Annotated in this window: 51 protein-coding genes (1 of these 51 running past the window's edge); 30 read left to right on the top strand and 21 right to left on the bottom strand. The window is 70.7% G+C overall.

All coding sequences use genetic code 11. From position 1 onward, the window contains the following. A protein-coding gene (locus ACFY8O_RS17425; protein WP_387903136.1) for a LacI family DNA-binding transcriptional regulator crosses the window boundary here: on the top strand, positions 1 to 192 show its 3' end. Its footprint begins 969 nt before the window's first position; the window shows 192 of its 1,161 coding nt (coding positions 970-1,161); its start codon lies off the left edge, out of view; the stop codon is at positions 190 to 192. 156 nt (positions 193 to 348) lie between these two features. Here ACFY8O_RS17425 and ACFY8O_RS17420 read toward each other — a convergent pair whose 3' ends face one another. From ACFY8O_RS17420 to ACFY8O_RS17410, 3 genes are all read right to left on the bottom strand, one after another. After that, a complete protein-coding gene (locus tag ACFY8O_RS17420) occupies positions 349 to 1,749 on the bottom strand; it encodes an endo-1,4-beta-xylanase (RefSeq protein WP_387903133.1) in 1,401 nt (466 codons plus the stop codon). A 686-nt stretch (positions 1,750 to 2,435) separates the two neighbouring features. After that, entirely contained in the window at positions 2,436 to 3,182 is a 747-nt protein-coding gene (locus ACFY8O_RS17415) for an SAM-dependent methyltransferase (RefSeq protein ID WP_387903131.1), read from the bottom strand. Between the two features lie 302 nt (positions 3,183 to 3,484). Further along, a complete protein-coding gene (locus tag ACFY8O_RS17410) occupies positions 3,485 to 5,356 on the bottom strand; it encodes a serine hydrolase (protein ID WP_387903129.1) in 1,872 nt (623 codons plus the stop codon). Between the two features lie 275 nt (positions 5,357 to 5,631). On the opposite strand from ACFY8O_RS17410, the gene ACFY8O_RS17405 reads away from it, so the two are divergent. The 3 genes from ACFY8O_RS17405 (at position 5,632) to ACFY8O_RS17395 (ending at position 9,836) form a co-directional block, all read left to right on the top strand. Continuing rightward, positions 5,632 to 7,131, top strand: a complete 1,500-nt coding sequence (locus ACFY8O_RS17405) for an acyl-CoA synthetase (protein ID WP_387903126.1) — start codon at positions 5,632 to 5,634, stop codon at positions 7,129 to 7,131. An 820-nt stretch (positions 7,132 to 7,951) separates the two neighbouring features. Then, a complete protein-coding gene (locus tag ACFY8O_RS17400; protein ID WP_387903123.1) occupies positions 7,952 to 8,452 on the top strand; it encodes a sortase in 501 nt (166 codons plus the stop codon). Between the two features lie 463 nt (positions 8,453 to 8,915). Further along, complete coding sequence (locus tag ACFY8O_RS17395; RefSeq protein ID WP_387903121.1) at positions 8,916 to 9,836, top strand: class F sortase; 921 nt, start codon at positions 8,916 to 8,918, stop codon at positions 9,834 to 9,836. A 270-nt stretch (positions 9,837 to 10,106) separates the two neighbouring features. Here ACFY8O_RS17395 and paaK read toward each other — a convergent pair whose 3' ends face one another. Beyond that, the gene (paaK, locus tag ACFY8O_RS17390; RefSeq protein WP_387903119.1) at positions 10,107 to 11,396 is read right to left on the bottom strand and encodes a phenylacetate--CoA ligase PaaK; all 1,290 of its coding nucleotides are present in this window, start codon (positions 11,394 to 11,396) and stop codon (positions 10,107 to 10,109) included. Positions 11,397 to 11,512: 116 nt separating this feature from the next. Continuing rightward, a complete protein-coding gene (locus ACFY8O_RS17385) occupies positions 11,513 to 11,980 on the bottom strand; it encodes a nuclear transport factor 2 family protein (RefSeq protein ID WP_387903117.1) in 468 nt (155 codons plus the stop codon). A gap of 159 nt (positions 11,981 to 12,139) precedes the next feature. Here ACFY8O_RS17385 and ACFY8O_RS17380 point away from each other — a divergent pair, with 159 nt between their 5' ends. Then, positions 12,140 to 12,700, top strand: coding sequence for a TetR/AcrR family transcriptional regulator (locus ACFY8O_RS17380; RefSeq protein WP_387903114.1), 561 nt, complete (start codon positions 12,140 to 12,142; stop codon positions 12,698 to 12,700). A 56-nt stretch (positions 12,701 to 12,756) separates the two neighbouring features. Next, positions 12,757 to 14,277 (top strand): alpha/beta fold hydrolase, encoded by a 1,521-nt coding sequence (locus tag ACFY8O_RS17375; RefSeq protein WP_387903716.1) that lies wholly within the window; start codon positions 12,757 to 12,759, stop codon positions 14,275 to 14,277. 34 nt (positions 14,278 to 14,311) lie between these two features. On the opposite strand, the gene ACFY8O_RS17370 is transcribed toward ACFY8O_RS17375, so the two are convergent. Beyond that, on the bottom strand, positions 14,312 to 15,946 hold the full coding sequence (locus ACFY8O_RS17370; RefSeq protein WP_387903112.1) for an FAD-dependent oxidoreductase: 1,635 nt from the start codon (positions 15,944 to 15,946) through the stop codon (positions 14,312 to 14,314). A gap of 274 nt (positions 15,947 to 16,220) precedes the next feature. Between ACFY8O_RS17370 and ACFY8O_RS17365 the strand changes: the two genes are divergently transcribed. The 7 genes from ACFY8O_RS17365 (at position 16,221) to ACFY8O_RS17335 (ending at position 21,476) form a co-directional block, all read left to right on the top strand. Continuing rightward, the gene (locus tag ACFY8O_RS17365) at positions 16,221 to 17,342 is read left to right on the top strand and encodes a TcmI family type II polyketide cyclase (protein ID WP_387903110.1); all 1,122 of its coding nucleotides are present in this window, start codon (positions 16,221 to 16,223) and stop codon (positions 17,340 to 17,342) included. A 71-nt stretch (positions 17,343 to 17,413) separates the two neighbouring features. Continuing rightward, on the top strand, positions 17,414 to 17,857 hold the full coding sequence (locus ACFY8O_RS17360; RefSeq protein WP_387903107.1) for a cupin domain-containing protein: 444 nt from the start codon (positions 17,414 to 17,416) through the stop codon (positions 17,855 to 17,857). Then, a complete protein-coding gene (locus tag ACFY8O_RS17355) occupies positions 17,854 to 19,122 on the top strand; it encodes a beta-ketoacyl-[acyl-carrier-protein] synthase family protein (RefSeq protein WP_145807443.1) in 1,269 nt (422 codons plus the stop codon). Before ACFY8O_RS17360 ends, ACFY8O_RS17355 begins: the two co-directional genes overlap by 4 nt. Then, the gene (locus ACFY8O_RS17350; protein ID WP_387903104.1) at positions 19,119 to 20,369 is read left to right on the top strand and encodes a ketosynthase chain-length factor; all 1,251 of its coding nucleotides are present in this window, start codon (positions 19,119 to 19,121) and stop codon (positions 20,367 to 20,369) included. Before ACFY8O_RS17355 ends, ACFY8O_RS17350 begins: the two co-directional genes overlap by 4 nt. Before the next feature lie 16 nt (positions 20,370 to 20,385). Further along, a complete protein-coding gene (locus ACFY8O_RS17345) occupies positions 20,386 to 20,643 on the top strand; it encodes an acyl carrier protein (RefSeq protein WP_387903102.1) in 258 nt (85 codons plus the stop codon). Position 20,644: 1 nt separating this feature from the next. Then, positions 20,645 to 21,124, top strand: coding sequence for an SRPBCC family protein (locus tag ACFY8O_RS17340; protein ID WP_387903100.1), 480 nt, complete (start codon positions 20,645 to 20,647; stop codon positions 21,122 to 21,124). A 19-nt stretch (positions 21,125 to 21,143) separates the two neighbouring features. Next, on the top strand, positions 21,144 to 21,476 hold the full coding sequence (locus tag ACFY8O_RS17335; protein WP_387903097.1) for a TcmI family type II polyketide cyclase: 333 nt from the start codon (positions 21,144 to 21,146) through the stop codon (positions 21,474 to 21,476). 70 nt (positions 21,477 to 21,546) lie between these two features. Here ACFY8O_RS17335 and ACFY8O_RS17330 read toward each other — a convergent pair whose 3' ends face one another. Then, positions 21,547 to 22,629 carry a methyltransferase gene (locus ACFY8O_RS17330; protein WP_387903096.1) on the bottom strand — a complete coding sequence of 361 codons (1,083 nt, stop codon included), beginning with the start codon at positions 22,627 to 22,629 and terminating at the stop codon, positions 21,547 to 21,549. Between the two features lie 34 nt (positions 22,630 to 22,663). After that, positions 22,664 to 23,749, bottom strand: coding sequence for a right-handed parallel beta-helix repeat-containing protein (locus ACFY8O_RS17325; RefSeq protein WP_387903094.1), 1,086 nt, complete (start codon positions 23,747 to 23,749; stop codon positions 22,664 to 22,666). 126 nt (positions 23,750 to 23,875) lie between these two features. Between ACFY8O_RS17325 and ACFY8O_RS17320 the strand changes: the two genes are divergently transcribed. Continuing rightward, positions 23,876 to 24,277: an ACT domain-containing protein gene (locus tag ACFY8O_RS17320; protein ID WP_387903091.1), complete on the top strand. Its 402-nt coding sequence runs from the start codon at positions 23,876 to 23,878 to the stop codon at positions 24,275 to 24,277. A gap of 46 nt (positions 24,278 to 24,323) precedes the next feature. Further along, positions 24,324 to 24,824, top strand: coding sequence for a hypothetical protein (locus ACFY8O_RS17315; protein WP_145807429.1), 501 nt, complete (start codon positions 24,324 to 24,326; stop codon positions 24,822 to 24,824). Here ACFY8O_RS17315 and ACFY8O_RS17310 read toward each other — a convergent pair. Continuing rightward, a complete protein-coding gene (locus ACFY8O_RS17310; protein WP_387903087.1) occupies positions 24,763 to 27,027 on the bottom strand; it encodes a terpene synthase family protein in 2,265 nt (754 codons plus the stop codon). The genes ACFY8O_RS17315 and ACFY8O_RS17310 overlap by 62 nt on opposite strands. Before the next feature lie 238 nt (positions 27,028 to 27,265). Here ACFY8O_RS17310 and ACFY8O_RS17305 point away from each other — a divergent pair, with 238 nt between their 5' ends. Beyond that, positions 27,266 to 28,597, top strand: coding sequence for an N-acetylmuramoyl-L-alanine amidase (locus tag ACFY8O_RS17305; protein WP_387903084.1), 1,332 nt, complete (start codon positions 27,266 to 27,268; stop codon positions 28,595 to 28,597). 107 nt (positions 28,598 to 28,704) lie between these two features. On the opposite strand, the gene ACFY8O_RS17300 is transcribed toward ACFY8O_RS17305, so the two are convergent. Further along, on the bottom strand, positions 28,705 to 29,841 hold the full coding sequence (locus ACFY8O_RS17300; RefSeq protein WP_387903081.1) for an aminoglycoside phosphotransferase family protein: 1,137 nt from the start codon (positions 29,839 to 29,841) through the stop codon (positions 28,705 to 28,707). A gap of 231 nt (positions 29,842 to 30,072) precedes the next feature. On the opposite strand from ACFY8O_RS17300, the gene ACFY8O_RS17295 reads away from it, so the two are divergent. Further along, the gene (locus tag ACFY8O_RS17295) at positions 30,073 to 31,563 is read left to right on the top strand and encodes a DNA-binding protein NsdB (protein WP_387903079.1); all 1,491 of its coding nucleotides are present in this window, start codon (positions 30,073 to 30,075) and stop codon (positions 31,561 to 31,563) included. A gap of 165 nt (positions 31,564 to 31,728) precedes the next feature. Here the strand turns inward: ACFY8O_RS17295 and ACFY8O_RS17290 are convergent, their stop codons facing one another. Beyond that, the gene (locus ACFY8O_RS17290; protein WP_387903076.1) at positions 31,729 to 33,159 is read right to left on the bottom strand and encodes a PP2C family protein-serine/threonine phosphatase; all 1,431 of its coding nucleotides are present in this window, start codon (positions 33,157 to 33,159) and stop codon (positions 31,729 to 31,731) included. 535 nt (positions 33,160 to 33,694) lie between these two features. Between ACFY8O_RS17290 and rpmG the strand changes: the two genes are divergently transcribed. Further along, the gene (gene rpmG, locus ACFY8O_RS17285) at positions 33,695 to 33,859 is read left to right on the top strand and encodes a 50S ribosomal protein L33 (protein WP_145807417.1); all 165 of its coding nucleotides are present in this window, start codon (positions 33,695 to 33,697) and stop codon (positions 33,857 to 33,859) included. A gap of 236 nt (positions 33,860 to 34,095) precedes the next feature. Here rpmG and ACFY8O_RS17280 read toward each other — a convergent pair whose 3' ends face one another. Beyond that, positions 34,096 to 34,596: a tetratricopeptide repeat protein gene (locus ACFY8O_RS17280; protein WP_387903073.1), complete on the bottom strand. Its 501-nt coding sequence runs from the start codon at positions 34,594 to 34,596 to the stop codon at positions 34,096 to 34,098. A gap of 62 nt (positions 34,597 to 34,658) precedes the next feature. Between ACFY8O_RS17280 and ACFY8O_RS17275 the strand changes: the two genes are divergently transcribed. Next, positions 34,659 to 35,447: a VanZ family protein gene (locus ACFY8O_RS17275; protein WP_387903070.1), complete on the top strand. Its 789-nt coding sequence runs from the start codon at positions 34,659 to 34,661 to the stop codon at positions 35,445 to 35,447. Here the strand turns inward: ACFY8O_RS17275 and ACFY8O_RS17270 are convergent. Then, positions 35,444 to 37,177 carry a glycoside hydrolase family 6 protein gene (locus tag ACFY8O_RS17270; RefSeq protein ID WP_387903714.1) on the bottom strand — a complete coding sequence of 578 codons (1,734 nt, stop codon included), beginning with the start codon at positions 37,175 to 37,177 and terminating at the stop codon, positions 35,444 to 35,446. The two genes, ACFY8O_RS17275 and ACFY8O_RS17270, sit on opposite strands and share 4 nt — an antisense overlap. A 1,263-nt stretch (positions 37,178 to 38,440) precedes the next feature. Here ACFY8O_RS17270 and ACFY8O_RS17265 point away from each other — a divergent pair. The 5 genes from ACFY8O_RS17265 to ACFY8O_RS17245 all read left to right on the top strand — a co-directional run bounded on the left by ACFY8O_RS17265 (position 38,441) and on the right by ACFY8O_RS17245 (position 44,716). Further along, positions 38,441 to 41,392 (top strand): glycoside hydrolase family 48 protein, encoded by a 2,952-nt coding sequence (locus ACFY8O_RS17265; RefSeq protein WP_145807411.1) that lies wholly within the window; start codon positions 38,441 to 38,443, stop codon positions 41,390 to 41,392. A gap of 157 nt (positions 41,393 to 41,549) precedes the next feature. Then, a complete protein-coding gene (locus ACFY8O_RS17260; protein ID WP_387903068.1) occupies positions 41,550 to 42,065 on the top strand; it encodes a DinB family protein in 516 nt (171 codons plus the stop codon). Between the two features lie 94 nt (positions 42,066 to 42,159). Continuing rightward, positions 42,160 to 42,876 (top strand): DUF4230 domain-containing protein, encoded by a 717-nt coding sequence (locus ACFY8O_RS17255; RefSeq protein WP_387903065.1) that lies wholly within the window; start codon positions 42,160 to 42,162, stop codon positions 42,874 to 42,876. Between the two features lie 273 nt (positions 42,877 to 43,149). Further along, positions 43,150 to 44,157, top strand: a complete 1,008-nt coding sequence (locus tag ACFY8O_RS17250; RefSeq protein WP_387903062.1) for an alpha/beta fold hydrolase — start codon at positions 43,150 to 43,152, stop codon at positions 44,155 to 44,157. Positions 44,158 to 44,209: 52 nt separating this feature from the next. Next, on the top strand, positions 44,210 to 44,716 hold the full coding sequence (locus ACFY8O_RS17245) for a mycothiol transferase (RefSeq protein ID WP_387903060.1): 507 nt from the start codon (positions 44,210 to 44,212) through the stop codon (positions 44,714 to 44,716). Here the strand turns inward: ACFY8O_RS17245 and ACFY8O_RS17240 are convergent. Then, positions 44,713 to 45,513 carry a helix-turn-helix transcriptional regulator gene (locus ACFY8O_RS17240; RefSeq protein WP_387903057.1) on the bottom strand — a complete coding sequence of 267 codons (801 nt, stop codon included), beginning with the start codon at positions 45,511 to 45,513 and terminating at the stop codon, positions 44,713 to 44,715. The genes ACFY8O_RS17245 and ACFY8O_RS17240 overlap by 4 nt on opposite strands. Positions 45,514 to 45,600: 87 nt before the next feature. Between ACFY8O_RS17240 and ACFY8O_RS17235 the strand changes: the two genes are divergently transcribed. Together ACFY8O_RS17235 and ACFY8O_RS17230 are read left to right on the top strand one after the other, a co-directional pair. Next, positions 45,601 to 46,032: a DUF2000 family protein gene (locus ACFY8O_RS17235; protein WP_387903054.1), complete on the top strand. Its 432-nt coding sequence runs from the start codon at positions 45,601 to 45,603 to the stop codon at positions 46,030 to 46,032. 125 nt (positions 46,033 to 46,157) lie between these two features. Further along, entirely contained in the window at positions 46,158 to 46,445 is a 288-nt protein-coding gene (locus tag ACFY8O_RS17230; protein ID WP_145807397.1) for a hypothetical protein, read from the top strand. 25 nt (positions 46,446 to 46,470) lie between these two features. Here the strand turns inward: ACFY8O_RS17230 and ACFY8O_RS17225 are convergent, their stop codons facing one another. From ACFY8O_RS17225 to ACFY8O_RS17200, 6 genes are all read right to left on the bottom strand, one after another. Then, entirely contained in the window at positions 46,471 to 46,902 is a 432-nt protein-coding gene (locus tag ACFY8O_RS17225) for a protein-tyrosine phosphatase family protein (protein WP_387903051.1), read from the bottom strand. A gap of 7 nt (positions 46,903 to 46,909) precedes the next feature. Further along, complete coding sequence (locus ACFY8O_RS17220) at positions 46,910 to 47,182, bottom strand: HPr family phosphocarrier protein (protein WP_145807393.1); 273 nt, start codon at positions 47,180 to 47,182, stop codon at positions 46,910 to 46,912. Positions 47,183 to 47,259: 77 nt separating this feature from the next. Next, positions 47,260 to 49,254: a PTS fructose transporter subunit IIABC gene (locus ACFY8O_RS17215; protein ID WP_387903047.1), complete on the bottom strand. Its 1,995-nt coding sequence runs from the start codon at positions 49,252 to 49,254 to the stop codon at positions 47,260 to 47,262. A gap of 82 nt (positions 49,255 to 49,336) precedes the next feature. Then, the gene (gene pfkB, locus ACFY8O_RS17210) at positions 49,337 to 50,284 is read right to left on the bottom strand and encodes a 1-phosphofructokinase (RefSeq protein WP_387903044.1); all 948 of its coding nucleotides are present in this window, start codon (positions 50,282 to 50,284) and stop codon (positions 49,337 to 49,339) included. Then, positions 50,281 to 51,042 (bottom strand): DeoR/GlpR family DNA-binding transcription regulator, encoded by a 762-nt coding sequence (locus ACFY8O_RS17205; RefSeq protein WP_387903711.1) that lies wholly within the window; start codon positions 51,040 to 51,042, stop codon positions 50,281 to 50,283. The genes pfkB and ACFY8O_RS17205 overlap by 4 nt, the downstream gene beginning before the upstream one ends. Before the next feature lie 138 nt (positions 51,043 to 51,180). Continuing rightward, entirely contained in the window at positions 51,181 to 51,435 is a 255-nt protein-coding gene (locus ACFY8O_RS17200; RefSeq protein ID WP_145807386.1) for a DUF6296 family protein, read from the bottom strand. Positions 51,436 to 51,719: 284 nt separating this feature from the next. Here ACFY8O_RS17200 and ACFY8O_RS17195 point away from each other — a divergent pair, with 284 nt between their 5' ends. Together ACFY8O_RS17195 and ACFY8O_RS17190 are read left to right on the top strand one after the other, a co-directional pair. Beyond that, positions 51,720 to 51,974 (top strand): DUF5133 domain-containing protein, encoded by a 255-nt coding sequence (locus ACFY8O_RS17195; protein ID WP_387903041.1) that lies wholly within the window; start codon positions 51,720 to 51,722, stop codon positions 51,972 to 51,974. A 195-nt stretch (positions 51,975 to 52,169) separates the two neighbouring features. Next, complete coding sequence (locus ACFY8O_RS17190) at positions 52,170 to 52,982, top strand: PepSY domain-containing protein (protein ID WP_387903039.1); 813 nt, start codon at positions 52,170 to 52,172, stop codon at positions 52,980 to 52,982. Between the two features lie 70 nt (positions 52,983 to 53,052). Here the strand turns inward: ACFY8O_RS17190 and ACFY8O_RS17185 are convergent, their stop codons facing one another. Beyond that, positions 53,053 to 53,559 (bottom strand): GNAT family N-acetyltransferase, encoded by a 507-nt coding sequence (locus ACFY8O_RS17185; protein WP_387903036.1) that lies wholly within the window; start codon positions 53,557 to 53,559, stop codon positions 53,053 to 53,055. A 163-nt stretch (positions 53,560 to 53,722) separates the two neighbouring features. Here ACFY8O_RS17185 and ACFY8O_RS17180 point away from each other — a divergent pair, with 163 nt between their 5' ends. Then, positions 53,723 to 54,865 carry a hypothetical protein gene (locus ACFY8O_RS17180; RefSeq protein ID WP_387903033.1) on the top strand — a complete coding sequence of 381 codons (1,143 nt, stop codon included), beginning with the start codon at positions 53,723 to 53,725 and terminating at the stop codon, positions 54,863 to 54,865. A gap of 119 nt (positions 54,866 to 54,984) precedes the next feature. After that, positions 54,985 to 55,752, top strand: a complete 768-nt coding sequence (locus ACFY8O_RS17175; RefSeq protein ID WP_387903030.1) for an NPP1 family protein — start codon at positions 54,985 to 54,987, stop codon at positions 55,750 to 55,752. Positions 55,753 to 55,901 lie beyond the last annotated feature (149 nt).

Here is a 55,901-nt window from a genome sequence, read left to right as displayed (position 1 = left end):
GCGCCGGCGGCCGGGCGTTCGCTGCTGATCAGACCCCGGCTGGTGGTGCGCGAATCCACGGCGCCGGCGCCCGTGCCCGAAGCGGCGGCGGGGCGGAGGGCGGTCCCGGGGCGGGCGTCCGAACCCCGCCGGGCGGCGTCCACGGCTCCTGCGCTCGCCGCCACGGGGACGGCCCGGCCCGCCGCGGGCTGACCGCGGCGAGCGCCCCACACGGCCGTCCCTCCTGCCCGAGGTTGCCCGGACGGCGATCCGCCCCGCCCGGGAGGCCCGGGCGGGGCGGATTCGAGGAACGGGGCACGACGGGTGCGGGCTGCGGCGCACCCCGTTCCGGTCAGAGGGCCCGCGTCGTCAGGACGCGGTGCAGGCGCCGACGACAGGTGCCGCGGTACCGCCGTTCGTCGAGACGGTGAAGCCGAAGCTGGTCGAGGCACCGGCCGCCAGAGTTCCGTTCCAGGTGGGCTTCACGGTCATCACGGTGCCCGAGGCGTCCCACGTCGCTGCGCCGTTCCACACGGTGGAGACCTTCTGAGGTGAGGCGACAGTCACCGGAACCGTCCAGGCCGTGATGCCCGAACTGCCCGCCTTGACGGTCACCTGCCCGTTGTACCCGCCGTTCCAGGTCGAGGTCTGGGTGTATGTCGCGGTGCACGCACCGGTGCTGCCGCCGCCGTCCTCCCCGCCGTCGTCACCGCCTCCGGCCGACCCGCCGAGCGCGGCGAGCACCGCGTCGTAGGCCGGCTTCTTGTTGTAGTCACCGTCGAAGAGCAGTGGCGTACCGCTGCTCCGCCAGGAGTACTTGTCCGTGATCCCCCAGACGGTCATGCCCTTGCAGCGGGTGACGGCCAGGCAGGCGTTGACCACCTTGGTGTAGTTGGCCGCCTGGGCCGAACCCGAGCCCTCGATGTCCAGTTCGGTGATCTGCACGTCGACACCTAGGTCGGCGAAGCGCTGCAGGTTGGCCTGGAAGTCGGAGGGCACCGGCGAGTTGCTGTTGAAGTGCGACTGGAAGCCGACGCAGTCGATCGGGACGCCGCGCTGCTTGAAGTCCTTCACCATGTCGTAGACCGCGTTGCTCTTCGCGTTCTGGCCATCGGTGTTGTAGTCGTTGTAGCAGAGCTTGGCGTCGGCATCGACCGTACGGGCGGTACGGAAAGCCTCCTCGATGAAGCCGTTGCCGAGCTTGTCCTGGAAGGGCGAGCTGCGCCGCGCACCGCTGCTGCCGTCCTGGAACGCCTCGTTCACCACGTCCCAGGAGTGGATCTTGCCCTTGTAGTGCGTCATCACCTGGGTGATGTGGTTGATCATCGCCGAGCGCAGGTCGGTGGCGCTCAGACCGCTCACCCAGCCGGGAAGCTGGGAGTGCCACACGAGGGTGTGACCTCTGACCTTCATCCCCTTGCTCTGTGCGTGGCTGACGATCTGGTCCGCGGCCGTGAAGTTGAACGAGTTGCGGTTGCTCTCGACGGCGTCCCACTTCATCTCGTTCTCGGGGGTGACCGAGTCGAACTGGGCGTCCAGCGTGGAGGCGTACGCCGCTTCACCGAGGTGGTTGGCCGCCACAGCCGTGCCGAAGTAGCGGCCCTTGGCCGCTGCCGCGTCGCCGAGGGCACCCACGGCCTCCGCGCTGCCGGCGAGCGCGACGACCCCGGCCGCGGCGAGGACACCCGCCGTGACGAGGGACATCGCCCGTCTGGCACGGGCCGGCAGGTGCGTGCGGGCGGTGGCGCCGCCGGGTGGTATCTGGGCCATCACGTATTCCAGCCTCTTCTTCCGGTTTCCGGGCGGTCGAACAGGGGAGCCCGGACTGGGGGATTCGGACCGTTCGAGGTGCTGCGCAACCGCCGGCGGCGCATCCGGAGGAGGCGCCGCCGACGGGCGGACGGGCTGTGGAACAAGGGGAGCGAGGGAGAGTATGCGCGTGACGGGAAGTCACGTCAACGCTGCATTTCCGAAATGTTTCCGAGCGAACTCCCGCTCATGTGAGGGGAGTTGACGTTTCTACCTGCGTAGACGGAGGGCCTTCGCAGGTGAAGGGCGCTCTTCCGCTCGTCACTTCGGTCATTGCTTTCGAGCGTTACGAAAGACATTCATGCTTGACAGCGAAACTTTCGAACGCGTGTGGAGGTGCGTTGCGACGCCTTGGAGAACGTCGATGGGGCGGCGTGGTCGGCCTGTTCGGTCACCGGCCGTGTCCCTGCCGCGCGCGAAGGGAAGCCGTTCTCCCGCGGCCGGGCCAAAGCCTCGGCAGGATCGCTCGCTACGCGGCTGCGGGCAGGGGGTCGCGACGTCACGCGGGCGCGGTGATCATCGGTGGGGGCACCGGAGGGGCTGGACGCGGTGTGGCCTGCCTGCGCGCCGCCCGGCGGTGACGCCGAGCGACGCGGGTGGGCCCGGGCGGCGTGCTGCCGCTGCCCGGGCCCACGCTCATCGGACCGTCAGCGGCCCGTCAACGCGAAGACTCCCCAGCCGAGGTACTCGCGCTGGTAGCGCGTGTAGCGGACGGGCTCGGTGGTGAGCTCGGCCCGAACCTCGGCTGCCAGCTCGTCATCGGGATGGGCGTCGAGCCAACGGCGCAGGTTGAGCCACTGGGCCGCCTGATACCGGTCCCAGCTGTCCTGGGAAGCCAGCACCATTTCCACGACGTCGTACCCGAGCTCGCCGAACTGCCCGACCAGCTCCGGCAGCAGCAGGAAGTCCTCCTTGGCGCCGGCGCCGCAGTTCACCGCGGTCTCCTGGTCCGGTACTTCCCGAAGCCAGTACGGCTCCCCGATCAGCATCAGCCCGCCGGGGCGCAGGCTCCTGCCCAGCAGTTCGGCGGTGCCGGCCACTCCGCCGCCGATCCAGGTGGCGCCGATGCACGCCGCGAGGTCGACCGGCTCTTCGGCCACATAGCCGGAGGCGTCGTCGTGCACGAAGGTGACCTGGTCGCGGACGCCGAGTTCGGCAGCGCGGGCGCGCGCCTTCTCGGTGAACACCGTGCTGATGTCGACCCCGGTCCCGGTGACACCGTGGTCCCGGGCCCAGGTGCACAGCATCTCGCCCGTACCGCAGGCGAGGTCGAGCACACGTGTCCCGGGCGTCAGATCGAGTGCCTGGCCCAGGGTGGCGAGCTTGCCCGCGGTGAACGGGTTGTGGATGCGGTGGCTACTTTCGCGGATGGTGAAGATGCGTGGAAGATCCACGAGAGGTGTTCCTTACGTTCGATGAGGTCATGTCGTCTGAGGAGGGGAGCCGACCGGAGCCGACCGCCGTTGCCCGGACCGTCATCAACGCACCTCGTTCTGAACGTATGGATCTCGAACTCGGCAAAGGTAGACCTTCGAGGCTGAACGATCCAACGAATTTCCGGCCCGTCGGGCCGGGGCGACCGCGGGAGCGGGCAGCGCGCCGGATGGCCTTCGGGGTCACCGGTGTGGTGACCACGAAGACGCCGTATCCGCCGGATGCTCCGGGGGGGCACGAGGAATCGGCCGGCCCGCTTCCGTCAGTTCGCGGAGCGGGTCCACCCCGTCGCCTCGATGCGGCCCGCGTCGCGGGGCCTGTTCTCGTCGAAGAGGGTGGCCTCCCCGTCCCGCACCCGGATGTCGTCGACGTACACCCCGCGCCCCACGTACAGCTGGTCGGTCGTGTACCGCCAGCGCAGTCGCACCGCCGTTCCCCCGCTGCCGCCGAGGTCCGCCTCCACGCGGTGCCACACACGGCCCGACCAGCCGGAGACCGAACCGTCCGGGTGCGGCGTGGGCTCCGGGGGCCGCCCGCCCTCCGTCGCCACCGTCGTGAACGGTACGCGCTGCCAGGTGACCCCGGAGTCCGTCGAGACCTCCAGGAAGAGGGCGTCCGAGCCCGGCTCGGTGTCCCACCACAGGGCGCAGCTCAGCACCGGGCGCGAGGAGGCGGGCCGCAGTGCCGGCAACGTGAGCGTCGCGGACGCCGCACCGGTCATACCGGCGAACCAGGCCGTGCCGCCCCGGGCCGGGCGGACCGGTACCGCGCGGGCCATGCGGTTGGCGGTGGCGACGCGCGGCGCGCTGCCCGAACGCCAGCTGCGCACAGGATGAACGGAGTTTCCGAGCACGATCAAGAAGGAGTCGGTCGTCGGGTCGAGGACCAGGCTCGTACCGGTGAAGCCCGTGTGGCCCGCCGTGCGCGGGGTGGCCATCGCGCCCATGTACCAGTGCTGGTAGAGCTCGAAACCCAGGCCGTGCTCGTCGCCCGGGAACGCGGTGTTGAAGTCGGTTAACAACAGCTCGACGGACTCCTCGGTCAGGATCCTGGACCTGCCGTAGGCGCCGCCGTTGAGCAGCGTACGGGCCAGGACCGCGAGATCCCACGCGCACGAGAACACGCCCGCGTGCCCGGCGACCCCGCCCAGGCTGAACGCGTTCTCGTCGTGGACCTCGCCCCACACCAGGCCGCGGTCCAGCCCCGACCAGGGGAGCCGGGCGTCCTCGGTCGCCGCGATCCTGGGCTTCCATGAGGCGGGCGGGTTGTAGAGCGTGCTGTGCATCCCGAGCGGCTCGGTGATCTCCTCCCGGAGCAGGACGTCCTGCGTACGGCCCGTGATCCGTTCCAGTATCAGCTGCAGCGAGATCAGGTTGAGGTCGGAGTAGAGGTAGGTGGTGCCGGGAGCGGAGGCCAGGACCTCGTCCCAGAGCAGGCGGAGCTTTCCCTCGCGGGTCGGCTCCTTGTAGAGCGGGATCCAGGCCCGGAAGCCGGAGGTGTGCGTGAGCAGCTGGCGGACCGTGACGTCCTGCTTGCCCCCGCCGGCGAAGTCGGGGAGGTAGGAGGCGACCCGGGCCTCGAGTTCCAGCGCGCCCCGCTCGATCTGCTGCACGGCCAGGATCGAGGTGAACAGCTTGGACACCGAGGCGAGGTCGAAGACCGTGTCCTGCGCCATGGCGATCTGCTGCTCGGGCGGGAACTCCACCCCGGTGTCGGTCTTCTCGTCGTACGCCGCGTAGCGCACCGCCCGGCCGATCGGCCGGTGCAGGGCCACGGTGCCCCCGCGGCCGGCGAGCAGTACCGCGCCCGCGTACCAGGGGTGCTTGGGGGAGTCGGCCAGAAATCTCTCCGCGTCGGCGACGAGATGGTCGAGCTCGTCCGGCAGCAGCCCCGCCCGTGCGGCCGAGCCGCGGCGCAGTGTCGGTCGGCCCCGCCCTGGTCCCATGTCCGTCCCGGTTCCCGATGATGTGTCCGGGGATCCGCCACCCGGCTCCGTGGCCGACCCGGCGGCGAGCGCCGTGCCCGCGGCTCCCGCGAAGGGGATCGGCGCGAGTGCGAGACCTCCTCCCAGCGCCAGTATCCCGCCACCCAGCCTCCGGCGGCTCATTCCCCGGTCCGACACGTCCCCGGCCATCCGGAACCCCTTCCCCTCACGCCGAAAGCACTCGCGAAAGTAACTTTCGAAATCTCGTACGGTGATGAAACTTCCTGCCGAAGCGGAGAATACTGTCGCCACCGCCCTCCCGTACGCCCTCGGCACCACAAAGAATCTGAGGGGGCGTCAGGAAGCCTCGATGTGCCGCAGGCCGCCGCGGAAGTGACTCGGGGGCAGGCGGAGAGGCAGGTGCGGGGGCGACACCGCGATCCCGGGCTCTTGACCCCCGGCGCGAGGCCGCACAGGATCACGCCATGACAGGTGTACGCAGCAGCACAGTAGACGGCGTCGTGGCGCGCAGCGCACGGCGCACTCCCGAGCGCACCGCCGTGCGGTACGCGGACCGGTCCTGGACCTACTCCGCGCTGGACACCGCGGTCAGCACCGCGGCCGCCGTCCTGACCACCATGCACGGGCTGCGTCCTGGTGACCGGGTGGCCGCCTACGCCCACAACTCCGACGCGTACCTCATCGCCTACCTGGCCTGCGCGCGTGCGGGCCTCGTCCACGTGCCGGTCAACCAGAACCTGACCGGTGAGGACCTGGAATACATCCTCCGGCAGTCCGGCAGCGCACTGGTGCTCACCGACCCCGCGCTCGCCCCGCGCGTCCCCGACGGTCACGCCGTCCGGGCACTGCGCGACGCACCGGACTCCCTCCTCGGGGAACTGGAGACCCCGCGCCCCTTCACCCCCAAACGCGAACCCGGCGCCGAGGACCTTGTCCAGCTCCTCTACACCTCCGGCACCACGGCCCAGCCCAAGGGTGCGATGATGACGCACGGTGCGCTGGTCCACGAGTACATCAGCGCCATCACCGCACTCGACCTGCGCGCCACGGACCGGCCGGTGCACTCGCTGCCCCTGTACCACTCCGCGCAGATGCACGTGTTCCTGCTGCCGTACCTCGCGGTGGGTGCCGAGAACACCATCCTCGACGCCCCGGACGCCGGACGGATCTTCGACCTCGTGGAGGCGGGGCAGGCAGACAGCCTCTTCGCGCCCCCCACGGTCTGGATCGGGCTCGCCAATCATCCGGAGTTCCCCACGCGCCGGCTCGGGGCCCTGCGAAAGGCGTACTACGGCGCGTCGATCATGCCCGTGCCCGTCCTGGAGCGCCTCCGCGAACGGCTGCCCGAGCTGGCCTTCTACAACTGTTTCGGCCAGAGCGAGATCGGGCCGCTCGCCACCGTGCTCGGCCCTGACGAGCACGAAGGGCGTATGGACTCCTGCGGCCGGCCCGTCCTCTTCGTGGAGGCGAAGGTGGTGGACGAGCACGGCAAGGAGGTGCCCGACGGCACCGCGGGCGAGGTGGTCTACCGCTCCCCCCAGCTGTGCCAGGGGTACTGGGACAAGCCCGAGGAGACGGCGGAGGCCTTCCGCGACGGCTGGTTCCACTCCGGCGACCTCGCGGTACGCGACGGCGAGGGCTACTTCACGGTCGTCGACCGGGTGAAGGACGTCATCAACTCCGGAGGTGTCCTCGTCGCCTCCCGGCAGGTGGAGGATGCCCTTTACACCCATCCCTCGGTGGCCGAGGCCGCCGTGGTGGGGCTGCCGGACGAGCGTTGGATCGAGGCGGTGACCGCGATCGTGGTCCTCCGTGGCGAGGCGTCGGAGGCCGAACTGATCGCACACGCCCGCGAGAAGCTCGCCGCCTTCAAGGCCCCGAAGAGGATCCTGTTCGTCGGTGAACTGCCGCGGAACGCCAGCGGGAAGATCCTCAAGAGGGAGCTTCGGGACACCTACGCCTGACGGCCGCCCTCTGTCGCCGCGCCGGGACGAACCCAGGCGACGGCGAGGACGCGCCGGCCCGTCTCCGGCCCCGGCCCCGGTTTTTGGCCCCGGTCTCCGGCCCCCGCCCCTATCCGGCCTCGGCCCCTTTCCGGCCCTGGCCCCAGCTCCTGTCTCCCCGGTCACGTCATCCCGGCCCCTGGGTCTGGAACCCAGGCCGCACGGGGGCCGGTGGTCGGTGGTTGGTGGGCGGGGGAGTGGTCGGGTGAACGGAGGGTCCGGCGTCCCCGAGCCGTGGGCGGGAACAGGAGGTCCAGATCACCCTGCCCTGAGCCCATGAGTGCTCGTCACGTCGCGACGAAGGGCGGGATGCCCCGTCGACGGGGAACGTGCCTGTGAGGGGGACGCCTTCGGCCCGCTCCACCCCCACCTGCCTCGGTCCGTTCCTTGTACTCCGGGTGACGGGCGCCAGGTCCTCGGCGTCCGAGGGTCTATGCCGAGATCCCGGCCGACACCGAGGCCTGGCGACCCGGGGGCTCCGGGCCGACACCCAGGCCTGGCTACCCGGGACTCCGGGCCGACGGTGTGCCCCCGAGGCGCGCAGGGAGAGCCACCGGCTTAGCCCGTTCGCCGTCCCGGTGTGATTCCTCCTCAGATCCTGCCGGTGCTCCGGTGACCTGCGTAAACGAAGACCGGTGGGCCGAACCCCGGGACCGGCCGGGTGAAGGGAGGGGGGTCGCCTCGTGTTGCGCGGGTGACGGGGTGTCGGTTGCCTCGGGAGTGGAGTACAGCAGAGGCGCCGTGCAGACCGGCCGGACCCTGCTCCCGTTGGAGGATCCACATGCGCAACACACGCATCTGTGCCGGTATCTGTCTGGCCGTAGGCTTCCTGGCACTCGCGGCTCCGGCCGCAGGAGCGGCGGCCGGCCCTTCCGGCGAGATGACCGCCCAGATCAGCCCGGGGAAGGCCTCGCCCGGCTCGCAGGTCACCGTCAGCACGAGGGCCTGCGGCAAGGAGACCTACGGCAAGGGCACGTCCGAGGTGGCGGGAGCCTTCCACCTCTTCGAGGGCGACCGCAAGGGCGAACTCGTCGGCGTGTTCGAGATCCCGAAGGGCAGTGAGGCGACCACCGACACCGTCACCTTGAAGTGCCCGCCTCGGATCAAGATCACGAAGACCTACCGGATCGTCGATCGCGCGCCCTCCGGCGCTGTCGACGCCGGTTTCGGTGCCCCCAGCGGCGGGAGCACCCAGCTCGCGGTAGGAAGCGTCCTGCTCGCCGGGGCTGTGGCCGGGGGAGTGGTCAGGGTGCGCCGTCGGACCGCCGCCACCCGCGTCTGACCCGCAGGGGCGCGGTCGACCCGCGGACGTAGACCCACAGAAGCGCGGACGCGCGTCCGCCCCGGGGGCCGTACCCCCGGGGCTCGTACCCTTGCAGTCGCCGTGCACCGGGTGTCGACGTGCACCCCCGGGGCCCTCGCACCGGGTGACACGGTGCACCCCGGGGGCCCACGACCGCACTGGGTGTCGCGCTGCACCCCGGGGCCCACGCCCTCGGGATCAGGGTGCAACCCGAGCCCCAGGCGCCCGGTGTGGCCGTTCGGCGCCGGAACTCGCGCACCCTGAACCGCGCTCTCGTGCCCCCGTACCTGTAGCCCTCGGCCCGGAGCCAACGTGGCCCGGGGGACACCCCACGGGCCTGTGTACGCGGCCTGTACGGACTCCTCAGCACCCGGCACGAAGCCGAACCGCTGCGACCGATCCTGATGCGATACCACCCCGATCCGAAGCCGAGGCACACGCGATGCGAACCGGGCGCAGGACCAGCACCCCTTCCCCTCAGCCCTTCCCGGCGGTCAAGCACCTCGTATGGGCCTTCGCCATGGGTGCCGTGCTGGTGGTCACTGGGCTGCGTGACGACAGCCCACCGCAGCCGCCCACCGCTGCCCGCAGCGTCACCGCCCCCGCACCGCCCGGTGAAGCGGCCTCCCCGGCGGCGCCCTCCACGGCCCGCCGCCTCGGGCCCGCCCCGTCCGCCGCTCTGCCGGCCTACCTGGCCCCGGAGCGTCCCACCCCCGAGGCCCCCTCCTACGTGCGCCGGACCACCGCCCCGCCCGTGCTGCTTCCCCGGCCGTACGTACGTCCTGCCCCCTTGGTCCCCCTGCCCGCGACGACCGCCTCACCGGTCACGCCGTCCGGGGCCGCATCGGCCGCACCCCCGGCCCCGAGCCGCACCGCACTGCCGTCGCGCACCGCTGCGCAGCCGCTCCCACCGGCAACCCCCCTCCGGCTGCGGATCCCGTCCATCAAGGTGAACGCGCCGCTGATGGAACTCGGCCTCGACGAGGCGGGAGCGCTGGTGCCTCCTCCCGACAACAACCCCGTGCTGGCCGGTTGGTACGCGGGCGGAGTCGTGCCGGGAGCGGCGGGCACCGCGGTCACGACCGGGCACGTGGACACGCGGCTCGGGCCCGGCGTCTTCCACAAGCTGGGTTCGCTGCGCAAGGGCTCCACCATCGAGGTGGACCGGGTCGATCGGCGTACCGCCGTGTTCACGGTCTACGCCATCGAGGTCTACCGCAAGAAGGACTTTCCCGACCAGAAGGTCTACGGCCCCTCCGCCGGACCCGAACTACGCGTGATCACCTGCGGGGGCGACTACACAAGGAAGTCCGGCTACCAGGACAACGTCGTCGTCTTCGCGAGTCTCACCTCCGCGCGCTGAGTCGTTCGTCTCCCGGCGATCCTGAACCACCGGAGCGGGCAGGGCGGGTGCCTGTCGGACAGCCCCGTCCCTGCTCCCGCCGGCGCTGCTGACCGCCGGCGGTCGCCCTCACCTCCGATGCCCCCGGCCCGACAGCGAGGGGTGGGTCCCTGTCGCAGGCCACAGATCTGGGGCCGCGGCCTCGGCGCCCAGCCGGCTCGAAGCCGGAGCCGGACGACGGGACGCAGATATCGGCGTGCCCTCCGCGGCGTCCCGTCGTCCGGTCGTGGTTCAGGTGGCCTCCCGCAGGTCCACGATCCGTTTGATCTTGCCCACCGACCGCTCCAGCATCTCCGGATCGACGATCTCGACCCCGACACTCACACCCACTCCGTCCTTCACGGCTGCCGCGATCGAAAGCACGGCAGCCGCCCGCTCGTCCGGCGTGGCGCCCGGCCGGGCCTCCGCCCGTACAGTCAGCGCGTCCATGCGGCCCTCCCGGGTCAGCCGCAGCTGGAAGTGCGGGGCCACCCCCGGTGTGCGCAGCACGATCTCCTCGATCTGGGTGGGAAAGAGATTCACCCCGCGCAGGATCACCATGTCGTCGCTGCGGCCGGTGACCTTCTCCATCCGGCGGAAGGCACGTGCCGTGCCCGGCAGCAGCCGCGTCAGGTCCCGGGTCCGGTAGCGGATCACCGGCATGGCCTCCTTGGTCAAGGAGGTGAACACCAGTTCGCCCTCCTCCCCGTCCGGGAGGACCTCACCGGTGAACGGATCGACGACTTCCGGATAGAAGTGGTCCTCCCAGATGTGCAGCCCGTCCTTCGTCTCGACACATTCCTGCGCCACACCGGGGCCCATCACCTCCGACAGTCCGTATATGTCGACGGCATCGATGGCGAAGCGTTCCTCGATCTCGCCCCTCATCTCCTCGGTCCACGGCTCCGCACCGAAGATGCCGATCTTCAGGGAGGTCGCACGGGGATCCACGCCCTGGCGGTCGAACTCGTCCAGCAGGGTCAGCATGTAGGAGGGCGTGATCATGATGATTTCCGGGCGGAAGTCCTGGATCAGCTGCACCTGGCGAGCGGTCATGCCACCGGACGCGGGGATGACCGTGCAGCCGAGGCGCTCCGCACCGTAATGCGCCCCCAGGCCTCCGGTGAACAGTCCGTAGCCGTATGCCACGTGGGCCTTGTGCCCGGGCCGGCCGCCCGCCGCCCTGATCGACCGGGCGACCACGTCCGCCCAGGTGTCCAGATCACGCTCGGTGTACCCGACGACCGTCGGCCGGCCGGTCGTGCCGCTGGAGGCGTGGATTCTCCGCACCCTGTCCTCCGGCACCGCGAACATCCCGAACGGGTAGTTGTCCCGCAGGTCCGACTTGACCGTGAAGGGAAAGCGGGAGAGGTCGCCGAGTGTCGTGCAGTCCTCGGGCCGCACTCCCGCCTTGTCGAAGGCGGCCCGATAGAAGGCGACGTGGTCGTAGGCGTGCTGCAAGGTGGCTCGGAGCCGCTCCAACTGCAGCTTCTCGAGCTCGTCGCGGCCGAGCCGCTCGCCGGCGTCCAGCAGCGCCGTCATACGGATCATCCCCTCGCCGATCGACGACCGACCATTCGGTCGTCTGCTCCGGCCAGTAATTCAGGAGGCGGGGGTTTCTGGCAAGGGGGGAGGTGCCGCCTGTGGACAACTTCCTGTCACAAGCCCAGCTCACTCAGTCCGGGGTGGCCGTCCGGCCGGCGCCCCAGCGGCCAGTGGTAGAGGCGGGCCGATTCCTCGATCGGCACGTCGTTGATGGACGCGTGCCGCACCCGCATCAGCCCGTTGTCGTCGAATTCCCAGTTCTCGTTGCCGTAGGAGCGGTACCAGTCGCCGGCCGCGTCGTGCCACTCGTAGGCGAAGCGCACCGCGATCCGGTCGTCCGTATGCGCCCACACCTCCTTCACCAGCCGGTACTCGAGCTCCCTCGCCCATTTGCGCGTGAGGAACGCGACGATCTCCTCCCGTCCTGTCACCCACTCGGAGCGATTGCGCCAGCGCGAGTCCGGTGTGTAGGCGAGCGCGACCTTCTCGGGGTCCCGGCTGTTCCAGCCGTCCTCGGCGCGACGTACCTTCGCGATCGCGGACGTGTACGTGAACGGCGGGATCAGGGGCTGCGCGGGCATGGCCGTCTCCTCCGGCAAGTGGAGAACGTACGTTCTCCCTGGTGCTGCCGTACTGTAGGAGAACGCGCGTTCTCCCGCAAGGGGGCATGCGAGGGCAAGGACAGGAAGACGCGTACCGGGCCTCGCGCAGGACGGTGACGCCGGTGGTGGGGAGCAAGGGTGGATCTCGAAGAGGCGCGGACCGCGGCACTGGACGCGGCGGAGAAGCTGTTCTACACGCGAGGCATCCAGGCGGTCGGCATGGACGAGATCCGCGCCGCCTCCGGCGTGTCGCTCAAGCGCCTGTACAAGCTCTTCCCCTCCAAGTCCGAGCTCGTCCAGGCCTGCCTGGAGGCCCGGGACACCCGATGGCGTGCCGGGCTCGCCGCCCACGTCGAGAGCCACCCGGACCCGCGGGACCGCGTCCTCGCGGTCTACGGCTGGCTCCACTCCTGGTTCCGCGAACCGGACTTCCGCGGCTGCGCGTTCGTCAACGGATTCGGTGAACTCGGCGCGGCCGACCCCTCGGTCGCCGATGTCGCGCGCAGGCACAAGGAGGCCTTCCGCGCGTACGTCACCGGCCTGGTCGTGGCCGCCGGACAGCCGTACGGATCCGCCGCCGCGTACGTGCTCCTGGCGGAGGGGGCGATCGTCACCGCGGCCATCTCCGGGACACCCGAGCCCGCACGGGAGGCCCGGCGGGCAGCCGCTCAGCTTCTGGACGGCACGGCAGCCGGCTGATTCGCTGTCGGCGTACGCACCCCCGCAGTGCGCACGACCCTGTTTGGATGGCAGCCATGCCGATCTTCAGCACGTACGACGAGACCCAGCTCGCCTACCACCTCCGGGGTGAGGGCGAACCGGTGATCTGCCTGCCCGGCGGACCCATGCGCGCGTCGCGTTATCTCGGAGACCTCGGTGGACTTTCCCGGGTGCGGCAGCTCGTCCTCCTCGACCTGCGCGGCACCGGGGACTCGGCGGCGCCCGAGGACACGTCGACCTACCGCATCGACCGGCTCGTCGAGGACGTCGAGGCACTGCGCGCGCACCTCGGGCTGGACCGGGCCGACCTGCTGGGACACTCCGCCTCCGGCGAACTCGCCGCGCTCTACGCCGCCCGGTACCCGCAGCGCGTGCGCTCCCTCACCCTCGTCACTCCCGCCACCGGCACCCTGGGGCTTCCCGCCACCGACCAGGACCGCAGGGACGCCGCCGCGCTGCGCGCCCACGAACCGTGGTACCCGGAGGCGGCCGCCGCGCTGGCAGAGATACAGGCCGGACGCGCCACGCCCGGGACCTGGGCCGCGATCAGGCCGCTCACCTACGGGAGGTGGGACGCGGCGGCCCAGGCGCACGCCGCCGATTCGCCCGGCCAGAAGAACGCCCTGGCGGCCTCGCTCTACTACCCGGAGACCGAACCCGACGCCCGGCCCGTCGTCGCCGCACTGCGCGAGCTGCGGGTGCCGGTACTGGTCCTCGCGGGGGAGTACGACGGCGGGCCCACACCCGACCGGGCCGCGGAACTCGCGGCACTGTTCCCCGCCGGGGAGTTCGCCGTCCAGCGGGGCGCGGGCCACTTTCCCTGGATGGACGACCCGGGCGCGTTCGTCCGCACCGTCACCGCATTCCTCGACCCCGCGGTCAGCAGCGTGCAGGCCGGCGGCATCCGGCTCGCGTACCGCACCTGGGGTGATCCGGCGGCCCCTCCCGTGGTCCTCGCCCACGGCCGGGGCGGCAGCGGTACGGACTGGGCCGGCATCGCCGAGGCGCTCGCCGCCCGCCACCGGGTGTACGCCCTCGACTTCCGCGGCCACGGCCTCAGCGACTGGCCCGGCCGCTACTCCTTCGAGTTCTTCCGCGACGACCTGCACGCGTTCATGGAGGCCCGCAACCTGGCAGGTGCCACCGTGATCGGCCACTCCATGGGCGGCGTCGCCGCACTCCTGCTCGCCGAGCGGGAACCGGCGCTGATCGGGAGGCTGGTCGTCGAGGACGCCCCGGTCCTGCTCCCGCTCGACCCGCCTCGCCCGCCTGCCGAGCGGCCGGAGGGGGAGCTCGGCTTCGACTGGCAGGTGGTCCCCTCCGTCGACGCCCAGCTGAACACCCCGGACCCGGCCGTGCGGGAGGACCTGGGGAAGATCACCGCCCCCACACTCGTCGTCGGCGGCACCCGCAGCCACATCGACCAGGAGCAACTGGCGTGGATGGCCGGGAAGATCCCCGGAGCGCGGTTCGTCCCCGTGGATGCCGGCCACCTGGTGCACGACGGGAACCCGGAGGAATTCCTCGCGGCACTGAGGTCGTTCGGCATCGGATGACCGGCCGCCGTGCGGCGGCCGGTCCCGCGAGGGGTCAGACGCGGTGGAGCAGCGTCGCCATGACCTCGTACAGCGTGCCCTCCGGGTCCACGGCCGCGCCCTCCGAACGCCAGGCCACGAATCCGTCGGGACGCACCAGCACGGCGCCCTCGGCGGACGTGCCGTGCGCGGCGGCCCAGTCGGCGTCCTCCTCGCAGCGGAGGTCCGCGTCCGGCCCGGCACCGATCCCGAAAGCCTCCAGACGGACCGCCAGACGCTTCGCCACCTGCCGCGCCGCCGCACGCCAGTCCGGGTGGCGGTCATCGCAGAGCAGGACGAACGAACGCTCGTAGAGATCCAGGGTGGACACCCGCCCGCCGTCGCGCAGGACCCACAGGTGCGGGGCTCGCGTCCCCGGTTCGCCCGTCAGGCCCATGCCCTCCGGGACCACCGGAAGTCCCGGGTCCACGCCCAGGACGGCGCCGCGCACATAGCGGTAACCGAGCGCGACGGTGAGCATGCCGCCGTTGCGCCCGCCGCCCGGACCGGGCGAGCCCGCGTACCCGGGGTGGCTGTGCTCTCCCGAGCGGGCCGACGCGCGTGCGCTCGTGGCCTTGGCGACGGGCAGCCGCTCGGCCTCGTACGTCTCGAGAAGCCCCGGTCCCGCCGCCTCCTCGATCACGGCCGCCAGCTTCCACGCCAGGTTGTGGGCGTCCTGGATGCCGGTGTTGGAGCCGAACGCCCCCGTGGGGGACATCTCGTGCGCCGAGTCACCGGCCAGGAACACCCGGCCGGACGCGTAGCGCTCCGCGACCCGCTCGGCCGCGTGCCACGGCGCCTTGCCCGTGATCTCGACGTCCAGGTCCGGCGCCCCGGCCGCCCTGCGGATGTGCTCCGCGCACCGCTCGTCGGTGAAGTCCTCCAGGGTCTCGCCCCGGTCGGGCTGCCACGGGGCGTGGAAGACCCACCGCTCCACGTTGTCCACCGGCAGCAGCGCCCCGTCCGCCTCGGGGTCGGTCAGATAGCAGACGATGAAACGCCGGTCGCCCACCACCGTGGCGAGCTTGCGTGAGCGGAAGGTGATGCTCACGTTGTGGAAGAGGTCGCCCGGACCCGTCTGGCCGATTCCCAGCTGCTCCCGGATCGGGCTCCGGGGCCCGTCGGCGGCGACGAGATAGTCGGCGCGCACCGTGGTGTGCCGGCCGGTCTCCCGGTCCTTGACGACCGCGGTGACCCCGTCCTCGTCCTGCTCGAAACCGATCATCTCGGTGGAGAACCGCAGCTCACTCCCCTGGGAACGGGCATGGGTCACCAGCACCGGCTCCAGGTCGTTCTGGCTGCACAGGCACCAGCCGCTCGGGCTGAACCGCGCCAGGCCGCCGCCCGGGTCGATCTCCTTGAAGAGCCACTCCTGGTCCTCGCCCGTGAGCGAACCCGCCTGCAGGATCCCGTGGTTGTCCGCCAGCACGGAAGCGGCGTCCCTGATCAGCTGCTCCGCGCCCGCGGTGCGGAACAGCTCCATCGTGCGGACGTTGTTGCCGCGCCCGCGTGGGTGGGTCGAGGTGCTGCCGTGTTTCTCCACCAGCAGATGGCGGACGCCGAGCCGGCTCAGGAAGAGGGATGTGGACAGACCCACCAGGGAACCGCCCACGATGAGGACCGGTACGCGGAGGTCGACGTTCTCGTTCATCAGCTGCTCCAGCTCGGAGGCATGAGGGATGCAGTCTTCATGCCCTGTGCCGGGGCGTTCGGCAGGGCTTCGGACGGCTCCTCACCTGAACGGTTCATAAATCTCGCGCCACCCGTACCAGCGTTCCACGATCAGTCGCGGGAGCGATGCTCGTCGTGATGCGGGGGAGGACGTCACGCGTCAGCGGGCAGGGACATGCGCCGCTCCCACCGAAACCGACGGACGACGAGGCCACCGGACGTGGCCGCCGCACCGTATCGAAGGAGAGCCAACGATGACGACCACCCTTTCGGAACGTATATCTCAGTCGGCCTTCGACGGTTCGAGGCTCCGCGTCATACTGCTGCTCGATCTGCACGACGGCGCCCAGAACCAGTTCCTCGAGGCGTACGAGCACATGCGTAACCAGGTGGCCTCGATCCCCGGGCACATCAGCGACCAGCTGTGCCAGTCCATCGAGAACCCCTCGCAGTGGCTCATCACCAGTGAGTGGGAGAGCGCGCCGCCCTTCCTCGCCTGGGTGAACAGCGAGGAGCACGTCGCCACGGTGCAGCCGCTGCACAGCTGCGTCCGCGACACGCGCTCCCTTCGTTTCAGCGTCCTGCGGGAGACCGGAGCCGCGTTCGAGAGCAGCCCCGAGTCCGCCAGTCGCAATCTGCAGGCCGCACCCCGCCTGGGTGACGGCGTCGTGCGTCACGCCCTCACCTTCACGGTGAAGCCGGGTACCGAGGAGATGGTGGCGAAGATCCTCGCCGACTACGACTCCCCTCAGGCCCGCGTCGACGAGAACACCCGGCTGCGCCGTACCTCGCTCTTCATGCACGGCAACCGCGTCGTGCGGGCGGTCGAGGTCGAGGGCGACCTCATGGCGGCCCTGCGCCACGTCTCCCGTCAGCCCGAGGTCCGGGCCGTCGAGGAGGCCATCAACCCGTACCTGGAGCAGGACCGCGACCTCAGCGATCCGGACTCCGCCCGGATGTTCTTCACCCGTGCGGCGCTCCCGACCGTCCACCACGTGACGGCCGGCCGCCACGCGTCGGCCGACGTCCAGCGCCACGCGCTGTTCTACCAGGCCAAGGAAGGGTGCGGGATGGCGCTGGCCCGCCTGCTCGCCGGTGAGGACGAGGAGGCGGCGGACGACTCCACGAGCCCCATCGAGAGCAGCACCATCTTCCAGCGCGACGACATCGTGGTGCGGCTTCTCGAGGTCAGCGGCCCGCTCGGCGCACAGCCCTCGCAGGCACTGGGCATCGGCGGCGAGCGCAAGGCGGCCATGCTCGGCCGGCTGCTCGACGGCGGAGCCAACGGCATGCCCACGACCGAGCAGGAGGCAGCGCGCTTCCTCGCGCAGGCCGAGATGAATCTGATCACCGACCGCCGGGCGGCCGAGGCCTGACCCGCGTCACCGGCAGCGGGGCACAGCCCCGCTGCCGTCACACCGCACAACGTGCCTGGAGGAGACCAGCCATGACCACCCACCGGCCTCGCATCGTGGACCTCAGCGAGACTCAGCCCAACCGCAGGCGCGGAGGCGACCTGCGCGCCTTGCTCACACCCACGGCGGTGGGTGCCACCAGCGGTTTCATGGGGCTGGCCCTCGTCGAACCCGGTGACCGCATCGGAGAGCACTACCACCCGTACTCCGAGGAGTTCGTGTACGTCGTGGACGGGCTCCTCGAAGTGGACCTGGACGGAGAAACGTTCTCCATGCGGCCCGACCAGGGACTGCTGATCCCGCCGCACGTCCGACACCGCTTCCGCAACGTCGGCGACGTGGAGGCGCGCATGGTCTTCCACCTCGGCCCCCTCGCCCCGCGTCCCGAACTCGGGCACGTGGACACCGAGGTCACGGAGAGTGCCGGCGCCGGCGACGGCTACGCGCCGCCAGAACGAACGGGGGCCGCGTCATGACCCGGCGTGTGGCCGTCACCGGGGTCGGCGTGGTCGCCCCCGGTGGCATCGGAGCCCCTGCGTTCTGGGACCTGCTCGCCAACGGCCGGACCGCCACCCGGGGCATCACCCTGTTCGACCCCGCGGCCTTCCGTTCGCGCATCGCGGCGGAGTGCGACTTCGATCCCGTCGCGCACGGCCTGGACGCCGAGCTGATCGCACGGTCGGACCGGTACGTCCAGTTCGCCCTGGTCGCCGCCCGTGAGGCACTCGGCGACGCCGGGCTCGACATGGAGAGGGAGGACCCCTGGCGCGTGGGGGTCTCCCTCGGCACCGCGGTCGGAGGCACCACCCGCCTGGAACACGACTACGTCGCGGTCAGTGGCAGCGGTGCGCGCTGGGACGTCGACCACCGGCCGGCGGGCGCCCACCTGGAGCGGGCGTTCTCGCCCAGCACCCTGGCCTCCGCAGTGGCCGAGGAGGTCGGCGCGCACGGTCCCGTACAGACCGTGTCGACCGGCTGCACCTCAGGTCTGGACGCGATCGGTTACGCCTTCCAGTCCGTCGAGGAGGGGCGGGTGGACGTCTGCATCGCCGGCGCCTCCGACACCCCCATCACCCCGATCACCGTGGCCTGCTTCGACGCGATCAAGGCGACCTCGGCGAACAACGACGACCCGGAGCACGCCTCCCGGCCGTTCGACGCACGCCGCGACGGCTTCGTCATGGGCGAGGGCGGAGCCGTCCTCGTACTCGAGGAGCTGGAGCACGCACGAGCACGCGGCGCGACCGTCTACTGCGAGATATCCGGCTACGCCACCTTCGGCAACGCCTACCACATGACCGGGCTCACCAGCGAAGGACTGGAGATGGCCGAGGCCATCAACACCGCCCTCGCACACGCCCGGCTCGACGGTTCGCAGGTCGACTACGTCAACGCGCACGGCTCGGGCACCAAGCAGAACGACCGGCACGAGACGGCGGCGGTCAAGCGGGCCCTGGGCGCACACGCGTACAAGATCCCGATGAGCTCGATCAAGTCCATGGTCGGCCACTCGCTGGGTGCGATCGGGGCGATCGAGATCGCCGCGTGCGTCCTGGCCCTGGAGCACCAGACGGTGCCCCCGACGGCCAACTACGAGACCGCGGACCCCGAGTGCGACCTCGACTACGTACCGCGCACCGCACGGCCGCTCAAGCTGCGCAGCGTGCTCTCGGTCGGCAGCGGGTTCGGCGGCTTCCAGTCGGCCGTCGCCCTGACCCGATCAGGCGGGAGGACCCCATGAACACCCCGGCAAGCCGCAGTTCCGTCATCACGGGGATCGGTGTCATCGCCCCGAACGGGAGCAGCACCGGCGCCTTCTGGAAACAGACGCAGGAGGGCGTCAGCGTCCTGGACCGGGTCTCCCGCGAGGGGTGCGAGAACCTCCCGCTGCGGGTCGCCGGCGAAGTCAGGGACTTCGACCCGGTCACGGCCGTGGAGGAGCGCTACCTCGTCCAGACGGACCGCTTCACGCACTACGCGATGGCGGCGGCCGATCTCGCCCTGGACGACGCGCGGCTCGGCCGTGCCGACTACGAGGGCGAGCCCTTCAAGGTGGGCGTGGTGACCGCGGCCGGCTCGGGCGGCGGTGAGTTCGGCCAGCGCGAGCTCCAACGGCTGTGGGGCCAGGGCTCGAAGTTCGTCGGCCCGTACCAGTCCATCGCCTGGTTCTACGCGGCCAGCACCGGGCAGATCTCGATCCGGGGCGGCTTCAAGGGACCGTGCGCCGTCGTGGCCAGCGACGAGGCGGGCGGCCTGGACGCGGTCATGCACGCCGCACGCTCCATCCGGCGCGGCACCGACGCCGTCGTCGTGGGCGCCGCCGAGGCGCCTTTGGCGCCGTACTCGGTCGTCTGCCAGCTCGGCTACGAAGACCTCAGCCTCTGCGACGAACCCACCCGGGCCTACCGGCCGTTCACCGCCGACGCCTGCGGGTTCGTACCGGCCGAGGGCGGTGCCATGCTCGTGGTCGAGGACGAGGCGAAGGCCCGCGAACGCGGTGCCATGGTCCGGGCCGAACTGGCCGGCCACGCCGCCACCTTCACCGGTGCCTCCCGCTGGGAGCAGTCCCGGGAGGGACTGGCCCACGCAATCGAGGGCGCACTGCGCGAGGCAGGCTGCGCTCCGGAGGAGATCGACGTCGTCTTCGCCGACGCCCTCGGAGTGCCTGCGGCGGACCGGGCGGAAGCCCTGGCCATCGCCGACGCCCTGGGCGCACACGGGCGGCGCGTCCCGGTGACGGCACCCAAGACCGGCATCGGCCGGGCCTACTGCGGAGCGCCCGTGCTCGACACGGCAGCCGCCGTGCTCGCCATGGAACACGGTCTGATCCCGCCCACGCCCAACGTGTTCGAGGTCTGCCACGACCTGGACGTGGTCACCGGCCGCGCCCGCCCCGCCGAACTGCGGACGGCGCTGGTACTCAGCCGCGGGCTGATGGGCTCGAACTCGGCCCTCGTGCTGCGGCGCCCCACCGACACCCAGCTGTGAGAAGGAGTACCCCCTCATGACCGCTCAACTGACCTACGAGGAACTGGCCGCGCTGATGAAGAGCGGCGCGGGCGTCTCGGTCGACCCCCAGCAGATGGAGAACAGCCCCGGCTCGGCCTTCGACGAGTACGGCCTGGACTCGCTCGGTCTGCTCGGCATCGTCGCCGCGCTGGAGAACCGGTACGGGCACCCGCTGCCCGTGGACGCCGACCGCTGCAAGACACCCCGCGAGTTCCTCGACCTCGTCAACAACACCCTCGTGACAGGAGCCTGACGTGTCCGGACACACCGAGAACGAGATCACCATCGCCGCACCCCTGGATCTCGTCTGGGACATGACGAACGATCTCGAGAACTGGCCGCAGCTGTTCAGCGAGTACGCGTCGGTCGAGGTGATCGAGCGGGAGGGCGAGAAGACGACCTTCCGGCTCACCATGCACCCCGACGACAACGGCAAGGTCTGGAGCTGGGTGTCGGAGCGCACCACCGACCGCCCGGGACGCACCGTACGCGCGCGCCGTGTCGAGCCGGGCCCGTTCCAGCACATGGACATCCGGTGGGAGTACTCGGAGGTCCCCGGCGGTACGCGGATGCACTGGCGGCAGGACTTCGCTATGCGGCCTGACGCGCCGGTCGACGACGCGTGGATGACCGACAACATCAACCGCAACTCCCGCATCCAGCTCGAGCTCATCCGCGACAAGATCGAGCAGCGCGACCGGGAGCGCCGCTCCGCCTCGGTCCCCGCCAACTGATGCCCCGAAAGGCAGCCGGATGCACCACGCACTGATCGTCGCCCGGATGGCACCGGAGTCCGCCCCGGACATCGCGAAGCTGTTCGCGGAGTCCGACAACACCGACCTGCCCCACCTCGTCGGCGTCCACAGGCGCACCCTGTTCCAGTTCGGCGACGTGTACCTGCACCTGATCGAGTCCGACCGGCCTCCGGGCCCGGAGATCGCCAGGGTGACCGAGCACCCCGAGTTCAAGGCCATCAGCGACAAGCTCACCGCCTTCGTGAGCCCCTACGACCCGCAGACCTGGCGCGGTCCGAAGGACGCCATGGCGCAGCAGTTCTACCGGTGGCAGAGCGACGCCGCCGGCTGACGGACGGACGATCGCCCCGGGTCCGGCACTCAGGTGCCGGACCCGGGGCGATCTTTTGGGCCGGCCGCGGTTACGGCACGAGGCACTCGAACGCGTGCAGGTACGCGTTGACCGGACGGACCTCGCCCACCCGCAGGCCGGCCTCGGACAGACGCCCGACCAGGCTCTCCCGCGTGTGCTTGGCGCCTCCGACGTTGAGGAGGAGCAGCAGGTCCATCGCGGTGGTGAACCGCATCGACGGGGTGTCGTCGACCAGGTTCTCGATGATCACCACGCGGGCTCCCGGACGGGCCGCCTCGACCACGTTGCGCAGGGTCCTGCGCGTGCTCTCGTCGTCCCACTCCAGGATGTTCTTGATCACGTACAGATCCGCGCCTACGGGGATCTCCTCACGGCAGTCGCCGGGCACGATCCGCACCCGGTCCGCGAGGGCGCCGCCGTCGCGCAGCCGGGCGTCCGCCCGTGCCACGACGCCCGGCAGGTCCAGGAGCGTCCCCTGTACCGAGGCGTGCTTCTCCAGCAGGCTGGCGAGCACGTGTCCCTGGCCGCCGCCGATGTCGGCGACGGAGGACACGCCGGTGAGGTCGAGGAGCTCGGCGACATCCTGGGCGGACTGCACGCTGGACGTGGTCATCGCCCGGTTGAACACTTGTGCGGACTCGCCCCCGTCCTGGTGGAGGTACTCGAAGAAGCCCTTGCCGAACACCTCGGGGAAGACGCTCGTCCCGGAGCGCACGGCGTCCTCGAGATGCGGCCAGACGTCCCAGGTCCAGGGCTCCGTGCACCACAGGGAGATGTACCGCAGGCTGTGCGGGTCGTCCTCGCGCAGCAGCCGGGACATCTCGGTGTGGGTGAACTTGCCGTCCGGCGTCTCGCTGAAGATCCCGTAGCAGCACAGTGCGCGCAGCAGCCGTCGCAGCGGCGCGGGCTGGGTGTCCACGACCAGGGCGAGTTCGGCCGCCGAAGCGGGCGTCTCGTTCAGCGCGTCGGCCACACGCAGCCGGGCCGCGGTGCGTACGGCGGCGGCGATCGCCGCTCCGAACGCCAGCTCACGCAGCCGCATGGCCGGCGGCGGCGCCGGGGCCTCCGCCTGAGGGCTGGTGATGGTGGACGTCAGGGGAGTGGTGTCAGGGGTGGGGCTCACGGTGGTCATGCCGTCTCGATTCTGCTGGTGCGGTGATGCGCCGTCATCCGGCACACATCCCGGCCGGTACGGACGTCCCGCACGTGTTGCTGACGAAGGTGTTGCCGGTGCCCGACGTGTCGCGGTTGGCGAGGTCGGCCGGCTGGTTGCCGCGCACGAGGTTGCGGCTGATCGTGTTGTCGGTGTTCAGCGCTCCGACGAAGCTCTTGAACAGCAGGATCCCGCCGGAGAGCGGGGTCGAGCCGACGTTGTCCCGGATGACGTTGGACCGCACGACGGTGCTCTCACTGCCCGTGAGCACGATGCCGGACCCCTGGATCGCCGAGAGCCGCGGCGTCGCCGGACAGAACTTGTTGTTCTTCACGATCCGGTTGCCGCTGATCGTCATCGCCCCGGCCGCCGGCTTCGACTCGTCACCCACGACGAAGACCCCACTGCAGTTGCCCGTCAGGGTGTTGCCGTCGATGACGAGGTTCCTCACCCGGCGGGCGGTGACCCCGATGCGGTTGCCGCTCACCGAGTTGTCCAGGACCGTCGTCCCCCGGGTGTCGGTGGCTCCGCCCTCCTCGGTGACGGAGTTGGCGACGAAGATCCCCGCGTCGCCGTTGCCCGTCGCTGTGTTGCGGCGGAAGTCACCGCGGGTCGACCGCTCCTGCGCGATGCCCCAGGTGCCGTTGTTACGGGAGGTCACCTTGCGCACGGCCAGACCGTCCGTCCACGACGCCCAAATGCCGCTCTTGCTGAAGCCGGAGACGGTCAGGGAGCGGATGCTGACGTCGTCGACGGTGCGGCCCTTGGTCCCGACGACGCAGATGCCGTTCCCGCCGGCGGCGCAGGCGTTGGCGGCCCTGGCGCCCTTCGCTGCCGGCGGCCTGACGATCGTCCGGCCACCGGTGCCGAGAAGGGTGAGGCCCGGCTTGGTGACCAGGACGCTCTCGTGGTAGGTGCCCGGCAGGATGACGACGGTGTCGCCGGGCCGCGCTGCGTTCACCGCGCGCTGGATCGAATCGCCCGGGCGCACCACATGATCACCGGGGCCGGCCGCGGCGGTGGGAACCGCCGCGAGGCCGAGGGCCGTGGCCGCGGTGACGGTGATACCCGCCAGGCATTTCATGTGTCTTTTGCTCATGAGCCGAAGCTATGGGCGATCCCTCGCCGTTGCCACGCAGGGTGAGCGTATGGATACAAGGCGTGCCTGAATGGCTTACGCCGCCCCAGGCTCGCGGACGCACCCGGACGGCCGTAGCGTGTCCCCATGACCGGCGAGCGCGATCTCCGCACCCTGCTGCACGGCATGCGGCCGGAACTGAATCCTGGCCGTCACGTCTTCACGACGCTGCGCGCGGGCGAGCCCCCCACCGGTGTCACCCCCGTCGTCACCGTCGCCGAACGGGAGGGGCTGACCCTGGTCGTTCCCGAGGCGCAGGCGATCGCCGCGGGCCTGCCGTACGACTTCGTGGCAGGCTGGATCACTCTCCGTGTGCATTCGGCACTGGAGGCGGTCGGACTGACCGCCGCGGTCTCGCTGGCCCTCACGGACGCCGGGATCAGCTGCAATGTCGTCGCCGGATTCCACCACGACCACCTCTTCGTTCCGCACGCACGTGCGGACGAAGCGGTCCGGGTGCTGAAAGCGCTGGCCGCGGAGTCCGGCTAGGAGTGCCCGGCTCCGCAACGTGAGCCGGGACACGTACCATGGCCCCATGTCCTTCCTCCGCCGCCGTAGCGCCGCCACACCCGCGGGCCCGGACTTCGACGTCCTGGCCATGGACCCGGGGGACTGGCCCGGCAACCTCGGCGCCGGTCTGCTCCCCGCTCCCGACGGGAGCTGCCAGGGCGTCTTCCTGCGGTACGACCTGTTCGGCGGTCGGGGACCGGCGATGATCATCGGCAATCTGCCCGAGGGATCACCGGCCCGCGAGACCGAGGAGGGCCAGGCACCCTTCGAGGTCGCCCAGCTCCTCCTCGCGCTCGAGAACGACGAGCCGGTCGAGGTGACCGGCACCGAGGACGTCCCCGTCATGCAGGGCGACAGCCTCCTGATCGTGCGGCGTGTCAAGCTCTCCGAGAGCCGCATCTCCTGCGTGCAGTTCGACCGGAGCGACGGCGTGCTCGTCACCATCGCCAGCTGGGACCGGCCGATCACCGATGATCTGTACGCCCTGCTGAAGCCCCTTCCCGCGGAGCTGTTCCAGCAGGGGTGAAACGTCCCTGCGGCAACAGCAGCCGGGTCACCCGGGCCGCCGACGTCCCGAACCCCGTGGGGCCACTGATGTGCCACGGGGTGCCGGTGCCCCGTCGCAGGTCCTGCTCGCGGTAGCGCCGACAGCCCCGGTGCCAGATCAGGATGCCCGCCATCCAGTGCTGGAGCTCCACCACGTACCCGGCCAGGACCTCCCGGGCTTCCGCGCCCAGCGCGAAGTCGTCGTACAGGACGGGAAGTTCCCGCTCGGCGACATGCCGGAACTGGCGCATCCGCGACGTCATCAGATCGTGGATGATGGCGACGCCCGTCGGATAGTCCGTGCCGAAGAAGTTCTGCACGACCAGGACGCCGTTGTGCACCTCGCCCTCGTACTCGATCTCCTTCTGGTACGAGAAGAGGTCGTTGAGCAGCGCCGCGTAGTCCGCGGCCGCGTTCTCCAGGGAACGCATCGGACCGCTCCGGTAGACGGCCTCCGGCACCTTCTTCCCGTGACCGAGTCGGCACAGGCTCATCGTGAGATCCGAACCGAACGTCGCCCGGCGCATCTCCATGTAGTCCACCGGGTCGGGAATCCGGTTCTGCGCCTGATTCGCCAGCTCCCACAGCCAGCTCGCCGTCATGGACTCCACCGAGTCACGGAAGGCGCGGCGCGCCCCCTGGTCCATCGGTCCCGCCGTCCGCCGCCAGAGGTCCGCGAGCCCTCGCTCCAGTGCGTTGACCGGATCGGGCGTGGACGAACCGTCCAGCGGCATGAAGAGCGAAAGCCGCTCGTTGGCGAGCCGCGCCCCGGACAGGTCACGGCTGCGGCCGTGCACCACCGGGAACCAGTCGTCGCCGTACGTCCCCCAGGTCAGCCACCCCGAGGAGAGATCGAGCTCGTCCGGGGTCGCGTCGGGGTGGATGCCCGCGGCGCAGAGCGGCAGGTCCGTCGCGACGAGCCGCTCCTCGTCCCAGATGTGCGAGCCGGGAACACCCGGCTGCGCCTGCAGCAGACCCATCCTGCGCGCCCATTCCACGATCCGGACGCGAGCCCCGTCCAGATGCGGACTCAGCGCCGTGCTGAACGGCATCTCGAAGTCGGGCAGCAACGACGGACCGACGTGCTGGTACGGCACATGGCTGTGGCTGCGCAGCCGGAGGGACTCGGCGCGCGGGGTGAAGCGGAGGGACGCGGCGGCCATGCCGAAACCGGCCACGCTCTCACCCGCGCCGCCGCCGTTCATGTACCGGCTGGAGCGCATGTGCCACTCGTGCCCGCCCGACTGCCAGTCCTGGAGCCCCTTGACGTAGGCGAGTACCGCGGCGGCCTCGTCGGGGGTGAGTCCCGTCTCCGCGCAGAGAGGCCCGAGTTCGGTCAGAGCGGTGTTCTCGAACTGCTGGAGCCGCGACGTCAGCAGATCGTTGACCGCCTCGGCGGCCTCCTGGGTCGAGCAGCCCAGGAACTTCTCCAGGACCAGCACACCGTTGCTGTTCTCGCCTTCGTCCTCGACCTCGCGCTGGTACGAGAACAGGTCGTTGCGCAGATGCACACCGTCCGAGAACGCGTCCCGCAGCACCCTCAGGGGACGTGAGTCCGCCACCGCGGCGGGTACCTCCGCTCTCGCGGCGTACTCCACCAGCCCGGCCGACCAGGGCGCCCCGCCCACCTTGCGGCGCATCTCGATGTACTCGACGGGGTTGGCGATGCGCCCCTCGTTGATGTTCGCGAGTTCCCACAGGGACTCGTTGAGCAGATTCTCCGTCGCCTCCGCGAACCGGGCCCGCCAGGCGTCCGACATCGCCGGCACGGTCCTCGCCCACAGGTCCGCCAGTCCCGCCTCCACGGGGTTGGACGGCTCGGGCGTCGCCGCGCCGCGCTCCATCGGCATGAAGGCCGGCAACCGGTCCAGGTACCGCTTTGCGCCCTCGCGGTCCGGAGTGCGTTTGAACAGCTCCAGGAAGTGGTCGTCGAAGAAGAAGACCCACACGTACCAGTCGGTGACCAGGGAAAGGGCCTCCGCGCCGCAGTCGGGGTGGGTGTACGCGCAGAGCAGGGCGTAGTCATGGGACTCGAGGTCCTTCTCTTCCCAGATCCCGGACCCCTCCAGCATCCCCATCCCGCGTGCCCACTCCCGGGTGTGACTCCGGGCCGTGTCCAGATGGGGGTTGAGACGTGCCGGGTACGGCACGTAGAAGTCGGGCAGTGAGAAGGGCTGTGCCATGTGCGTCGGGCCTCTCCGAGAACTCTGCGCGGTCCACTTGGACCGCTCTGTCGGCGCCAGCACTACCCTTCCGCCATCCGGGGCACGCACCGCGCGAAATAGTCACACAAGCTCAGGTCTAGTTGCACACTGCACTCTTGACGCACCGCCACCTCCCGCAACAGAGTGTCCGCCGACAGACCGAACTCGGGGAGCACTGCACGACAGCTCCGCCCACCCCGGCTCCAGAAGGGTTGTCATGACGTCGAAGCAGAGAACCGGGCTTGCGCTCGCACTGACCGCGGCGGGGGCGCTGAGCGTGGCGCTCCTGTCACCGGCCGCTGCCGGCGCCGACACCGTACGGCCGGAGTGCCCCCGCACCCTGAAGTGCGACTGGGTTCCCGCCGCCTACGCGCAGACCGGCGATCCGGCGGACAAGGAGACGTACGGCAACTACGACACGGCGGAGCGGCCCGACAGCAACGCGATCAAGTTCATCGTGCTGCACGACACCGAGGTCGACTACGACACCACCTTGAAGATCTTCCAGAACCCGCTCAAGCAGGCGTCCGCCCACTACGTGGTGCGTTCGTCCGACGGACACGTCACCCAGATGGTGAAGAACAAGGACGTCGCCTGGCAGGCGGGCAACTGGTACCTCAACACCCACTCCATCGGCATCGAGCAGGAAGGCGTCGCGGCCGAGGGCGCCACGTGGTACACGCCCGAGATGTACCGCTCGACCGCCCGGCTCGTGCGGCATCTGGCGGCGAAGTACGACATCCCGCTCGACCGGCAGCACATCCTCGGGCACGACGGCGTGCCGCCCACCAGCGCGGCGGGAACACGGAACATGCACTGGGACCCGGGCCCCTACTGGGACTGGAACCGCTTCATGGCCCTGCTCGGGAAGCCGACCGTGCCGAGCGCCCCCGCGCGAAGTGAACTCGTAACCGTCAGCGCCGACTTCGGCAAGAACCAGCAGGAGTTCCGGGACTGCGAGAAGGGCGTCGATCTGCCACGGCAGGGGAGCAGCGCGGTGCCGCTGCACACCGAGCCGTCCGACGACGCGCCGCTCTTCTCCGATCCGGGACTGCACCCGGACGGTGCGCCGGGCACGAACTGCGCCGCGGACTGGGGGAGCAAGATCAGCGCCACCCAGCAGGCCGTGGTCGCGGACAGGGTGCCGGGCTGGACGGCGATCTGGTGGTACGGGGCGAAGGCCTGGCTCCGCACGCCGGACGGAACCAGGGTCGTCACCCCGACCAGAGGCCTCGTCGTCCGCCCGAAGGACGGCAGGACGGACGTGCCCGTGTACGGAGTGGCCTACCCGGAGAAGTCGGAATACCCCACGGACTTCGTCAAGCCCACGGCGGGCAGCCCGCTCGTCTACACCATCAAGGCGGGACAGAGCTTCCCCGGTGGCGGGGAGGCACCCACCGGCTATTACTACGCACCGACGATCGACGCGTCCAAGCCCTACGACCACACGTACTTCCGTGGTGCGCAGAAGTACGTGACGGTTCAGATCGGCCACCGGATCGGCTTCGTGAAGGCCTCCGACGTCGACGTCGTGAAGGCGGGCTCATGAGCGGCTGCTGAGGCCGCGCCCGGCGCGCTGCGGGACCTGTGTGTCGGCACCGGTCCCGCAGCGCGCTTCCTCGTCCCCCGTCGGTCGGGCCGGCCGGGGCCGCGCGGTCAGCGCGTGCCCACTGCGGCCCGTACGGCCCGCCGCGCCATCGCGCAGTCGTCGTGCAGCCTGCGGAGCAGCAGCCGCTGTTCCTCACCGGAGGACAGCGCACCCTGCCGCGCGTGGCCGGCCCCTACCGGAGCCCCTTCGCGCATGGCCCGCTGGACGGCCGTCTCGTACGTACGGATCTCGCGGGTCAGCACGATCATGAGGTTGACCAGGAACGCGTCACGCGCCGCGGCGCCGGGTGCCTGTGCCAGCTGACTGATCTGGCGCCGTGAAGCCGGTGCGTCACCGAGCACGGCCCACAGGGTCGCCAGGTCGTACCCCGGCAGATACCAGCCGGCGTGCTCCCAGTCGACCAGCACCGGCCCGGTCGGCGGCAGCAGGATGTTGGAGAGCAGCGCGTCGCCGTGGCAGAACTGCCCCATGCCCTGACGGCCGCCCGCGTGGGCCAGTCCGTGCAGCAGCTTCTGCAGGTCGCCGAGGTCGCGGTCGGTGAAGAGACCCAACTCGTGATAGCGGGCGATGCGTGAGGCGTAGTCCAGCGGGGCGTCGAAGAGACCGGCCGGCGGGCGCCAGGCGTTGACCCGGCTCACCGCTCCGAGGACGGCTCGCAGATCGGCCCGGGGCGGCGCCTCCGCCGGATGCCTCGTCAGGGCCGCCACACGGCCCGGCATCCGCTCGATCACCAGTGTGCAGTTCTCCGGGTCGGCGGCGATGAGCCGCGGGACCCGGACCGGCGGGCGGTGCCTGACGAAGGCACGGTATGCCGCTATTTCGTGCCGGAACCGCTCCGTCCACGCGGGGGAGTGATCGAGTAAACACTTGGCCACCGCGGTCGCGCGTCCCGTGGTGCCCACGATGAGCACCGAGCGCCCGCTGCGGCGCAGCACCTGCACGGGATTGAATTCGGGGCAGATGCGGTGCACCGAGGCGATGGCCATCCGCAGCTGCGCGCCCTGGGTGCCCGACAGGTCGAGGCGACCGCTGAGCGGTTGGGTGCCCGGCCCCGCCGCCCGCCGGGTCCGACCCGTGCCGGCCGCCGGTGCGCCGGCGCGGGGGTCGAGATACGGCCCGCCGCCCGCCCCCATGGGACGAAGCGGCCGGGGCGGGGCGGACACGGAGGACGATGCTGTGTACATGGGCGAGACAGATCCCTTCGTGCGCCGACAAGTTGCGTGCGCCGCCCCGGCCGGCGGCCGTTCGGCACCCTGGGGAGCACCTAGGGCTGCCGGGCGGGGTGGCGCTTTCCTACCTGACACCGCCGCGCGGGTAGTGGAACATCTGGCGACCCCTGGCGAAGCCTGGCGAATATTCGCCCGGCATCCGCCGGGGGGCTAGGGTCAAGTCAGCCGAGAACCTGGGGGCTTGACGTGACCGGAGAACCCAACACCCGCCTGTCCGACCTGTTCGGCCTCACCGGATGGTCAAAAGGCGAACTCGCGAGAATGGTCAACAGACAGGCGGCGGCCATGGGCCACCTCCAGCTGGCGACCGACACCTCGCGCGTCCGGCGCTGGATCGACATGGGGGAGTCCCCCCGTGATCCGGTGCCCGAAGTGCTGGCAGCTCTGTTCACCGAGCGACTCGGCCGTGTCGTGACCATCGAGGACCTCGGGTTCGGCCGACGCGGGCGTGTGGGGAAACGGCGGAAAGCCGGGACGCAGGACAATCCCGACGGACTGCCGTGGGCGCCCGAGCGGACGGCAGCGGTCCTCACCGAATTCACGGGAATGGACCTCATGCTCAACCGACGCGGCTTGGTGGGCGCGGGCGCCGCGCTCGCCGCTGGCTCAGCACTCACCGGCGCCATGCACGACTGGCTGCACTCCGACCCCTCTCCGGCGTCCCGGACCCTCAGCACCTCCCTGCACGCCGACAACGCGGCCTTCGACCTCTACGAGGCGGCCCCCATCGGATCCGAGGAGATCGAGGCTCTGGAGCGCTCGGTCGAGGTGTTCCGGGCATGGGACGCCTCCAGAGGCGGCGGACTCCAGCGCAAGGCCGTCGTAGGCCAGCTCAACGAGGTGGGCGGCATGCTCGCCTACCGTCATCCCGAGCATCTGCAGCGCCGGTTGTGGGGCGTCGCGGCCAACCTGGCGGTCCTCGCCGGCTGGATGTCCCACGACGTCGGCCTCGAACCCACCGCCCAGAAGTACTTCGTCATCGCCGCCCACGCGGCGCGCGAGGGCGGTGACCGCCCCCGCGCGGGGGAGGCGCTCTCGCGCGCCGCCCGGCAGATGGTGCACCTCGGCCGGCCGGACGACGCCCTGGACCTCATGAAGCTCGCCAAGTCCGGTTCGGGGGAGGAGACCCTCCCGCGCACCCGGGCCATGCTGCACACCATCGAGGCCTGGGCACAGGCGTCGATGGGACGGGGACAGGCCATGCGGCGCACCCTGGGCGAGGCCGAGGAACTCTTCGTCTCCGACAAGGGGGACGTGCCGTCGCCGAGCTGGATGCAGATGTTCGACGAGGCGGACATGCACGGGATGCAGGCTCTGGCCTTCCGTACGCTCGCCGAGCACGACCCGGCGGCGGCCACCACGGCCCAGCGCCATGCCAAGCAGGCCCTCAACCTCCGGATAAACGGTCGCCAGCGCTCCAAGATCTTCGACTACATCTCGCTCGCGTCGGCCTGCTTCATCGCCGACGATCCCGAGCAGGCCGACCGCTACGCGCGGCTCGCCCTCGTGTCGATGGGGGAGACGTCCTCGCACCGCACCTGGGACCGACTGCGGGAGATGTACCGGCTGACAGGGCAGTTCGCGGGCTACGCCAAGATCGAGGACCTTCGCGAGGAGATCGAGCTCGTCATGCCCCCGCAGGGGACGAACAAGAAGGCCAGAGGTTCGCAGATCTGACCACTGCACCGGGATCCTGATCCAGGCGATCCGGCCGGGGAGCGCCAGACGCTCCGAGCACAGGCGTCCCTGTCGAGGACGGCGCGCACCCGCACCCGCGCCGGCCGGGCACCCCTGCCGTTCCAGGTGGCGGCCTTCACGGGTACCGCCTCGCCAGTCGATCCCTCATGCCCTGACACGGGCCACCAGCACACACCCGTCGTCGAGTCGCTCGGTCGTTGCCGTCTCCTCGACGACCGCCCGTACACAGTCGTGCGCCGTACGGGCCCGGGCGAACCGGGGTGCCAGTCCCAGGAGCGTCTCCGGGCCGGCACTCCGCTCGCTCCGCCGTGTCAGCCCGTCGGTGTGCAGGACGAGGACGTCGCCGGGGAGCAGCTCCACCTCGTCCTGCTCGTAGGCGACCCCGGAGGCGGCGCCCAACAGCACCCCGTCCGGCGCGGGCAGAGGACGCCCCGCCCCGTTGCGGAAGAGCAGCGGTGCGGGGTGTCCGGCTTGTGCCCAGGAGAGGGTGCCGGTCGCCGGATCGAAGCGGCAGCACACGGCGCTTCCCAGGGCGGGCTGCGCCGAGCATTCGATCAGCTGGTTCAGATGGCCCATCACGGCGCCGGGCTCGACCCCGGCGACCGCCATGCCCCTCAGCGCACCGAGCAGCATCGCCATGGCCGACGTGGCAGGGATGCCGTGACCCGTGAGGTCGCCGACGGTCAGCAGGGTCTTTCCGTCCGGGAGCGGCAGGGCGTCGTACCAGTCGCCCCCGATCAGGTCACTCGACCCCGACGGAAAGTAATGGGCTGCGATGTCCAGGCGGCCCGCGGATCGGCCCGGGACCGGTGGCGCGCCGCGCCAGGAGGGCAGTACGGCCTTCTGGAGCTCCACCGCCATCCGGTGCTCCGTGCGGTCGCGGTGCTCCTGGCGTCGCAGTGTGTCCCGCGTCCTGCCCACGATGTGCTGACTGCGCCGCAGCTTGCTGACGTCGCGCAGCACCGCCCACATGGAGGCGGTGCAGCCCTCGGCGTCCAGGACCGGCTCACCCGTCATGTGCAGGGTCCGCAGCTCGCCGTCCGGCAGCAGGATGCGGAACTCGCCGTCTATCGGCCGGCCGTCGACCAGGCAGTCCGTCACCATCGCCGTCAGGAGTGGCTGGTCGTCCGGAAGCAGCACGGACGGCAGCTCGTCCAGCGACAGCGCTCCCTTGCCGGGGTCCCTGCCGAAGATCTGGTAGAGCTCGTCCGACCAGCTGACCTCGTCGGTGAGCAGATTCCATTCGGCGCTGCCCACCCTGGTGAGGAGCGATCCCGTCGGTGGGCCGACCGGTGCCTGAGGCGCAGCCGTGGAGCCGTCCGCCGAGGTGCCGCCGGGCATTCCGTCCCGCAGCTGCCCCAGGTGCGCGCCGAGATCGTCCAGCTGATGCACGGCGAGCTCACAGAGGGCTCGCTGCCAGCGCAACTGGGGATCGTCGTCGTCGATCACCGCGGTGTCGCGCCGCACCGCGTCCACATCGCCGCGAAGCAGCCGAGTCCGGTTGATCAGGGCATCGACGGCATCCCGCTCGGGCGGTTGTGGGGCGGAGCGGTCCGCAGACAGATGGGACGGCATCTGGTACTCCGATACAGGCGGTGCGGCCGGTTCGTGGGGGTGGACCGAACACGACTGTTGCACAGGCGACGGGGGCCCGTAAGGGGTTTGGCAACACTCGACACGTTCTTGCTTCCGGCATATGCCATCGGCTGAGTGGGGCGCAGGTCCTCCGAACACCCTTGCTGGTGGCGGGTAGTTGACGCAAGTCGAACGGCGCGAGCGGTTCCGTGTACGCCCGCGCACGAGGGCTCACGCGGCTCGCACCCGTCGGGATCAGGGCGTATGCGCGGTCGTGGGGGTGCTGCCGGGCGCCGCGCCACCGGCGTGGACCACGGTGCCGGCCGATGGCGGCCCGGTAGTCGTTCGCGCAGCCGTCGAGTGCGCGTTCGGGGAGGGGTGCGCACCCGGCCGTACGGGATCCGGAGCCAGGAGCCGGGGGCGGGCTGCGGGGCCGGGAATGACGGCGAGGTCCCCTGCGTTGGTGGGAGCAGAACCGAAAACGACACCCATTCCCACTCTGGGGGCGGGGTCGGAAACCTTGTCTGGAGGCCTCATGGCACGCAACGAGATCAGGCCTGTCGTGCTGCTCCGGTCGACCGCCGGAACCGGCCACACCTACGTGACGCGCAAGAACCGGCGCAACGACCCCGACCGGCTGGAACTGCGGAAGTTCGACCCCGCCGCGGGGCGTCACGTCACCTTCCGCGAGACCCGCTGACCGCGGGTCGCACCGCCCGGCGGCACCCCTCGACCTGCGCCGCTCGTGGCGTGGATCACGCGGCGGGGTGCCGGTTCCCGGGAACACGGCATGGTGGTTTATCGTTCACCTATACGCGGGGCGACGGGCCGGAGGTCTCCGGAATGATCCCCCTTCACCCCCGCACACAGACCGCCCCGGCTGGATTCCCCCGATCCGGCCGGGGCTTCCCCTTGGCGTGATGCGAACCGCCCGTCTCACATGGTCCGGGTGAGATCTTCGGCGTAATGCTCGATCGCGGGCCGGTACCGCTGGACCCGCGGGCTCTCGCTCGTCGTCGCGACCAGGCGCAGCAGGAGCTGCATGGCTTCGTGGTGTTCGCCGGTGTTGAAGAGGGCCATGGCCAGAAAGGTCCGCAGGGCGCCGTCGTCCGGGAACTCCGCCACGCCGCGGCGCAGGATCTCGACGGACTGCCCGAACCTGCCGAGGACGCGATAGGTGCTGCCGAGTCCCACCAGCGCGCCACGGCGGTCCTCCTCCGGGAGGCCCTCGCCCTGCAGACAGCGCTCGTAGTACGGCACCGCCTCCGCCTCCAGGCCGAGGACGTCGTGGACCCAGGCCGTCTGGTAGGCGACGTCCACGGAGTCCGGGAACGCGGCGGTGAGAGCGAGAAGCCGTTCCCTGGCCTGCTCGGGATGGCCCTGTTCACGAAGCCGCACGGCCTCGCTCAGGAGTTCGTCCTTGTTCTGTGCGCTCATGCGGACATGGTCGCACCCGGAGCGAGGGTGTGTGCGCCGTGGTACGGGGCATCCGTTCCGCCATGACAGCAGAGGCGAATCGTAGTGCACGAGGCAGAGGTGTGGGACGTCTTCTGTTGCGGGGGATGGTACTCGCCACGGCATTCCTGGCACTGGTGGCGTTCTCCGTGGTGCTGGCGAAGGTGACGCTGACCCCGTCACCGGCGTCGGAGGACATCGTGACATCCAATCTGCGGCCGGGGAGGTCCCTGCGGCAGTACGCGGAGGACTACACCTTCCTCGCCGCCTGCAAGCAGGCGGGCGGCAACCTGCTGCTCGGCGTGCCGTTCGGCGTCCTGCTCCCGATCCTGGTGCCGCGCCGGCTGCGGATGCTCCGGATGACGGTGCTGACCGTCCTGGTGATCGCGGTCGTCGAACTCGTCCAGGGCGCCCTCGTCGCGGGACGGGCCTTCGACATCGACGACGTGATCCTCAATACGGCGGGTGCGCTGCTCGGGTACCTGCTGCTGGGCCGGCGCATCAGCCATCGGTACCACGCGCTCGCGGACGTACCGGCCGAGGATGAGCCCGCCCGCCGCAGGGCGGTCAAGGCCGGCCGCGCCGCAGAGGCCGGGCGCACGGACGCCGGGACCAGGCCCGCCGCGGGGAGCAGGTCCGGCGTGAAGGCCAGGCTGCCCCGAATCGGGTCCGGAGGGAAGACCGCGCCCCGCACCGGAGCGACGGCGGACTCCGGGGCACGCCGCAGCGCGTCCGCGCCGATCGCTCGCGGACGCGCTCTCCTCGACAAGTGGCGCGGACGCCGGCAGGGCCCGGGTGGGACAGCACCCGGGGCCCGCCGGCGAGGAGCCTAGAGCGCCGGGTAGGCGTTCTTCATGAGCTCCTGGAACTGCGCGGAGAACCACTGGCCGGAGACCGGGGCGTCGGGCAGCGCCCCGGACAGGTTGTTGCCGTTACGGGCGTTGCCCGTGTAGGTCGGGTCGCACATCCGGTCGAATCCCTTGCCCTCGTTGTTCGGGATCTCCTTGCTGGAGCCGTCCGACTCCCCCGGGGGCTTCATCCAGACGTACGCGTCGATCCCGGCCGCGGGGGCCGCCTTCGGTCGTTCGCCGAGGCCGGCTCCCGCCTGGTTGCACCAGTTCCCGAGGTGGATGCGGCGGTCGTAACGGCCGCCGTCCACGTAGGTGTCGACCGTGGTCTTGGCGCCGGGTCCGGTCGGACGGTTCGCACCGCCCCAGCCGTTGCGCGAGGTGTCGATCAGCATGCCGATGTCGGAGTTGAAGCCGACCGAGACCAGCTTGGTGCGGAAGGCCTGGGCGAACGACTGCTCGTCCGTGTAGCGGTTCCAGTCGACCCACTTCGACTGACGCACCGACGTCCCGTTGACGGAGTCGTCGATGGTGAAGTTGGTTTCCTTCGTGGCACCGTAGTTGGCCGTGTTGACGATGAAGCCGTGTACGTCGTTGACCGTCGCGCCCTCGGACGTGGCCGCGACCTTGAAGATGTCGGCGGAGGGGCCGAAGTTGTCGTCCCAGCCGATCCAGCCGTGGTGGCCGGCGTCGATGTAGTTGTAGACGTTGCCCGCGTCGCCGAGCTTGTTCAGCGCGTAGCCGACGCCCTTCTCGTAGTTGCCGTTGGCCTTCATGACGTCACAGGCCGGGGTCGCGGTCGGGCGGCTGCCGGTGTTGGTGACCAGGTTGGGCAGCGAGTCGATCTCGACGGTCGTGACGATGCGCAGGCCGGCGTACTTCGAATCGGCCAGGATCGCGGCGATCGGGTCGATGTACTCCGTCTTGTAGCGGCCGATCTCGGTGGGGCCGAGCTCGCCGTTGGAGGCGAGAGCCGAACAGTCGCGGCCGGGCAGGTTGTAGATGACGAGCTGAACGACGAGCTCGCCGGAGCCCTTCTGGGTCAGCGCCTCGTCGAGGTGGTCGCGCAGACCCATGCCGCCGTTGACGCCCTCGATGGCGGCGATGCGGTCGAGCCATACACCCGTCGGCTGGTTGGCGACGCGGCTGCCCCCCGGCTCGGCCGCGGCCTTCGCCGACCACTCCGGGTTGACGTAGACCTTGGCGCCCTCGTACGGGTTGTTGACCCGGCTGCCCGCGGGCGGGTCGGTGGGCGGGTCCGTGGGGTCGGTCGGGTCGGTCGGGCCCGTCGTCCCCCCGTTGCAGGTGACGCCGTTCAGCTTGAAGGTCGCCGGCACGGTGCTGTTGCCGTTGCCCGACGCGTTGAAGCCGAAGGACGCGGATGCGCCGGTGGCGAGAGCCCCGTTGTACGAGAGGCTCTTCGCGGTGACCGCCTTGCCGCTCTGCGTGACGGTCGCGTTCCAGCCCTGGCTGATCGTCTCGCTGCCGCCGAACGACCATTCCAGCTGCCAACTCGACACGGCGTCACCCGTGTTCGTGACGCTCACCGCGGCCGTGAGCCCGCCGTTCCACTGATTCTGGATCTTGTAGTCGACGGTGCAGCCGGCCGCCGCGGCAGCGGCGGAGACACCGAAGGGGGCTGCCGCGGCGGCGGATCCCGCGGCTGCGGCGACAAGTGCTCCCGCCGCTATGAGCGCCATTCTGGATCGGCGCATGGTGGTACGGCTCGTGCGGCTCATGCGAATTCCGTTTCCTCAGCTGTAGAGGGCGCGCAGGGGACTGCGCAGCCCGATTCCGTACGGGTGGGGATTCCGTCGTAGTCGCTGATCAAGGACGGGCCGTCGTTCCGGTCCCAGGTCGTGCGGGCCCGTCCGGTGGAGCGGTGTCTGCGGTCGTCGAACCACTGCATGACGCGGCTGGTCAAGCCGTGACGGCAGGTGCTCCCGCCGATCTCGCCTGCGGCGAGGGGGACTTCGGCGTCGACCGGTGCGAGCGTGGAGTTTCCAGCGGTCCTCGTTCGCACGGATGGGTCAGGTGCGGACGTGCCACGCGGCGGCGGGGGATGCTGGATGCCCGCGGCCTCGTGACCGATGCCCGGACAGGTGCGGCCGGTGTGCGCATCGGAGTAGTCGGCGCCGGTGTGAGTGCCCTGGATCCGGGAGGATCCGGACAGGGGAAGTGGTGCCGTGCTCCTCGCCCCGTCGGTACGGGTTCTTCACGGCGCTGGCGTCGTTCTCGTCCGCGTGCTGCGGATCCATGGTGGTCAGGCCCAGCCGGTACTCCTCGGTCAAGGGGATGAGAGCGGTTTCGGCGTTCCCGCCGGCGGGCGCCCGTTGAGGGGCGGCGCCGGCGAGCTCGGTGCCCAGGGCGGCGGGTGCGCGCCGCCCGAGGGCACGAGCGGAGGGATCCGCCGGAGCAGTGGTGCCGGTCGGATCCGTGGTCCGGAGTGTGCCGTGGTCCCTGGACGCACCTGGTGCGGAGTCCGATTCCGCACCGGAGGCCAGGAGGCCTGCCGCGTGCCCCGCGCCGTTCGCAGATGTCCTGTACGGCCTCGCGTCCGCCGGGAGGGCGGTTTTCCGGGCACCACCGCACAGCGTGCGTACGAAGGCGGATCCGGAAGCAGCGGCCTTGCGGGCGGCAGAGCCGCCGGCCGTGGCGAGCACCGCTCCGAGGAGCGGCGTGAACAGGTGCGATAAGTGCGGGGGGTGTCGCATGAGCGACTCCTTACAGATCGGGCGTGCCCCCTACGGCACGTCGACTGATGGAACCGCTCCCACTGGTGTGGCTTGACGTTAGAGCGTCAAGTGGTGTCGGTCAACACACCCGTTCTCATCTCTTGCTATCGAATTAATTCGACTCTTCAAGCGTCTTGACTCTCTTTTTCCTCCTCCCCATGCTGGGAGCGCTCCCACTGGTTCAAGGCTTGTGCTCAACCCCGCACGCCCCCCATGTCGCCGAGCCGCGAGGAGGTACCGCGCATGCCATCGGGACGCGCACGAAGAACGTGGTTACCGAGAAGACCGGGTAGAACCGGAGCCGGAAACCGACGGTTGTTGACAGCATTCGTGGCCGCACTCGCCCTCCCCCTGGGTATGACCGCCGCAGCCGGTACGCCGGCCCAGGCTGCCGCCGTCCAATGCAGCGTCGACTACAAGACCAATGACTGGGGTTCGGGCTTCAGCGCCGAACTCACCCTCACCAACAGGAGTACGGCCGCCCTCAACGGCTGGACCCTGACGTACGACTACGCGGGCAACCAGAAGCTCACCAACGGCTGGAACGGAACCTGGTCCCAGTCGGGCAAGACCGTCACGGTCAAGAACGCGGCCTGGAACGGTTCGGTGGCCGCAGGGGCCGCGGTCACGACGGGCGCGCAGTTCTCCTACAGCGGCACCAACACCGCACCGGCCACCTTCGCCGTCAACGGCACCGCGTGCACAGGGGCCCACCAGCCGCCCATCACCGTCCTCACCAGCCCGGCGGCGGGCGCCGTCTTCTCCGCCGGTGACCCCGTGCCGATGGCGGCCACCGCCGCTGCCGCGGACGGGGCGGGGATCAGCAAGGTCGAGTTCTACGACAACACCACGCTGCTCGGCACCGACACCACGTCCCCCTACACCTACAGCGCCTCGGGTCTCTCCGCGGGCGCCCACTCGGTGTACGCACGGGCGTACGACAGCCTGGGGGCCTCGGCCGAGTCGACCCCCGCGGGCATCACCGTCGTCGCGGGCCCCGCAGTCGTCACCACCCCGTCCCAACTGGGCGTCCAACAGGGCAAGTCGGGGACGTTCAACGTGTCGCTGTCCACGGCGCCGACCTCGTCGGTCACCGCCACGGTGGCGCGGACGGCGGGCAATGCCGGGCTGAGTGTCACCGGCGGCGCGAGCCTCACGTTCTCCCCGTCGAACTGGTCCACGCCCCAGAAGGTGACCGTGTCGGCCGACGCGTCGGGCACAGGAGCGGCCACCTTCACCGTCACGGCACCGGGTCACAGCAAGTCCGAGGTCACCGTCACCCAGCTGGCGGCGGCGAAGGACTACGACGCCCGTTTCCTCGACCTGTACGGGAAGATCACCGACCCGGCGAACGGCTACTTCTCCTCGGAGGGCATCCCCTACCACTCCGTCGAGACACTGATCGTCGAGGCACCCGACCAGGGCCACGAGACCACGTCGGAGGCGTACAGCTATCTGATCTGGCTCCAGGCGATGTACGGGAAGATCACCGGGGACTGGACGAAGTTCAACGGTGCGTGGGCCACCATGGAGAAGTACATGATCCCCACCCACGCCGACCAGCCCACGAACTCCTTCTACAACGCGTCGAAGCCCGCGACGTACGCGCCCGAGCACGACACCCCGAACGAGTACCCGGCGGTCCTCGACGGGTCGGCGTCCTCCGGCTCGGACCCGATCGCGGGCGAGCTGAAGAGCGCGTACGGCACCGATGACATCTACGGGATGCACTGGATCCAGGACGTCGACAACGTCTATGGATACGGCAACACGCCCGGCAAGTGCTCGGCCGGCCCCTCCGAGACCGGACCGTCGTACATCAACACCTTCCAGCGCGGGCCGCAGGAGTCGGTCTGGGAGACCGTCACCCACCCGACCTGCGACAACTTCACCTACGGTGGGGACAACGGCTACCTGGACCTGTTCACCGGGGACGCCTCCTACGCCAAGCAGTGGAAGTTCACCAACGCCCCGGACGCGGACGCCCGTGCCGTGCAGGCCGCGTACTGGGCCGACGTCTGGGCCAAGGAGCAGGGCAAGTCGAGCGAGGTCTCGGCCACCGTCGGCAAGGCCGCGAAGATGGGTGACTATCTCCGCTACTCCATGTTCGACAAGTACTTCAAGAAGGTCGGCAACTGCGTCGGCCCGACCACCTGCCCCGCCGGCAGCGGCAAGGACAGCGCGCACTACCTGATGTCCTGGTACTACGCCTGGGGCGGAGCCACCGACACCTCGGCTGGCTGGTCCTGGCGCATCGGTTCCAGCCACGCCCACGGCGGTTACCAGAACCCCATGGCGGCGTACGCGCTGAGCTCGGTCGCGGACCTGAAGCCGAAGTCGGCCACCGGTCAGCAGGACTGGGCGAAGAGCCTGGACCGGCAGATGGACTTCTACCAGTGGCTCCAGTCCGACGAGGGAGCCATCGCGGGAGGAGCGACCAACAGCTGGAAGGGCAGCTACGCCCAGCCGCCGGCCGGGACGCCGACCTTCTACGGGATGTACTACGACGAGAAGCCCGTCTACCACGACCCGCCGTCCAACCAGTGGTTCGGTTTCCAGGCGTGGTCGATGGAGCGCGTCGCCGAGTACTACCACGAGTCGGGTGACGCCCAGGCCAAGGCCGTACTCGACAAGTGGGTCGACTGGGCCCTGTCCGAGACGACCATCAACCCGGACGGCACCTATCTCATGCCGTCCACCCTCAAGTGGTCCGGGGCTCCCGACACCTGGAACGCGTCGAGTCCCGGTGCCAACGCCGGTCTCCACGTGACGGTCGCCGACTACACCAACGACGTCGGGGTGGCCGGCGCCTATGCCAGGACGCTGACCTACTACGCGGCCAAGTCCGGTGACACGGAGGCGAAGACCGTCGCCCAGGGTCTGCTCGACGGCATGTGGAGCCACTACCAGGACGACGCCGGTGTGGCGGTGCCGGAGACGCGCGCCGACTACAACCGGTTCGACGACCCGGTCTACGTCCCCAATGGCTGGACGGGCGCGATGCCCAACGGAGACACCGTCGACAACGACTCGACGTTCCTCTCCATCCGGTCGTTCTACAAGGACGACCCGAACTGGCCGAAGGTGCAGGCCTACCTGGACGGCGGAGCCGCCCCGGTCTTCACCTACCACCGGTTCTGGGCACAGGCGGACATCGCGCTGGCGCTGGGCGCGTACGCGGATCTCCTGGAGTGAGTGATCCCGACTGAGTGACCGCTCCACCTGGGGTTCCGGCCGCCGGCCGTCAGCCGGCGGCCGGAACCCCGCTCGCCCGCGTGGACGCCCGGCATCGAAGCGTACGGATGGGCAAAAGGCGTCGCGCCGGCCGGTGTCCGGCAGGCATGATCACACGATGACATGGACAGCTCCCGAAGCCACCCGCGCCCTCGGCCCTCTCGCCGCAGGTGAGCGCGAGACCCTGACCGCGTTCCTGGCCTTCTACCGCAGCACGCTCCTGCAGAAGTGCTCGGGCCTGACCGGCGAGCAACTGGCGCAGGAGACGGTCGAACCGTCCAATCTTACCCTGCTCGGCCTGATACGGCACATGGCGAAGGTCGAACGCACCTGGTTCCGCGAGCGGTTCGCGGGCCATGTGATGCCTTCGATGTACGACCCGGACAAGGGAAAGGACGCCGACTTCGAGGACCTGGTCCCGGAGCGCGCCGCCGACGACTACGCGAGGCTGGTCGAGGAGATCCGGCTCGCGGACGAGGTGGTCGCGGACGCCTCGCTCGACGACACCTTCACGCACCAGGACAAGGTCTTCTCCCTGCGGCTGGTGCACGTCCACATGATCGCCGAGTACGCGCGGCACATCGGCCACGCGGACCTGCTCAGGGAACGGCTGGACGGAGCGACGGGGGCCTGAGGGCTGTCCCACAGGGCGAACGTGCCCGTACAGGATCTGGCGTAGTCCGGGAACACGGCGGACTGAAATCGCCCGGCGGGGTCACACGGAAGGTATGACGTCCACTGACGTAAGGACAGACAGAACAGGCGACCCCGGCCACGGCGGCGCACCGCGCCGCCGCTCCCGGACCCGAGGGTGCCTGCCGTTCGCGGGCGTGTGCGCCGCGGCGCTCGTCCTGCTGCTCCTCGGCAGCAAGCTCAGTCTGCTGCCGGGATTCGGTGACCTCTTCGGTGAGAGGACCACCGACCGCTCCGGCCCCGCCGTTCTCAAGTCCATCCAGGACATGAGCGCGTACGAGGCGGCCTCCGGCAACTTCCAGGTCGTCGTCGACCTTGAGAAGGACGCCAAGTTCCTGCCCGACGCCATCCGGGGCACCCGCACCCTGTACGTCGGCGCGGGAACGGTCGGTGCCTCCGTGGACCTCGGCAAGGTGGGGGCGAACGGGGTGCGGGTCAACGAGGACCGCACCACGGCCGAACTGCGGCTGCCGCACGCGGTGCTGGGCAAGCCCGCCCTGGACCCCGACCGTTCCTACGCGGTGTCCAAGCAGCGTGGACTCCTGGACCGGCTCGGCGACTTCTTCTCGGACAACCCCGGCAGCGAGCAGGCCGTCAACAAGCTGGCGGCCAAGCACATCGGTGAGGCGGCCGAGGAGAGCGGGCTCACGAAGCGGGCGGAGAAGAACACCACCTCCATGCTCCAGGGCCTGCTCGGCTCGCTCGGATTCGAGAAGGTCACCGTCACGTACGCCGATTCGCCCACCGCCTGACCCCGGCCGCAGGAACCCCTCCTCCGGGAAGCGAGTGCCGGGACCACAGCCCTCTCACCCGCCCGCCGGCGGGGGAGGGGGCGCCCGTGGGACGGACGCGAGCGCAGCGGGAACGAGGCGGCCGGGCGAGGTCTCGGTGCGCGTGCACCTCGTCCTCGGCTGACCGGCTGAAGGCCGGGACCGGTTTGCCGTAACAGCAAGTTCGCTTGTCCGGGCGTCGGTGGCGTCGAAGGATGAGGGCAGGTACAGACCCCGGCGATCCGAGGAGACACCATGCCGCAGCCTGCCCTCGCCAGCGAGCCCTCGACGACCGTTCCCGGGGCGGTGCACCGCACGGTGGACGTCCCCGGTGGCCGGATCCATCTGCTCGAACAGGGCACGGGACCCCTCGTCCTGCTGATCCACGGTTTCCCCGAGACCTCCTACTCCTGGCGCCACCAGCTTCCCGCCCTCGCCGCCGCGGGCTATCGCGCCGTGGCCGTCGACGTACGCGGCTACGGGCGTTCCTTCGTCCCCGGCCCCGTGGAGGCGTACCGCATGACGGCCCTGGTGGGTGACAGCGTCGGCGTCGTGCACGCGCTGGGTGAGGAGACCGCGGCGGTCGTCGGCCACGACTGGGGTTCGTCCATCGCCGCCAACTGCGCGCTGCTGCGGCCGGACATGTTCACGGCGGTGGGCCTGCTCAGCGTCCCCTACGCCCCCTGGAACCCGATGCGTCCCACCGACGCCTTCGCCCGCATCGGCGGGAGCGAGGAGTTCTACGTCAGCTACTTCCAGCGGCCGGGGCGCGCCGAGGCGGAGATCGACCCCGATGTCCGCGGGTGGCTCGCCGGTTTCTACACCTCCCTCTCCGGGGGCACGACGCCTCCGCCCGGCACGGACAGTCCCTTCTTCGTGCCCGAGGGCGCTCAGATGCGTGACCGCTTCACCCGGGGCGCCCTCCCCGGCTGGCTCACCGAGGCGGATCTGGACGTCTACGGCGCCGAGTTCGAGCGGACAGGCCTGACCGGAGCGCTCAACCGGTACCGCAACGTGGACCGCGACTGGGAGGATCTCGCGGCGTGGGACGGAGCGCGCCTCACCAGCCCCGCGCTCTTCATCGGCGGTGCGCTCGACTCCTCGACCACGTGGATGGCCGACGTGATCGCCGCTCACTCCACGACGCTTCCGGGTCTCGTCTCCTCGCACATCCTGGAGGGCTGCGGCCACTGGATCCAGCAGGAACGAGCGGCCGAGGTCAACGACCTGCTGACGAAGTGGCTGCACACCGCGCGCCCGTGACGGCCGCGTGTCGGAGTCGGAGGCCTGCCGGGGGACCGGCCATGGTGGTCGTATGAACAGTGCTGGCATTCTCGCCGATGCGTTCGAACGCATCCATGAAGTGGTGCACGCCGCAGTCGAGGACCTCGCCCCGGAGGACCTCGACGCCAGGCTCGACGACGACGCCAACTCGATCGCCTGGCTCGTCTGGCACCTCACCCGGATCCAGGACGACCACGTCGCCGACGCGGCGGGGACCGAACAGATCTGGTTCGCGCAGGACTGGGCCTCCCGCTTCGAGCTCCCCCTGGAGAAGAGCTCGACCGGCTACGGGCACAGCAGCGCGGACGTGGGGTCCGTGCGGGCTTCGGCCGGCCTCCTCCTCGGCTACTTCGACGCCGTGCACGCGCGGACCCTCGACTTCGTACGGGGCCTCGACGGCCGGGCGCTCGAACGCGTCGTCGACGAGTCCTGGTCGCCGCCGGTCACCCTCGGAGTGCGCCTCGTGAGCGTCATCGCCGACGACCTGCAGCACGCAGGTCAGGCCGCTTTCGTGCGCGGGGTGCTGGAGCGCCGCTAAGCGGCGGCCCCGGTGCGCGCGTAGTGCCCGGGGGTGGTGCCGACCACCCGCTTGAAGTGCCGGGAGAAGTGCGACTGGTCGTAGAAGCCGGCCGAGGCCGCCACCTGAGGTGCGCCCATCCCCCCGAGCAGCAGGCGCCGGGCCAGATCGACACGACGCGCCGTCAGGTACTGGTGCGGGGCCATGCCGAACTCCTGGCTGAAGGCCCGTACCAGATGGGTGTGATGGGAGTGCAGGCGCTCCGCCGCCGCGCGGAGTGTCAGCCCTTCCACGACGCGTTCGTCGAGCAGGTCCCTGAGCTGGTGGGCGAGCCTGCCGCGGGGGGCCGGCGGGGCGGCGACCTCGTCGCCCAGGTGATGGGCGAGGCGTTCGGAGACGAACGCGAGACGGCTCTGCGCCTCCAGCTCGTCGCCGGGCCGCTCCAGCGCCCGGTGCAACTGGTCGACGCGGTGCCGCAGCCGCGGATCGTGCAGCACCGGACTGTCCACCGCGCGCCCCACGAGGTCCGCGTCGATCTGCGAGGCGTTCAGGTACAGGACACGCTTGCGGAAGCCCTCGGGCGTGGCCGCGTCGCCGTTGTGCGGTACATGGGGCGGCAGCAGCGTCACCACCGAGCTCGGTGCCCCGTGCTCATGACGGTCCAGGTCGTAACGGACCACGCCCTCGTCGACGATGAGCAGCGTCCACGCGTCGTGCGTGTGCATCGGGTACGCGTGGTCCGCGAAGTGGGCGTGGAAGACCTCGTCGATTCCCTCGACCCGCGGACGCCACGCGGTGATGTCCGGCCGTGCACCCATGGCCCGAAGCGTACAAGAGCGTCATCCCGCACCGGCGTGCAAAGTTCGTACAAGACTCCCGGCGGCCGGTCCCGGCAGGCTTTCGCCATGACCGACGACAACGCACCCGTACGTTTCGACACCAAGATCGCCGTACTGCTCCGCGACGACCTGGAGACCTGGCAGCGCCTCAACGTCACGGCCTTCCTCACGAGCGGGCTCGGCACCCGGATGCCAGAGGTGATCGGCGAACCGTACGCCGATGCCGACGGCACCCCCTACCTGCCCATGCTGCGCCAGCCCGTGCTCGTCTTCGTCGGGTCCAAGGAGCTGCTGACCACGGCGCACACCCGGGCGGTCGGCCGGGGGGCGACCACAGCCGTGTTCACCTCCGACCTGTTCATGACGGGCCACGACAAGGCCAACAGGGCGGCCGTCCGGGCCGTGCCGCGTGACGCGCTGGATCTGGTGGGTCTTGCCGTGTACGGGCCGCGCAACGCCGTGGACAAGATCATCAAGGGGGCCTCCATGCACCCCTGACCGGTGGCCCGGCGTCACCGGCCGGATACTGCCGGGCACACCCGTGCGGGTGATGGGCAGCGGTGCCATACTCAATGACAAGTCCGCTAGACAGGCTTGTCATTGTCTCCGAAAGGCGACGGGTCATGAACTGGGCATCGTGGACTACCCTCGGTGTCTTCGCGGGAACCGGCGGAGTGCGCACCGAAGAGGTAGGAGTCGTGAGCGGCGATCTGACCGTTCACACGACATGGACCGAAGGCCAGGCGGAAGTCGCCGTGCAGTACAGCGGCGCTTCGGACTGGTTCACACTGGCCGGCAGTCCTGTGCCGTGCCCTTCCGAGGAAGAGAGCCGGGCCTTCCACCAGAGAGTCGTCGAGGCCGTACGCGCCGGCGGCGGAGCCACGGTTCCGGTTCCGCACACGGTGGAGTGACCTCGGCCCACGGCGGCCGGGCGCGTCAGCCCTCCGCGAAGCGCACCACGTACCGCCGCTGCCACGGGGTCTCCACGGCCCTCGGGTGATAGTGCCGGCGGACGAAGGCGACCGCTTCGTCCGCCGGAACACCGTCCAGCACGGCCAGGCAGGCCAGAGACGTGCCGGTCCGTCCTCTGCCGCCCCAGCACGCGACCTCCAGCCGCTGGTGCGGTGCGCGGTTCCAGACCTCCGTCAGCACGGCCCGGGCCGCGGGGCGGTCGGACGGCAGACGGAAGTCCGGCCAGCGCAGCCACCTGGACTCCCAGGGCACGGGAGGCGGGGGGCCGCCCAGGAGATGGACCGCGAAGGAGGGCGCGGGACCTTCGGGAAGCGGGTTGCGCAGGCCGCGCCCCCGGACCAGACGTCCCGAAGGCAGCCGTAGCACCCCCGCCCCCGCCGGATCCCAGGTGTCCATGCTCCGCTCACGCCTTCCCGTCGTGGTCCTCGGCCAGCAGGACAGCCAGCTCGTCGACCGCCTCGGGCGCGCCTTCACCGACAGCGGACAGCACGAGCAGATCGCCGTGCTGCGCGGCCAGGGAGAGGACCGACAGCATACTCCGGGCGTCGACCGGGTCACGGCCTTCGCGCGCCACGGTCACCGGGACCGGCAGGCGCGTGGCCGCCCGCACGAAGAGAGAGGCGGGCCGGGCGTGCAGGCCGCTCCGGGAACCGACGGTGACGGTTCGCTGGTACATGGCTGACTCCTTGTGTGAGGTGGGAACTCGCGCCGCGCTCAGGGACGTACGGGAGGCGACGCCGGGGGAGGGGGACGTCACGCCGCCGCCGTGACCTTGCTTTCGCCGGTCGCGGGAAGCGGGGTGTCCTGATCGCGCCGCACGCCCTTGAGGGTGACGACCAGAGCGGCGGACACCACGGTTCCGGCGGCGACGGCCAGCAGGTACAGCAACGGCTCGCCGATGAGCGGGACGACGAACACGCCTCCGTGCGGGGCACGTAGCGAGCACCCGAAGGCCATGGACAGGGCTCCGGTCACCGCGCCGCCCGCCATCACGGACGGGATCACCCGCAGTGGGTCGGCCGCGGCGAACGGGATCGCGCCCTCGGTGATGAAGGACGCGCCCAGGACCCAGGCGGCCCTGCCGTTCTCGCGCTCGGTCCGGGTGAACAGCCTGGCGCGTACGGTCGTGGCGAGAGCCATCGCCAGCGGAGGCACCATGCCCGCTGCCATCACCGCGGCCATGACCTTCAGGCTGCCCGGGGTCGGGTCGGCCAGACCGCCGACGGCGAAGGCGTACGCCACCTTGTTCAGCGGGCCGCCCATGTCGAAGCACATCATCAGGCCGAGTACGACGCCGAGGATGACCGCGTTGGAACCCGACAGCCCGTTCAGCCAGTCGGTCAGGGCGTTCTGGAGCGAGGCGATCGGTTTGCCGACGACGATGAACATCAGGAAGCCGACCGCCGCCGAGGCCAGCAACGGGATCACCAGGACCGGCATGATGCCGCGCAGGGTCGGATGGACCTCGACCCGCTGGATCGCCTTCACCACCGCGCCCGCGAGCAGACCGGCGACCAGGCCGCCGAGGAAGCCCGCGTCGATCGTGAGGGCGATGGCTCCGCCGACGAACCCGGGCACGAGAGCCGGCCGGTCGGCCATGCCGTACGCGATGTACCCCGCGAGCACCGGAACCAGGAATCCGAAGGCGGCGCTGCCGATCTGGTTGAGCAGCGCGGCCCAGCTGTCGGCCTCGCCCCAGACGAAGTGCTCGGCCACCGACTTCGCGCTCGCGATCTCGTAGCCGCCGATGGCGAACGACAGGGCTATGAGGAGCCCTCCCGCCGCGACGAACGGCACCATGTAGCTGACACCCGACATCAGGTACGTCCGCAGCCGGACGCCGAAGTGCCCGGAAGCCGCGCCGGTGCCACCCGATCCGGTGCCCGCGCCGTCGTCCGCGATCCGGGTGATCTCGCCCTGCTCGGCCTTGCGACGGGCCTCCGCGATGAGCTCGGCCGGCCGGTTGATCCCGGCCTTGACCCCGGTGTCGACGATCGGTTTGCCCCCGAACCGCGCCTTCTCGCGCACCTCCACGTCATGCGCCCAGATGACCGCGTCCGCCGCGGCGACGACCGCCGGATCCAGCCGCGCGAAGCCTGCGGATCCCTGCGTCTCGACGCTCAGCTCGACGCCTGCGGCACGTGCCGCGGCCTCCAGCGACTCCGCCGCCATGTAGGTGTGCGCGATCCCGGTCGGACAGGACGTGACGGTGACGATCCGGAAGGGCCGCACGGTCTCCGGCTCGGTGACGTCCGGCTCCGGCTCCTCTGCCTCCTGGGTGCCGGGCCCGGGCGCGCCCGCCGGCGCCTGATCGCCGCGGATCAGGGCCGCGGCGGTCGCCGAATCGTTCTCCGCCCGCAACGCCCCGGTGAAGCCGGGGTCCATGAGGCGCCGGGCGAGGCTCGACAGGATGGTGAGGTGATCGTCGTCCGCGCCCGCCGGGGCGGCGATCAGGAAGATCAGGTCCGCAGGACCGTCAGGAGCACCGAAGTCGATGCCCTGGGGACTGCGGCCGAACGCGAGTGTCGGAGCGGTGACGTGCTCGCTCCGGCAGTGCGGGATGCCGATGCCTCCGTCGAGCCCCGTCGGCATCTGGGCCTCACGTGCCGCCACGTCGGCGAGGAAGCCGTCGAGGTCCGTCACGCGGCCGGCCGCCACCATCCGGCCGGCGAGCGAACGCGCGGCCTCACTCTTCGTCTCGGCGGACAGATCGAGATCGACCAGGTCCGCGGTGATCAGCTCACTCATCGCGGGGCTCCTTGCTCGTGGACCGTCCCGAGGACGGTGCGGGGGGTGGGGGACTCGTCCGACCTGCCGTGTGCGCGGCGTGTCATGCGGCCTGCTCCGTCAGAGCCAGGTCCACGGGGATGTCCGCCGTGGTGACCACGGCGGACGGATCGAGGTCGGCGGGCGCGGGCATGAGGCTCCCCGGCAGCTGTACGGCGGCGGCGCCGTGCGCCACCGCGGCGGCGAGAGCTGCCCGGCCCGTGCCGCCGGCCGACAGGAAGCCCGCGAGCGAGGCGTCTCCCGCCCCGACGTCGCTGCGGACGGCGTCCACGCGAGCGCTGGCGAAATACGCTCCGGAACGCTCCACCAGCAACTGCCCGGCGGCGCCCAGACTGGCGAGGACCGAGCGCGCCCCGAGATCGCACAACTCCTGTGCGGCCTTGAGCGCGTCACCGACCGACGCGAGCGGACGGCCGACGGCCTCGGCGAGCTCCTGCGTGTTCGGCTTGATCACATCGGGCTGTTCCGGCAGCGCGGCGAGCAGCGCCGCACCCGAGGTGTCCAGGGCGATCCGGACCCCCGCACGATGACTGCGGGCGACCAGTTCGGCGTACCAGCGCGGCGGCAGCCCGCGCGGCAGGCTGCCGCAGCAGGCGATCCAGTCCGCCCCCGCCGAGCGGGACCGGACGGTGTCCAGCAGGGCTTCCGCCTCGGCGGAGGTGACCTCGGGTCCCGCGGCGTTGACCTTGGTGAGCGTGCCGTCGGGCTCGACGAGCGTGATGTTGATCCGGGTGCTTCCCGCGATCGGGACGCCTGCCGCCTCGATGCCGTGCTCCCCGAGGAGCCGGGCGAGCAGTGCGCCCTCCGGCCCGCCGAGCGGCGCGACGGCCACGGTGCGGTGCCCGGCGGCGGCGACCGCGCGGGAGACGTTGACGCCCTTGCCCCCGGGATCGACCCGGTCGCCGGTGGCCCGGAGGACGGCGCCGCGGGTGAGTCCCGGCAGCTCGTACGTCCGGTCCAGGCTCGGATTGGGGGTGATGGTGAGGATCATGCGCGTACCACTTCCGTGCCCTGGCTCTCTACGGCCCGGGCGTCCTCGGGGCTCAGTCCCGTATCGGTGATGAGCAGGTCGACTTGGGACAGGTCGCCGAATCGCGCGAAGTGCTCCTGGCCGTACTTGCCCGAGTCGGCGAGGAGCACCACCCGGCGGGCCGCCGCGACGACGGCGCGTTTCACCGCGGCCTCGGCCAGGTCCGGGGTGGTCAGGCCCCCCTCGGGCGAGAAGCCGTTGGTGGCCAGGAAGACGACGTCCGCGTTGATCTCGGCGTACGCGCTCAGGGCCCAGGCGTCGACGGCCGCCCGGGTGCGGTGCCTGACCCTGCCGCCGACCAGGTGCAGGGCGATGCCCGGGTGGTCGGACAGGCGGGCTGCGACGGGCAGGGCATGGGTGACCACGGTGAGGCGCGAGTCGATCGGGACGGCGGCGGCCAGCCGTGCGGTCGTGGTGCCCGCGTCGATGATGACGTTGCCCTCGGCCGGGAGCTCACCCAGGGCCGCGGCGGCGATGCGGTCCTTCTCGTCGGCGGCCACGGTGTCCCGCTCGGCGATATCCGGCTCGAATCCCAGGCGCCCGGCCGGAATGGCTCCGCCGTGGACCCGGCGCAGCAGCCCCGCCCGGTCGAGCGTCTTGAGGTCGCGCCGCACGGTCTCCGCGGTCACCTGGAACTGTTCGGCCAGCGACAGCACGTCGACCCGGCCGCTCTCGCCGGCGATACGGAGGATCTCCTGCTGCCGCTCCGGTGCGTACATGTGGTTACGTTTCCGTTTCATGCCCGAGTCTGTGGTTTCACCGGCAGACTACGGATGTGTTCTCGGAAAGTAAACACATTCGGACGAGATGTGGGCGTGAACGGGCTCTCAGGGTCGGGCGACAGGCCGGTCCGGTGGTCAGTGCGGGCGCTGAGTGGCTGCGGGACCGCTCAGCGGCCGGGCGCGCAAGGGGGCGCCCAGTACCTGGTGGCCACCGCTGGCCTGCATGCGGACCTCGCCGCGCTCACTGATCTCGGCGCGCACGATTCCGGTCTCGTCCTCGTACACCGGGTAACCGCCGGCGCCGGAGCGAGCCGTCAGGTGGACGACGACGACGTCGTCCTCGGCGCCTCCCGCCTGGAACATGAGCTCGTAGCTTTCCGGATAATCCATGGCTGACCTCCCGACCGGCCGGGCGGGCGCGGCAGCGTCGGCCGCCCGTCACGTCCCATTGTTTCCCACTCGACCGGGTGGCGCTCCGCGAGTCCGTCCGTGTGACTGTCCGTGATTGAGGATGCGGAACGGGTGAGGTGGGGCGACCATCATCTGCAAGGGATCGGACGCGTGCTGACAGCTTCGCACGGCCGCCCGTGACGCCAGGCGGGACCGCCGGCGCGATCGGACATCGTCGGCGCGGGGCCCACGGGCTCCCGGCCGCCCTGTGGAGAGGAACTGCCGTGCTGATGGCCAATCCCGCGACGCTGCGCAATCTCGTCAAGCGCTACGAGGCACTGCGAAGTGCCCATGCACGGCTGGGCACTTCCGAGAGCAGCCGCCGGCTCGACGACGTCTCCTACACGCTCTGCGTCACCACCGGGACCAGGACCGTGCCCGACGCCCTGGCCGCCGCGGCGGCGCAGCTGCGGGCGGTACCGTCCGCGGGGTCGCTGGGTCAGCCGACCCCGCCGGCCGAGGTGCAGCTGACCGCCTGACTCCATACCACGCCCACGTGAATGACGCCGGTTCTGCCGAACCGGCGTCATTCGTCCGTCTTCGCGCCCGCGCGTGACCGTGCCGGGGGGCCGGCGGTGCGACGACACGCCGAATGGGCGGACGGCGCCGTCGATCGGGTGACACCCGCCGGTCGGACAACATGACTGTTCGCCCGGGCGGCTAGGCATGCAAGCATGAGATTTGAGCCCCGCCGAAACAAGACCGTTTCCCCGCGTGCCCGCCGGCTCCGTGTTGCCGGCGGCGCCCTCTGTGCCGCTGCCCTTGCCGCCACTCTCGTGACCGGTTGCGGTCAGGACAGCGGTGACAAGACAGCCGCGGCGACCTCCGAGGCCGCGAAGGTCCTTCCGAACCAGACGACCAGCCCTTCCGGCAGCCCCACAGCGACGGCGCAGCTGACCGAGGAGCAGACCAAGCGCAAGGAACTGCTCTCGAGCGTCAAGGTCACTTTCGACAAGGCCGCCACGACCGCGGTCGGCGAGGTGTCCGGTGGCAAGCTGACCGACCTCGACCTCGAGGGCCTCGACGATGATGACGCGAGCGGCAGCCCCAGCCCGACCGGCAGCCCGACGGGAAGTCCGACCGGCAGCCCGAGCCCCGAGGCGAGCCCCAGCCCGAGTCCCACGGGAAGCGCCGCCGGTCCCAAGTGGATCGCGGAGGTCGCCGAGAAGGACGGCACCGCCCACAACGTCACCATCGACGCGGTGTCCGGTGAGGTCGTCGACTTCGCGCCGGACGCCGATCAGACCGATGCGGACAAGCAGGAGCTGGCGGCCCAGATCGCCAAGGCGACGCAGACGCCCCAGCAGGCCGCCAAGGTCGCCACGGACCGGCAGGAGGGCTGGGTGACGTCGATGTCCCTCGAGGAGAACGACAGCCAGGTCCTGGTCTGGAAGGTGGATGTGGTCTCCAAGGGCTACAACAAGACCACCTTCGACGTGGACGCGGTGAAGGGCACGATCACGGACGAGCAGACGGACGAGAGCTGATCACGGTACCGACGGACTCATCGGTGGCGGACCGCATCGCGGTGCGCCACCGATGTGCGTCCGGGTGCGGTCAGGGGGCCGGACGGGCTCGGCCGTCCACCAGATGCCGGACGAACCGGAGTCCGGGCTTGCCCATCAGGGTCAGGGTCCCCGTCTCCGTGAAGCCCGTACGGGCGAGCACGGCCCGGGAGCCCGCGTTGTCCGCCGTCGTCCTCGCCCTGAGCTCCGTCAGCCCGTAGTCTGCGACGGCCAACGCGCACATGTCACGCACCGCCGAGGTGGCGAGGCCCCGGCCCGCGGCACGCTCGGCGATGCGGTACCCGAGCTCGGCGGACCCGCCCTCGACATCTATGAGGTTGACCCGTCCCAGCACGGCCCCGTCGCCGTCCGTCAGGACGTGAAAGTGGCACACGCCGGCCGCCTGTTCGGCGAGCAGCTCGGCGTGCCGTGCGGCGAAGCCGGAGAAGTAACCGTCGCCCCGGTCCGGCACGGAAGCGGCGAAGTACGCGCGGTTCTCGCGTTCGAAGGCGAGGACGGCGGGAGCGTGATCGGGACGAAGGCGCTCAAGGGCAGTCATCCGGCGACGATATCGGCCGGACGTGCCGGGTTGCGGGTGGGGGAGCAGCTCTCGCCGGTGCAGGACCGGTCCGCGCCCGGCCGCCTCACCGTCCCCCTGCCGGACTGTGCTCGTATGTAAGTACGAACGGTGACTTCGGCGCAGTCCGCACGTTGTACAGGGCGTGCCTCCTTCCTCCCCGGGCCCGTGCCCCGTCCAGGCCTCACCGGCGCCGAAGCCGTTCGCCTTTCTGCTGACGCCCCGGCAGGGGGTGGCCGCCCGTGAGCTCCTGGCGTACGTGGCCTCGCTGCCGCTGACGGGTGCGGATGCGCGGCTTCTCGCGGTGGTCGTCTCCATCCGGGCGGCGCGGGGTGGAGTAGGCAATCTCACCGGTCAGGACCTGCGCTCCCTGCGCCTGGCTGATCCGGAGGGTGCGCTCACCGCTGTCGCCGCCCTGGGGTGGCGAGGTCAGGAGGCGCTCTTCGGGGACGACCTCGTCACCCCCGTGGGGATCACCGTCCCGGAACTCGCCGGGGGCCGACTGCCCTTCGGCAAGGCGATGCGGTCCCGGGTCTCGGGATGGACGAGCAGGAGCCTGTCCGCCAAGCCTGTCAGGAAGACCTCCACAGCCGCACGGCTGGCGGCCCTCTTCCTTGCCGCGCACGGCCCGGCCGACGACTACGGCACCCTGCCCGCTGAACTGCCGCCCGAGTCCCGCGCGGCTCTGCCGGAGTTGCTGGCCAAGGGGTTCCTGCGGGAACAGGACGGGGACCGTTACCTGCTGGGCGACGCCGTACGGCATCTGTCGGGTATGCGCCCCCTGGAGGAGGCCCCGCCCCGGGTGGCCGGCACGGCCGTGGAGGAACCGCCGAGCTGGGACGAATGGAAGGCCGGTGTGAGCGTCGCCCTGCGACGCCACGTGGAGGCGGTCGAGAACTGCCCCGAGTGCGCGCCGACCACCGCCAGGGTGTCGGAGGCCTTCATGCGTACGCCCGTGCCCGCCCAGTTCGAGGAGAAGGTGCGGCAGGCGTACGGCGTCTGGGAAGCGAAGTTCCCGGAACAGGGGCCTCCCGCGGCCCGGTTCGCCGCGGCCTTCCGGGCCTCGCACGGCCACGGTCCGTCCGTCAAGCAGTTCTGCCAGGGCATGGGCTGGGGCAAGATGTCGCGGGACCTGCGGATCTTCGTCATCCGGCGGCTGATCGCCGACGGGTGGCTCACGAACACCGAACCGGTGCCCTGGACCCTGCGGCCGGGCCGGAACGCGCAGGCCGGCGGCACCGGCGCCGCAGTTTCCGTCGGAGCGACCGGAGGCCGCTCCACGTCGTAGGGCGCGCCTCCTCCGTCCTGTCGTGATCCGGTGGCGAGGTACCGGTGTTCGCGCTTCTTGCTGTGGGCATGTCATGCGTAGCCGCGTGACCCCACCACGCGCCGACCGGGAGGACCACAGTGAGAAGCAGAGCCCCGATCCGCAGGACGTCGCTCGCCGTGGCCGGCGCCGTCGCGCTGGTCGTCGCACCCGCGGGCAGCGCGTTCGCCGCCCCGCCAGGCGCGCTGCCGGCGAACGCGGACGGGCTGGAGCAGACCTTCCAGCCCGCGTACGACTACGACACCGACGGCTGTTACCCGACGCCCGCCATCGGTTCGGACGGCACGATAGCCACCGGTCTCAACACGACCGGTGCGGTGAACGGCAGTTGCCACGACATCCAGGACCTGGACAACACCAACGGTTACGCGCGCTCCAAGTGCAACAACGGCTGGTGCGCGGTCATGTACGGGCTCTACTTCGAGAAGGACCAGGCGGTGGCGGGCAGCGGCCTCGGCGGCCACCGCCACGACTGGGAGCACGTCGTGGTGTGGATCCAGAACAACGAAGCCCGGTACGTGTCCACCTCCGCGCACGGTGACTTCGACACCTACGGCGCCGATGCCATCCGGTGGGAAGGAACCCATCCCAAGATCGTCTATCACAAGGACGGCCTGAGCACCCATTGCTTCCGCCCCGCCAACTCCAACGACGAACCGCCGGAGAACCATTACCACAACTGGCGTTACCCCAGCCTCGTCGGGTGGAACGGCTACCCGGCGGGCCTGCGCGACAAGCTGAGCCAGGCCGACTTCGGCAGCGCGGTCTTCGGTCTCAAGGACGGTAACTTCGCCGGCCACCTGGAGAAGGCCGAACCCGCCGGAATCCCCTTCGACTCCTACGCCTGACCCGGGAGCCGGGGCGGGCCGCCCGCCCCCCCCCCCCCCCCCCCCCCCCCCCGGGCCCCCCCCCCCCCCCCCCCCCGCGGGCCGCCCGGGTAAACCCCCCCGTTGCCGCCCGGGGCACGCACGACAAAAAACAATTTCAAGGTGGCCCC

Origin of the sequence: Streptomyces argenteolus, assembly GCF_042902585.1 — a bacterium.
GTDB classification, from domain to species: Bacteria; Actinomycetota; Actinomycetes; order Streptomycetales; family Streptomycetaceae; genus Streptomyces; species Streptomyces argenteolus.
The sequence above is the reverse complement of the archived record's forward strand: the minus strand, read 5'-3'. Positions and strand labels throughout refer to the sequence as shown.

Bases quoted from the DNA above. Each gene is read 5' to 3' on its own strand.
- ACFY8O_RS17420 (WP_387903133.1), bottom strand. From the start codon at position 1,749: ATGGCCCAGATACCACCCGGCGGCGCCACCGCCCGCACGCACCTGCCG.
- ACFY8O_RS17410 (WP_387903129.1), bottom strand. From the start codon at position 5,356: ATGGCCGGGGACGTGTCGGACCGGGGAATGAGCCGCCGGAGGCTGGGT.
- ACFY8O_RS17405 (WP_387903126.1), top strand. From the start codon at position 5,632: ATGACAGGTGTACGCAGCAGCACAGTAGACGGCGTCGTGGCGCGCAGC.
- ACFY8O_RS17400 (WP_387903123.1), top strand. From the start codon at position 7,952: ATGCGCAACACACGCATCTGTGCCGGTATCTGTCTGGCCGTAGGCTTC.
- ACFY8O_RS17395 (WP_387903121.1), top strand. From the start codon at position 8,916: ATGCGAACCGGGCGCAGGACCAGCACCCCTTCCCCTCAGCCCTTCCCG.
- paaK (WP_387903119.1), bottom strand. From the start codon at position 11,396: ATGACGGCGCTGCTGGACGCCGGCGAGCGGCTCGGCCGCGACGAGCTC.
- ACFY8O_RS17385 (WP_387903117.1), bottom strand. From the start codon at position 11,980: ATGCCCGCGCAGCCCCTGATCCCGCCGTTCACGTACACGTCCGCGATC.
- ACFY8O_RS17375 (WP_387903716.1), top strand. From the start codon at position 12,757: ATGCCGATCTTCAGCACGTACGACGAGACCCAGCTCGCCTACCACCTC.
- ACFY8O_RS17370 (WP_387903112.1), bottom strand. From the start codon at position 15,946: ATGAACGAGAACGTCGACCTCCGCGTACCGGTCCTCATCGTGGGCGGT.
- ACFY8O_RS17365 (WP_387903110.1), top strand. From the start codon at position 16,221: ATGACGACCACCCTTTCGGAACGTATATCTCAGTCGGCCTTCGACGGT.
- ACFY8O_RS17360 (WP_387903107.1), top strand. From the start codon at position 17,414: ATGACCACCCACCGGCCTCGCATCGTGGACCTCAGCGAGACTCAGCCC.
- ACFY8O_RS17355 (WP_145807443.1), top strand. From the start codon at position 17,854: ATGACCCGGCGTGTGGCCGTCACCGGGGTCGGCGTGGTCGCCCCCGGT.
- ACFY8O_RS17350 (WP_387903104.1), top strand. From the start codon at position 19,119: ATGAACACCCCGGCAAGCCGCAGTTCCGTCATCACGGGGATCGGTGTC.
- ACFY8O_RS17345 (WP_387903102.1), top strand. From the start codon at position 20,386: ATGACCGCTCAACTGACCTACGAGGAACTGGCCGCGCTGATGAAGAGC.
- ACFY8O_RS17335 (WP_387903097.1), top strand. From the start codon at position 21,144: ATGCACCACGCACTGATCGTCGCCCGGATGGCACCGGAGTCCGCCCCG.
- ACFY8O_RS17330 (WP_387903096.1), bottom strand. From the start codon at position 22,629: ATGACCACCGTGAGCCCCACCCCTGACACCACTCCCCTGACGTCCACC.
- ACFY8O_RS17325 (WP_387903094.1), bottom strand. From the start codon at position 23,749: ATGAGCAAAAGACACATGAAATGCCTGGCGGGTATCACCGTCACCGCG.
- ACFY8O_RS17320 (WP_387903091.1), top strand. From the start codon at position 23,876: ATGACCGGCGAGCGCGATCTCCGCACCCTGCTGCACGGCATGCGGCCG.
- ACFY8O_RS17315 (WP_145807429.1), top strand. From the start codon at position 24,324: ATGTCCTTCCTCCGCCGCCGTAGCGCCGCCACACCCGCGGGCCCGGAC.
- ACFY8O_RS17310 (WP_387903087.1), bottom strand. From the start codon at position 27,027: ATGGCACAGCCCTTCTCACTGCCCGACTTCTACGTGCCGTACCCGGCA.
- ACFY8O_RS17305 (WP_387903084.1), top strand. From the start codon at position 27,266: ATGACGTCGAAGCAGAGAACCGGGCTTGCGCTCGCACTGACCGCGGCG.
- ACFY8O_RS17300 (WP_387903081.1), bottom strand. From the start codon at position 29,841: ATGTACACAGCATCGTCCTCCGTGTCCGCCCCGCCCCGGCCGCTTCGT.
- ACFY8O_RS17290 (WP_387903076.1), bottom strand. From the start codon at position 33,159: ATGCCGTCCCATCTGTCTGCGGACCGCTCCGCCCCACAACCGCCCGAG.
- rpmG (WP_145807417.1), top strand. From the start codon at position 33,695: ATGGCACGCAACGAGATCAGGCCTGTCGTGCTGCTCCGGTCGACCGCC.
- ACFY8O_RS17280 (WP_387903073.1), bottom strand. From the start codon at position 34,596: ATGAGCGCACAGAACAAGGACGAACTCCTGAGCGAGGCCGTGCGGCTT.
- ACFY8O_RS17275 (WP_387903070.1), top strand. From the start codon at position 34,659: ATGACAGCAGAGGCGAATCGTAGTGCACGAGGCAGAGGTGTGGGACGT.
- ACFY8O_RS17270 (WP_387903714.1), bottom strand. From the start codon at position 37,177: ATGCGCCGATCCAGAATGGCGCTCATAGCGGCGGGAGCACTTGTCGCC.
- ACFY8O_RS17265 (WP_145807411.1), top strand. From the start codon at position 38,441: ATGCCATCGGGACGCGCACGAAGAACGTGGTTACCGAGAAGACCGGGT.
- ACFY8O_RS17260 (WP_387903068.1), top strand. From the start codon at position 41,550: ATGACATGGACAGCTCCCGAAGCCACCCGCGCCCTCGGCCCTCTCGCC.
- ACFY8O_RS17255 (WP_387903065.1), top strand. From the start codon at position 42,160: ATGACGTCCACTGACGTAAGGACAGACAGAACAGGCGACCCCGGCCAC.
- ACFY8O_RS17250 (WP_387903062.1), top strand. From the start codon at position 43,150: ATGCCGCAGCCTGCCCTCGCCAGCGAGCCCTCGACGACCGTTCCCGGG.
- ACFY8O_RS17245 (WP_387903060.1), top strand. From the start codon at position 44,210: ATGAACAGTGCTGGCATTCTCGCCGATGCGTTCGAACGCATCCATGAA.
- ACFY8O_RS17240 (WP_387903057.1), bottom strand. From the start codon at position 45,513: ATGGGTGCACGGCCGGACATCACCGCGTGGCGTCCGCGGGTCGAGGGA.
- ACFY8O_RS17235 (WP_387903054.1), top strand. From the start codon at position 45,601: ATGACCGACGACAACGCACCCGTACGTTTCGACACCAAGATCGCCGTA.
- ACFY8O_RS17230 (WP_145807397.1), top strand. From the start codon at position 46,158: ATGAACTGGGCATCGTGGACTACCCTCGGTGTCTTCGCGGGAACCGGC.
- ACFY8O_RS17225 (WP_387903051.1), bottom strand. From the start codon at position 46,902: ATGGACACCTGGGATCCGGCGGGGGCGGGGGTGCTACGGCTGCCTTCG.
- ACFY8O_RS17220 (WP_145807393.1), bottom strand. From the start codon at position 47,182: ATGTACCAGCGAACCGTCACCGTCGGTTCCCGGAGCGGCCTGCACGCC.
- ACFY8O_RS17215 (WP_387903047.1), bottom strand. From the start codon at position 49,254: ATGAGTGAGCTGATCACCGCGGACCTGGTCGATCTCGATCTGTCCGCC.
- pfkB (WP_387903044.1), bottom strand. From the start codon at position 50,284: ATGATCCTCACCATCACCCCCAATCCGAGCCTGGACCGGACGTACGAG.
- ACFY8O_RS17205 (WP_387903711.1), bottom strand. From the start codon at position 51,042: ATGTACGCACCGGAGCGGCAGCAGGAGATCCTCCGTATCGCCGGCGAG.
- ACFY8O_RS17200 (WP_145807386.1), bottom strand. From the start codon at position 51,435: ATGGATTATCCGGAAAGCTACGAGCTCATGTTCCAGGCGGGAGGCGCC.
- ACFY8O_RS17190 (WP_387903039.1), top strand. From the start codon at position 52,170: ATGAGATTTGAGCCCCGCCGAAACAAGACCGTTTCCCCGCGTGCCCGC.
- ACFY8O_RS17185 (WP_387903036.1), bottom strand. From the start codon at position 53,559: ATGACTGCCCTTGAGCGCCTTCGTCCCGATCACGCTCCCGCCGTCCTC.